This is a genomic window from Tsuneonella litorea, from assembly GCF_025154015.1.
Classification (GTDB): domain Bacteria; phylum Pseudomonadota; class Alphaproteobacteria; order Sphingomonadales; family Sphingomonadaceae; genus Tsuneonella; species Tsuneonella litorea.
Genome location: NZ_JAOAMV010000008.1, coordinates 54,110 through 110,839 on the forward strand (window position 1 = coordinate 54,110; position 56,730 = coordinate 110,839).

At 61.6% G+C, this 56,730-nt stretch carries 54 protein-coding genes and 1 pseudogene (2 of these 55 only partly in view); 25 read left to right on the plus strand and 30 right to left on the minus strand.

Annotated elements, in window-relative coordinates; genetic code table 11:
• On the plus strand, positions 1–434 hold the end of the coding sequence (locus N0B51_RS13800; protein ID WP_259963164.1) for a DUF4062 domain-containing protein. It extends 694 nt beyond the left edge of the window; the window shows 434 of its 1,128 coding nt (coding positions 695–1,128); its start codon lies beyond the left edge, outside the window; the stop codon is at positions 432–434.
• Positions 435–551: 117 nt separating this feature from the next.
• Here the strand turns inward: N0B51_RS13800 and N0B51_RS13805 are convergent, their stop codons facing one another.
• The 3 genes from N0B51_RS13805 to N0B51_RS13815 all read right to left on the minus strand — a co-directional run bounded on the left by N0B51_RS13805 (position 552) and on the right by N0B51_RS13815 (position 4,282).
• A complete protein-coding gene (locus N0B51_RS13805; protein WP_259963165.1) occupies positions 552–3,029 on the minus strand; it encodes a DUF4238 domain-containing protein in 2,478 nt (825 codons plus the stop codon).
• A gap of 88 nt (positions 3,030–3,117) precedes the next feature.
• Positions 3,118–3,879 (minus strand): reverse transcriptase family protein, encoded by a 762-nt coding sequence (locus N0B51_RS13810; RefSeq protein ID WP_259963166.1) that lies wholly within the window; start codon positions 3,877–3,879, stop codon positions 3,118–3,120.
• Between the two features lie 97 nt (positions 3,880–3,976).
• Positions 3,977–4,282, minus strand: coding sequence for a helix-turn-helix transcriptional regulator (locus N0B51_RS13815; RefSeq protein ID WP_259963167.1), 306 nt, complete (start codon positions 4,280–4,282; stop codon positions 3,977–3,979).
• 790 nt (positions 4,283–5,072) lie between these two features.
• Between N0B51_RS13815 and N0B51_RS13820 the strand changes: the two genes are divergently transcribed.
• From N0B51_RS13820 to N0B51_RS13840, 5 genes and pseudogenes are all read left to right on the plus strand, one after another.
• Complete coding sequence (locus tag N0B51_RS13820) at positions 5,073–6,002, plus strand: ArdC family protein (protein WP_259963168.1); 930 nt, start codon at positions 5,073–5,075, stop codon at positions 6,000–6,002.
• Positions 6,003–6,013: 11 nt separating this feature from the next.
• Positions 6,014–6,454: pseudogene (locus tag N0B51_RS13825) on the plus strand (hypothetical protein).
• A gap of 219 nt (positions 6,455–6,673) precedes the next feature.
• Positions 6,674–7,609 carry a DUF2493 domain-containing protein gene (locus tag N0B51_RS13830; RefSeq protein ID WP_259963169.1) on the plus strand — a complete coding sequence of 312 codons (936 nt, stop codon included), beginning with the start codon at positions 6,674–6,676 and terminating at the stop codon, positions 7,607–7,609.
• A gap of 71 nt (positions 7,610–7,680) precedes the next feature.
• Positions 7,681–7,950, plus strand: coding sequence for a hypothetical protein (locus N0B51_RS13835; protein ID WP_259963170.1), 270 nt, complete (start codon positions 7,681–7,683; stop codon positions 7,948–7,950).
• A gap of 269 nt (positions 7,951–8,219) precedes the next feature.
• Complete coding sequence (locus N0B51_RS13840; RefSeq protein WP_259963171.1) at positions 8,220–8,618, plus strand: single-stranded DNA-binding protein; 399 nt, start codon at positions 8,220–8,222, stop codon at positions 8,616–8,618.
• Positions 8,619–8,685: 67 nt separating this feature from the next.
• On the opposite strand, the gene N0B51_RS13845 is transcribed toward N0B51_RS13840, so the two are convergent.
• Positions 8,686–8,952 (minus strand): DUF6437 family protein, encoded by a 267-nt coding sequence (locus N0B51_RS13845; RefSeq protein ID WP_007013426.1) that lies wholly within the window; start codon positions 8,950–8,952, stop codon positions 8,686–8,688.
• Positions 8,953–9,298: 346 nt separating this feature from the next.
• Here N0B51_RS13845 and N0B51_RS13850 point away from each other — a divergent pair, with 346 nt between their 5' ends.
• The 9 genes from N0B51_RS13850 to mobF all read left to right on the plus strand — a co-directional run bounded on the left by N0B51_RS13850 (position 9,299) and on the right by mobF (position 21,214).
• Positions 9,299–9,520, plus strand: coding sequence for a hypothetical protein (locus N0B51_RS13850; RefSeq protein WP_007013427.1), 222 nt, complete (start codon positions 9,299–9,301; stop codon positions 9,518–9,520).
• A gap of 571 nt (positions 9,521–10,091) precedes the next feature.
• Positions 10,092–11,348 carry a tyrosine-type recombinase/integrase gene (locus tag N0B51_RS13855; protein WP_259963173.1) on the plus strand — a complete coding sequence of 419 codons (1,257 nt, stop codon included), beginning with the start codon at positions 10,092–10,094 and terminating at the stop codon, positions 11,346–11,348.
• Positions 11,345–12,628 carry a site-specific integrase gene (locus N0B51_RS13860; RefSeq protein ID WP_259963174.1) on the plus strand — a complete coding sequence of 428 codons (1,284 nt, stop codon included), beginning with the start codon at positions 11,345–11,347 and terminating at the stop codon, positions 12,626–12,628. Before N0B51_RS13855 ends, N0B51_RS13860 begins: the two co-directional genes overlap by 4 nt.
• A gap of 311 nt (positions 12,629–12,939) precedes the next feature.
• Entirely contained in the window at positions 12,940–13,326 is a 387-nt protein-coding gene (locus tag N0B51_RS13865; RefSeq protein WP_259963175.1) for a hypothetical protein, read from the plus strand.
• Entirely contained in the window at positions 13,323–14,135 is an 813-nt protein-coding gene (locus N0B51_RS13870) for a hypothetical protein (protein WP_259963177.1), read from the plus strand. Before N0B51_RS13865 ends, N0B51_RS13870 begins: the two co-directional genes overlap by 4 nt.
• 36 nt (positions 14,136–14,171) lie before the next feature.
• On the plus strand, positions 14,172–14,789 hold the full coding sequence (locus N0B51_RS13875; RefSeq protein ID WP_259963178.1) for a zinc metalloprotease: 618 nt from the start codon (positions 14,172–14,174) through the stop codon (positions 14,787–14,789).
• An 806-nt stretch (positions 14,790–15,595) separates the two neighbouring features.
• Positions 15,596–15,928, plus strand: a complete 333-nt coding sequence (locus N0B51_RS13880; protein WP_089217209.1) for a hypothetical protein — start codon at positions 15,596–15,598, stop codon at positions 15,926–15,928.
• Positions 15,918–18,230, plus strand: coding sequence for a type IV secretion system DNA-binding domain-containing protein (locus N0B51_RS13885; RefSeq protein WP_259963179.1), 2,313 nt, complete (start codon positions 15,918–15,920; stop codon positions 18,228–18,230). Before N0B51_RS13880 ends, N0B51_RS13885 begins: the two co-directional genes overlap by 11 nt.
• A 59-nt stretch (positions 18,231–18,289) precedes the next feature.
• Complete coding sequence (gene mobF / locus N0B51_RS13890) at positions 18,290–21,214, plus strand: MobF family relaxase (protein ID WP_259963180.1); 2,925 nt, start codon at positions 18,290–18,292, stop codon at positions 21,212–21,214.
• Positions 21,215–21,228: 14 nt separating this feature from the next.
• On the opposite strand, the gene N0B51_RS13895 is transcribed toward mobF, so the two are convergent.
• Positions 21,229–21,864 carry a S24 family peptidase gene (locus tag N0B51_RS13895; protein ID WP_259963181.1) on the minus strand — a complete coding sequence of 212 codons (636 nt, stop codon included), beginning with the start codon at positions 21,862–21,864 and terminating at the stop codon, positions 21,229–21,231.
• 424 nt (positions 21,865–22,288) lie between these two features.
• On the opposite strand from N0B51_RS13895, the gene N0B51_RS13905 reads away from it, so the two are divergent.
• From N0B51_RS13905 to N0B51_RS13925, 5 genes are all read left to right on the plus strand, one after another.
• Entirely contained in the window at positions 22,289–23,926 is a 1,638-nt protein-coding gene (locus tag N0B51_RS13905; protein WP_259963183.1) for an ATP-binding protein, read from the plus strand.
• A gap of 1 nt (position 23,927) precedes the next feature.
• Complete coding sequence (locus tag N0B51_RS13910; protein ID WP_259963184.1) at positions 23,928–24,752, plus strand: HNH endonuclease; 825 nt, start codon at positions 23,928–23,930, stop codon at positions 24,750–24,752.
• On the plus strand, positions 24,745–26,571 hold the full coding sequence (locus N0B51_RS13915; protein WP_259963185.1) for a DEAD/DEAH box helicase: 1,827 nt from the start codon (positions 24,745–24,747) through the stop codon (positions 26,569–26,571). The genes N0B51_RS13910 and N0B51_RS13915 overlap by 8 nt, the downstream gene beginning before the upstream one ends.
• Positions 26,571–27,005, plus strand: coding sequence for an EcoRII N-terminal effector-binding domain-containing protein (locus N0B51_RS13920; RefSeq protein ID WP_006832454.1), 435 nt, complete (start codon positions 26,571–26,573; stop codon positions 27,003–27,005). Before N0B51_RS13915 ends, N0B51_RS13920 begins: the two co-directional genes overlap by 1 nt.
• Positions 27,006–27,072: 67 nt before the next feature.
• A complete protein-coding gene (locus N0B51_RS13925) occupies positions 27,073–28,632 on the plus strand; it encodes a hypothetical protein (RefSeq protein WP_259963186.1) in 1,560 nt (519 codons plus the stop codon).
• 24 nt (positions 28,633–28,656) lie between these two features.
• On the opposite strand, the gene N0B51_RS13930 is transcribed toward N0B51_RS13925, so the two are convergent.
• The 4 genes from N0B51_RS13930 to N0B51_RS13945 form a co-directional block, all read right to left on the minus strand.
• Entirely contained in the window at positions 28,657–29,127 is a 471-nt protein-coding gene (locus N0B51_RS13930) for a very short patch repair endonuclease (protein ID WP_311201846.1), read from the minus strand.
• Complete coding sequence (gene dcm / locus N0B51_RS13935) at positions 29,099–30,331, minus strand: DNA (cytosine-5-)-methyltransferase (protein ID WP_259963188.1); 1,233 nt, start codon at positions 30,329–30,331, stop codon at positions 29,099–29,101. The genes N0B51_RS13930 and dcm overlap by 29 nt, the downstream gene beginning before the upstream one ends.
• Before the next feature lie 115 nt (positions 30,332–30,446).
• Positions 30,447–31,745, minus strand: coding sequence for a type II toxin-antitoxin system HipA family toxin (locus N0B51_RS13940; protein ID WP_259963189.1), 1,299 nt, complete (start codon positions 31,743–31,745; stop codon positions 30,447–30,449).
• A complete protein-coding gene (locus N0B51_RS13945) occupies positions 31,742–32,101 on the minus strand; it encodes a helix-turn-helix domain-containing protein (RefSeq protein ID WP_259963190.1) in 360 nt (119 codons plus the stop codon). The genes N0B51_RS13940 and N0B51_RS13945 overlap by 4 nt, the downstream gene beginning before the upstream one ends.
• Positions 32,102–32,244: 143 nt before the next feature.
• Between N0B51_RS13945 and N0B51_RS13950 the strand changes: the two genes are divergently transcribed.
• On the plus strand, positions 32,245–32,454 hold the full coding sequence (locus N0B51_RS13950) for a hypothetical protein (RefSeq protein WP_259963191.1): 210 nt from the start codon (positions 32,245–32,247) through the stop codon (positions 32,452–32,454).
• Here N0B51_RS13950 and N0B51_RS13955 read toward each other — a convergent pair whose 3' ends face one another.
• Genes N0B51_RS13955 through N0B51_RS14040 form a run of 18 tightly spaced genes read right to left on the minus strand, consistent with a single transcriptional unit; the run spans position 32,455 to position 50,211 of the window.
• Positions 32,455–35,166: a conjugal transfer protein TraG N-terminal domain-containing protein gene (locus N0B51_RS13955; RefSeq protein WP_259963192.1), complete on the minus strand. Its 2,712-nt coding sequence runs from the start codon at positions 35,164–35,166 to the stop codon at positions 32,455–32,457. It lies immediately after the preceding gene.
• A 12-nt stretch (positions 35,167–35,178) separates the two neighbouring features.
• The gene (locus tag N0B51_RS13960) at positions 35,179–36,615 is read right to left on the minus strand and encodes a conjugal transfer protein TraH (RefSeq protein ID WP_259963193.1); all 1,437 of its coding nucleotides are present in this window, start codon (positions 36,613–36,615) and stop codon (positions 35,179–35,181) included.
• Complete coding sequence (locus N0B51_RS13965) at positions 36,605–37,435, minus strand: conjugal transfer protein TraF (protein WP_259963194.1); 831 nt, start codon at positions 37,433–37,435, stop codon at positions 36,605–36,607. The genes N0B51_RS13960 and N0B51_RS13965 overlap by 11 nt, the downstream gene beginning before the upstream one ends.
• Complete coding sequence (locus N0B51_RS13970; protein ID WP_259963195.1) at positions 37,432–39,165, minus strand: conjugal transfer protein TraN; 1,734 nt, start codon at positions 39,163–39,165, stop codon at positions 37,432–37,434. Before N0B51_RS13970 ends, N0B51_RS13965 begins: the two co-directional genes overlap by 4 nt.
• Entirely contained in the window at positions 39,162–39,914 is a 753-nt protein-coding gene (gene trbC, locus N0B51_RS13975; RefSeq protein ID WP_259963197.1) for a type-F conjugative transfer system pilin assembly protein TrbC, read from the minus strand. Before trbC ends, N0B51_RS13970 begins: the two co-directional genes overlap by 4 nt.
• Positions 39,911–40,924, minus strand: coding sequence for a conjugal transfer pilus assembly protein TraU (gene traU, locus N0B51_RS13980; RefSeq protein WP_259963199.1), 1,014 nt, complete (start codon positions 40,922–40,924; stop codon positions 39,911–39,913). Before traU ends, trbC begins: the two co-directional genes overlap by 4 nt.
• Positions 40,921–41,559: a type-F conjugative transfer system protein TraW gene (gene traW, locus N0B51_RS13985; protein WP_259963201.1), complete on the minus strand. Its 639-nt coding sequence runs from the start codon at positions 41,557–41,559 to the stop codon at positions 40,921–40,923. The genes traU and traW overlap by 4 nt, the downstream gene beginning before the upstream one ends.
• Positions 41,556–42,077: a S26 family signal peptidase gene (locus tag N0B51_RS13990; RefSeq protein WP_259963202.1), complete on the minus strand. Its 522-nt coding sequence runs from the start codon at positions 42,075–42,077 to the stop codon at positions 41,556–41,558. The genes traW and N0B51_RS13990 overlap by 4 nt, the downstream gene beginning before the upstream one ends.
• Positions 42,074–42,418 carry a TrbI F-type domain-containing protein gene (locus N0B51_RS13995; protein WP_259963204.1) on the minus strand — a complete coding sequence of 115 codons (345 nt, stop codon included), beginning with the start codon at positions 42,416–42,418 and terminating at the stop codon, positions 42,074–42,076. The genes N0B51_RS13990 and N0B51_RS13995 overlap by 4 nt, the downstream gene beginning before the upstream one ends.
• A gap of 34 nt (positions 42,419–42,452) precedes the next feature.
• Positions 42,453–42,833 carry a hypothetical protein gene (locus N0B51_RS14000; RefSeq protein ID WP_259963205.1) on the minus strand — a complete coding sequence of 127 codons (381 nt, stop codon included), beginning with the start codon at positions 42,831–42,833 and terminating at the stop codon, positions 42,453–42,455.
• Entirely contained in the window at positions 42,830–45,373 is a 2,544-nt protein-coding gene (gene traC / locus N0B51_RS14005; protein ID WP_259963206.1) for a type IV secretion system protein TraC, read from the minus strand. The genes N0B51_RS14000 and traC overlap by 4 nt, the downstream gene beginning before the upstream one ends.
• Positions 45,370–45,957: a hypothetical protein gene (locus tag N0B51_RS14010; RefSeq protein WP_259963207.1), complete on the minus strand. Its 588-nt coding sequence runs from the start codon at positions 45,955–45,957 to the stop codon at positions 45,370–45,372. The genes traC and N0B51_RS14010 overlap by 4 nt, the downstream gene beginning before the upstream one ends.
• Positions 45,954–46,838, minus strand: coding sequence for a DsbC family protein (locus tag N0B51_RS14015; protein WP_259963208.1), 885 nt, complete (start codon positions 46,836–46,838; stop codon positions 45,954–45,956). The genes N0B51_RS14010 and N0B51_RS14015 overlap by 4 nt, the downstream gene beginning before the upstream one ends.
• Positions 46,835–48,163, minus strand: a complete 1,329-nt coding sequence (locus N0B51_RS14020) for a TraB/VirB10 family protein (RefSeq protein ID WP_259963209.1) — start codon at positions 48,161–48,163, stop codon at positions 46,835–46,837. Before N0B51_RS14020 ends, N0B51_RS14015 begins: the two co-directional genes overlap by 4 nt.
• Positions 48,163–48,978, minus strand: coding sequence for a type-F conjugative transfer system secretin TraK (locus tag N0B51_RS14025; RefSeq protein ID WP_259963210.1), 816 nt, complete (start codon positions 48,976–48,978; stop codon positions 48,163–48,165). Before N0B51_RS14025 ends, N0B51_RS14020 begins: the two co-directional genes overlap by 1 nt.
• Positions 48,975–49,544, minus strand: coding sequence for a type IV conjugative transfer system protein TraE (locus N0B51_RS14030; protein WP_259963211.1), 570 nt, complete (start codon positions 49,542–49,544; stop codon positions 48,975–48,977). The genes N0B51_RS14025 and N0B51_RS14030 overlap by 4 nt, the downstream gene beginning before the upstream one ends.
• Before the next feature lie 12 nt (positions 49,545–49,556).
• On the minus strand, positions 49,557–49,844 hold the full coding sequence (traL, locus tag N0B51_RS14035) for a type IV conjugative transfer system protein TraL (protein WP_006834208.1): 288 nt from the start codon (positions 49,842–49,844) through the stop codon (positions 49,557–49,559).
• A 34-nt stretch (positions 49,845–49,878) separates the two neighbouring features.
• On the minus strand, positions 49,879–50,211 hold the full coding sequence (locus N0B51_RS14040) for a hypothetical protein (RefSeq protein ID WP_187335525.1): 333 nt from the start codon (positions 50,209–50,211) through the stop codon (positions 49,879–49,881).
• 368 nt (positions 50,212–50,579) lie between these two features.
• Between N0B51_RS14040 and N0B51_RS14045 the strand changes: the two genes are divergently transcribed.
• Complete coding sequence (locus N0B51_RS14045) at positions 50,580–51,071, plus strand: hypothetical protein (protein ID WP_215227339.1); 492 nt, start codon at positions 50,580–50,582, stop codon at positions 51,069–51,071.
• Entirely contained in the window at positions 51,064–51,282 is a 219-nt protein-coding gene (locus tag N0B51_RS14050; RefSeq protein WP_259963214.1) for a helix-turn-helix transcriptional regulator, read from the plus strand. Before N0B51_RS14045 ends, N0B51_RS14050 begins: the two co-directional genes overlap by 8 nt.
• Positions 51,283–51,396: 114 nt before the next feature.
• Here N0B51_RS14050 and N0B51_RS14055 read toward each other — a convergent pair whose 3' ends face one another.
• From N0B51_RS14055 to N0B51_RS14065, 3 genes are read right to left on the minus strand one after another with little or no spacing between them, the layout of a single operon-like run.
• Entirely contained in the window at positions 51,397–52,884 is a 1,488-nt protein-coding gene (locus N0B51_RS14055) for an efflux transporter outer membrane subunit (RefSeq protein ID WP_259963215.1), read from the minus strand.
• 37 nt (positions 52,885–52,921) lie between these two features.
• On the minus strand, positions 52,922–54,475 hold the full coding sequence (locus N0B51_RS14060) for a DHA2 family efflux MFS transporter permease subunit (RefSeq protein WP_215227340.1): 1,554 nt from the start codon (positions 54,473–54,475) through the stop codon (positions 52,922–52,924).
• Between the two features lie 3 nt (positions 54,476–54,478).
• Positions 54,479–55,627 carry an HlyD family secretion protein gene (locus N0B51_RS14065; RefSeq protein WP_375545964.1) on the minus strand — a complete coding sequence of 383 codons (1,149 nt, stop codon included), beginning with the start codon at positions 55,625–55,627 and terminating at the stop codon, positions 54,479–54,481.
• Between the two features lie 87 nt (positions 55,628–55,714).
• Between N0B51_RS14065 and N0B51_RS14070 the strand changes: the two genes are divergently transcribed.
• Together N0B51_RS14070 and N0B51_RS14075 are read left to right on the plus strand one after the other, a co-directional pair.
• Positions 55,715–56,185: a MarR family winged helix-turn-helix transcriptional regulator gene (locus N0B51_RS14070; RefSeq protein ID WP_215227341.1), complete on the plus strand. Its 471-nt coding sequence runs from the start codon at positions 55,715–55,717 to the stop codon at positions 56,183–56,185.
• Positions 56,185–56,730, plus strand: the 5' end (the start) of a protein-coding gene (locus N0B51_RS14075; RefSeq protein WP_187337189.1) for an ABC1 kinase family protein. 1,050 nt of this gene lie beyond the right edge of the window; 546 of the gene's 1,596 nt are visible here — the first part of the coding sequence; the start codon lies at positions 56,185–56,187; its stop codon lies off the right edge, out of view. The genes N0B51_RS14070 and N0B51_RS14075 overlap by 1 nt, the downstream gene beginning before the upstream one ends.

A 56,730-nucleotide genomic window follows, 5' to 3' on the forward strand; every position in this document is an offset into this window, starting at 1 on the left:
GCCAAGAGCGGGGTGCCAGCATTCGTCTAACTGAGCATGGGTCGGTTGTTGTTCGGATTCCTCTAGATGAGCCTCGGGCGCAAGGGCGGGGTCTGGATCACATGGGCGGCATGGTGATTATTGAAGAGTCGGTTCAGCATCGACTGGGCGTTGCCCTCGATTTTGCTGCAGAAACCATCGATCACATCGATCGCACTCAGCGCCTGACGCAATTAATCATCGCGGTACGTTTGACCGGGGTAGCCCATCGCGGTTGGCGGACAGAGACGCAGCATGCGGCAAGTCCTAATTCCGTACAAATGGGGATGGGAGGCGTTCCCGAGCGGCGCCCTGTCAGTCTCACAGTCCGGCGCGCCGCACTAAGTCTGGATCGCACCAGATTGATCGAAGACATTCTCGTGCCGTTAAGACGTCAGTTTCCATCTGCAGCTTGAGCGCGTTTCGGGCGTGGGCGCAAACCGCCAACATAGCCGACATTCGAGCCATCAAACGACTTCCCTAATAGCCGCCATTCGTTCAGCGAAGTATGGTCGCTGCTTCAGCAGCGTGCGTCATCGCCATGATTCGGCGGCGGGATGCGCGAGGACGGCGCTACCCTCGCGCACAAACGTGATTGCAGGTTCGATGAAGAAGGCCATCGGCACGCTCGATAGATGATACTCCGAGCTCGACATGAGGAGCAAGCGGTTGACCGAATTGTCCTGGATGCCGCCCGCCGGGAAGGCGCAGTGGATGCGGCCTGACGTTCCCTTCAGCTCGCGCTTAGCGAGCAGAGCTTGCACCTGTTTGTGCTCACGCAAGAAGCGGGGGGCGATGGACGCCTCCCAATTGGGCCTTGGACCGCGAGCGGCGATGCGGCTCAGATAGCCGAACACCTTGCCCATCATCTGGGGATAGGCGGCGAACGTGCCTTCGTATCCGAGCCTGGCTACATCCAGCCCATCGTTGGGAAACCAAAAGGTCGCACCCTCGATCGTATTTGCAAGCGCACCCAGATGCGCGACGACCGGCCCTAAGCGAGGGCGAAGCGCGCGCTGCAGCTCGCGCCAGCGAAACCGGCTATCGGTGACAATCGCGGCGCCGGTCGCCTGCGCGAGATACATAGCCATCTCGAAATTGGGGGCGAGCTTGAAGAATTGAAGTTGGCCACCCTCCTTGTCGCCCTCGAAGATGTCGCCGGCAAGCGCGACGAGCGGGTCCGCTTCCTTGAGGTGGGCGACGCCTTTCAGCATGTCGGTCACGCCCGCGTCATCCAGATCGGGGAAATTCTCCTTGAGCTGTGCGATCAGCCCGTCGTCCGGCCACATCAGGAAGCTGCGCTTAAAATCGCGGCGGAACAGCGCATCCACACGCGGCTCGTCCTTGCGGTCAAACTTCGCGCCGAGCGCACGCTCTTGGGCCATGTGCATCATCTGGTCGCGCAGATGGATGTCAAAATTGCAAGGATCCGGAATCAGGTTGACGAGTCCTAGGTCAACCAGCGGCATGATGTTGAGGAAGAGAACAACCGCCTTCAGAAACTCGAGATGATAACTGCGCGGGTTTTCGACAGGTTTGAACTTCTTCGCGACCGCGCCATTGTGCGTGAAGGGGTGCTCGACGATCAGTTCGCCGAAATAGAGCGGTGCGGCAAAGGCGAACTCGATGATCGTCTCGGGGTGGATCGAACCGGTGAACACCGCGCGCGGGCGCCCATCGGGCTTAGGTAGCAATTTGAGAAGATCGGTTTCGAGTGGCCAGAGCGCTTCGTAGAGATGGTAGACTTGGCCTATCTGCTGGTCGGTAAGCTCGCGGCGCACCGTCACCCAGTCCTTGCCGGAATCGAGCCCGAGAATGTTGACAATACCGCGGTGAAGACTGACGTTGCGCTCGCGGATCGAGATATCTTCCCAGCTTGGGCGAAGCGCGAGCGGAAGCGGCTTGCAACAGGTCCGATAGGGCGCCCCTGACCCGCAGCCGCACGCCTCCCCAGCCTTGGGCGGCGCTGCGCGCGCCGGCTTGATCAGGAACTCACGCGGCTTTTCGGTGCGTCCGAAGGCATCCTGATAATGAACATGACCGTCCTCAAACCGGGCATAGATCTCCCCACCGAACTCCCAGAGCTGGTCCTTGGGAAGAAGAGTGTCGCGCAGTTCGGCCCAAGGTTCGGTCACGGACGTCTCGGGATGCAGCCAATCCTCGCGACCGGCGGCAATGTAGCGGCGCGCGCGGGACTTGAGGACCTGATTGATCTGCGCAACTTGATGATTATCGAGCTTGCGGGTGCGCACGAAGGCGATCGTGCTAACCATCGAGCTACGAAAATTGCGAGCGAACGTCCGTTTCTCAAGCGGCGGCCCGTCGGGCGCCTGCGCATATTCGAGATTGGTTAGGATCAGGCAGAAGTCCCGGCTCAGTGGAAACAGCGTTTGCGACGCCTTAAGCGCGATGACGGGATCGTGCGGGTAGATACACAATGCGGCATCCGGCGGCACGGCGTGGTTATAGATGGTGACCGGAGAATCACTTACGATGAACTTGGTGCCCGCCTCCTCGGCCGACACGATCTCGCGCACGCCTTCAGTCCAGATGGTGCAGTGGAAATTGCGCAGCCCCTGCATCTCCATCATCAGCTCGTTCTGACTGAGCGCGGGATATTGGGCGCGTAACCAGTCAAGGCCCTTGGGCGTGCGCAGCCGCTGGACATCGATAAATTCGAACAGGTCTTGGAAATGGCTGTGCCACGCCGATTCGTCGGCACTGAGATAGGCTTTGACTGCCTTTGCCCCACGGTCGTCGATCGCGCCGAACAATTTGCGCTCGATCTCGTCGTTGACCAGCGTTCCAAAGAAGGTCGAGTAGAGATCGGTCTGAAAGAAGCAGCGCTTCGGCTGCGCCCGAAACCGCGATTTTCCCACGACCTCGCGACCGTCGTCGAGGGTTCGGCGGTGCGGCTTCATATCGAGATAGGCCAGCGTGCTTTCGCCGGGCTCGACAAACAGTCGCTGATACCACTGCGGTACGTAATGATTATCGCGGGTCAGGGACATCCGGTTGAACTAGCATGTGCGAGGATGGCGTGCAGCTTGCTCCTGCGGCCGGCCAATCACGCCCAATCCGGCGGATCATGCCACAGCTTTAATTCTTCGCCGCAATCTGCTGAATCTGTCCTTCAATGCCAGCGACCCTGCCCAGCAGCGCGTCGCGGTCGTTGTCGGTCGCCTTGGCCAACCGGGCCCTCGCTTCGTGCATCTTCTTGTGCTGCCGAAATGGGGCGAGCAGTTCCCCGTCCCGCACGACAACGCCGGTGATTTCGGCCGGTTGATCCACGAACGTCTTTTCCTTGTGGTAGCGCAGTCCCATGCCGTGTATCATCTTTCGCACCTCCCAGATGTCCGCCTTCGGAACACGGGTCCCTGAGATTGTGACATCGTCGATGTACACCGTGAAGGTGTAGCCGCGCTCTTTGCAAAAAGCGGCAATGCGCTCCCACAGATCGTAATAGGCGAAGTAGGCCATGATTGGGCTCAAGGGAGAGCCCGTGGGCAAATGCCCCTGGTAGCAAGCAAGGTTCGCAAGGAGCCCAGCGATATCGCGCTCACACTGCATGATGCGATGGAAGAACCAGAATACCCGTCGCTGCGGGGTGCTGGGGAAAAACTTACGAATATCGAGGCATTGGACAACGCGATTGCCGCGATGTGCGGCAGCATTCGCGACGTAACAACGCCTCTTCACGGGGCAAAACAGAAAGTCTGGGGGATTGATGCGGGTCAGCAGCTTCGCCAATCTCGCCTGCACCCGCTTCAATGCCCTGCATGGATTTTCAACGTGCCTCAGGCCGCCACCCGATTTCTTCGGTATGTCAAATTCGGTGTAGAGGGTGTCGCCAGCAGACAATGCGCGTAAGTCTGCGGTCGCAATGCCCAGGAGCGCTGCCAGTTTCGAGCGACTTCGCAATTTAAAGAGCGACGATTGGTTCAGGGAATGCGTCGGTCTATTCGGCATAGGCCCGGTCCGAGCGTGCCTCCAAGAACTGCATAAGCCCGACCATCTTGCCAGCAACGAAAGTGCGCGCACGGTCGGCCGAACCGCCACCTTCAACGCTCTCAGCGAAGAACATGATCGAAGAGACTGGTAGGCCGAAGACGTCCGAGTAGCGCTGGATCACTTCAAGCGTTGGCGTCTTATGTCCTTTCTCAATTTCGGAAAGATACGAAGTCGATATGTCGAGCCGTTCAGCGACCTGTTTCTGTTTCAGGTCGTGATAAACCCGAATGAGCCTGAGGGCTTCACCAAGCATGTTGGCTCCTTAAAAATCTGATGCGCAATGCAGGGTGGGCGGATCATCCTTTGAACAGCTTTACTAACTCAATCGTCAGACGAAGGATTTTCGCAATCCATGGCCCAACCGCCAGTATCACTTTCAGCGTCTGCGGGTTCACCAATCGGTTTGCCCACCTCAGCTTATTCTCCAACTTCAACCGCCCACGTTCCTTGTCGTCGTCCCGATGAGTCATCGACTTTCTCCTTCTTCACCAACCACCTGGAACGGTGGCGCTGCCATCTGGCTAGGAAGGTGGGGAAGGAACGTGCTTACCCTGATCGCCTGAGCGGTCCCCCGCCATCGGGGGCCGCCCGTGGCCGCCACACGGATCGCATGACACGGCCATAATGGTAGGAGGTTCACACCCCCCGCGAAGGTTGCCCTTCAGTGAATGATGGCAGTCCCCTTTCTGACTAACGACACAGCTTGTCTGTCACAGCGGCACCGGCTCGTCCAGAACTTTCTTCGCTGTCAGCGAAGTTTATCCACAGTGTTTTGCGCGAACCGGGGGAGGCGAAGCTGTTCCGTCTTATCGTCTGTTCGAGCGGCAGCTTACAGCCTTGCCGGCTTCCAAAGGCGACTTTCGGGTTCGTCCGACATCGCGGACAGATCGAGGCGACTGATCCGATGTTCGCTTTCGTGCGATCGTCGGCCCTCTTAGATGACTGGCGTGAAGGCGCACAGCCGTGCGCATTAATCGAGAGGGGAGACAGCTTTGCTTTTCCTGAACCGGGACTTGTCCGTCCCGGTCATCAGGAGACCTCCCATGACCAGATCCCGCCGCACTGCTTCAGCTTCGCCAGCTCAGCGCATCACCGCCGTCATTATCGAAAAGCTCGAGCAAGGCACAAAACCCTGGGTCAAGCCGTGGCGCGGTGTGCCGGTCTCACGGCCTTTGCGCTCTTGCGGGACGCCCTATCGCGGGATGAACACCTTCTGGCTGTGGATGGTGGCCGATGGCTGCGGCTACGCCTCGCCTTACTGGATGACCTACCGTCAGTGTCAGGCACTCGGCGGACAGGTCCGCAAAGGCGAGAAATCAACCATCGCGATTTTCTACAAGAGCTACACTAAGGAGGTCGAAAACGCCGAAGGCGAAGCGGACACCGAGAACCGGCGCGTGCTCAAAGCCTATGCCGTGTTTAACGCCGACCAGTGCGATGGTCTCCCCGAGTTCTATCACCCCAAACCACTCGCTGCAGCGCTGGAGCCCGAAGGACGCGAAGACCGGCTCGATGCCTTCTTTGCTCATATCGGCGCAGACCTGCGTCACCATGGCGCTCAGGCCTATTACGAACCGCTGCGTGATCGCGTCACCATGCCGCCAACCGAACTGTTCGAAGCTTACGACCACTACTATGCGACGCTCGCGCACGAGCTGTCGCACTGGACGGGGCATTCCTCGCGGCTCGACCGCGATCTCAAGAACCGCTTCGGCAGCGAGGCCTATGCTGCCGAAGAACTGATCGCCGAACTGTCCTCGGCTATTCTCGGCGCTGAACTGGGTCTTCCGGTCACCCACCTCGACCATCACGCCAGCTACATCGCGTCCTGGCTCAACATCCTCAAATCGGACGAGCGTGCGATCCTGACGGCTGCAGCAAAGGCCGAGGAAGCGGCCAGCCTGTTGCTCGAACTGGGTGGCCAGCAATCTAGCGAAGGCGAGACCGACATCGATCTCGATGATGCAGCCTGAGGAGCAGCGAGATGGGACGTTCCGTCAGCTATCCGACCGGCTCCGTAGTAGCCTTTCGCCTGCTCGATGACGGCGAAGAGGACGACACCGACTGGGCTTATGAGTGCCTCGTCGAAGAGGTCATCGATACTGCGAAGGCGACCTTCCCTTCGTTCGAGCGCTTCGATGGATGGCGCGGCCGCGAGGATCGCATCCTCCTGCGGAACGCCTTCGCCGATTGCGGTATATCGACCTATTGCGGGCTCGCCGCGATCTGACTCGCCGAACGCGATGACGCCCGGTACTGGGAAGCCGATTACTGCACACCGAGAACGGCGAGGGCGCAGCACTGGCTTGCCCAGGTGTCGGGTAGGTTCATCGACCTGTTTGGTGAGATGCGCCTGGTCGGGCGATTCTCGAATGGCGAAGCGATCTTCGAGCGCTCCCAGTCCGCTTGTGCCACCGGGTCCTAATCCAGCCTCATCCTTGTCCGCCGGGAGAGGCCCTTGGGCCGGTCGGGGCGCGCCGCAACCTGCGGCCCGTCGGCCCGTGTTGCCCGCGCCAGCCTAGGGCCGCAGGTTTCCCGCTGCGCGGTGCGTCACGCCCCTTTTACCGGCCCTGATCGGGCTCCGGCGGACAGGGCCGAGGCAATGGTGCCTCCTTTCCTTGTCCCCGCGATCAGGAGACACCCCATGTACGACAGCTTCATCGATCAGTTGAGCGGCCTCGACCTTTCAGGCCTCAGCATTAGGCCAGCTCCATTCAATGCAACCGACTTTCCCTGCGAGGATGCGATCGAGCAGACCCTCGCTGCAGTCTGGTCCGATCTTTTCGCGATGTTTTCCGACACGGCCCTGGAAGCAGATGCCGAGGACATTGCCTGGGGCGTAGTCAATCTCTTTCACCGTGCGGCCAGCCGGAAGTCCGCTCAGCTTGACCGAGCCACCGACGAGATCCGGGTCCTCCTCGCATCAGCCGACGGGTCCGAAGTGCATTCGAGCAATCTGGAAGAGCAGGTCGAACGCGCACAGGCTGCCGAAGCCAGCATGCTGGCCTTCGAGCAGATGCGCGAGGCTGCGGCTGCACTGTACCGCGACGAGACCGGGTCCTCGTGGAAGCCTGTTTCGGGCTCGCGCACGAGCCATTACCGGGGTCTCACATCGGCCGTAATAGATGCCCGCGATTTCCTTCGCGCACGCGCCGAGAACCGGCGCCATGCCCTGATCCCGGAAGGCACTCCGGTCGTTTTCGCCGGTGGTCGCCAGAGCTTCGAGAGCGCCGAGGATGCGCGCGTCTACGCCGACAATATCTGGGCGACGCTCGACAAGGTTCGCAATGTGGTTCCCGATCTCTTTCTGGTCCATGGCGGCGACGGCAAGGGTGCCGATCGCCTGGCCGCCAGCTGGGCCGAACGCCGCGAAGTGCAGCAGCTGACCTATTCGCTCGATCGTCGGCTTGGTGCCCGCGCCGGGTTCAAGCGCAACGAGCAGATGCTCTCGCTCAATCCGCGTTACGTCGTCGCCTTTCCGGGCAATGGCGTGACCGAACGACTGGTGATCGATGCCAAGATACGCCGGATCACCGTGGTCGATCGTCGCGGCCCCTTGGGCACCTCTCCCGGGTCCTGAGGGGGGCCTACGTCATCCGTATCTGAATCGCCTGGATGTGCATTCGGCGCCGACCCGACTATGGACCGGTCATGCAACTTGACGATCTGCTGCAGCGCTACTTTGCCACCACCGACCTCTCCGGGGTTGCCCCCGACACCTTTGCAGCCGGCATTGAACATTGCCGGGTCGATCTTGGCCTTGAGAAGGACCGGGGCAAGCGCTTTGCATTATGGTCGTTCCTGCACATGTTCGGGTCTGCCCCCGATCTCGACGTGGCGTTCGAAAGCGAGGAAGACCGGGAAGCAGCTCGCAACTTCATGGATCTCCTGGCGGCATCGGAAGGCGATGGGGCAGGCTGATTGCAGTAGGGTCTTGGCACCTTCAGGCCCGCACCCGATACCCATCCGGCTTTCTTCGCGAACAGTCCTGAATCAGGTCAGCTGAGGACAGCAACCCGTTCCTTTCCGGCCGTGTGGTCGCGCTTCGCGCGCCTGCCCGCACCACCCGTCATGAACAGGTTCCCCTTCGGCCCTTTTGGCCTGCGGTGCAGTCCTCCCATGCCCTGCTTCTTCTGGATGTTCGCAAGCCGGAGATGGTCTCCGGTTTGAGGAACTGAAGGACTCACATCATGACCAATATCGCAATCCTCACCGGCCGCATCGCTCGCGATCCTGACACCCGCGAGACCAAGGGCGGCACCAATGTCACCGGGATCACCGTCGTCACCGATCGCCCCGCACGCGACAAGGACGGCAAGACTTACAAGGACGAGAACGGCTACACCGCCAAGGAAAGCGAGTTCCACCGCGTGACCTGCTTCAATGGCCTCGCCAAGACCGTCGGCCAGTACTGCTCCAAGGGCCAGTTGGTCAGCGTGCAGGGCCGCATCCACTACACCCAGTGGGAGGACAAGGACGGTGTCACGCGCTACGGCACCGAGATCCTCGCGGACAAGGTCGATTTTCTCTCCCGCGGCAACGGGTCGAGCGACGACAACGACAACACCGACGCTCCCGATATCGACTGACATCGATCCCGATCGTCCCCCTTACGAAGAGGCTCTGCCGCAAGCGGCAGGGCCTCTTCTTCTGTGGTTACTGGGTTCCCGGCGCTGCATTCGAGGCACGGGTTGCACCGCGCCCAGTCAGTTTCTCGATCGCGGCATCCTCGCCGAGTTTCCCGAGTTCTTCAGCAACCTTCCTCAGGCCCTTCCTTGAGAAGCTTTCGAGGCCGCTTCCCAGGATGATTTCTCCGAGTTCTCTGGCCGCTTGTACTTCGAGCTCGCGCTGTTTGGCGTCGAGCGCCTCGCGGTCTGCTTCGAGCTTTTGCAGGGCTGCAATAGCGCTCCTGTTTCGGGGCATGTTACTTGTCCTTTTGTCCCCCTCGGGTCTGCTCCCTGGTTGTCTCCATGCCTGCGTCATCGGGGTGTAGGAAATGCAATTCGCACGCAGCAGGCGTTCGATATTGGGGCGGAGGTAGTGGGTTCTTGCTCACGGTTCTCCCAGCATGATGGCCTTGCGCCTCCCGCCTCAAGGACGGCGGGGCCCCACCATTTTGCCCGCCACCGGATTGCATCCGGCAGCGAACAAAATCGTTACCCCCACCGCCGCTATCGCGGTCGCCCAGCCGGGCGATCCCTGACCCGGGATGCACAAGACCATCGCGCGCACCTCCTGTCGTCTCACGACAGAAATCAGGAGGATTATCATGGCTTATTCGATGCATTGCGCCCTTCCGTCCCGGAGCTATTTCGATGCTCTGGAAACAGCCGAGAAGAGAGCGCTGCACAGCTTCTTCGATCAGCACGTTATCGAGGATGACGAACTCGGGTACTTTGCCCTCGACGAGGGTGACTACAACATATTGCCAGTGCATCTCGCAGCGCGGGTGGTCCACACGGTCCACGGCGGCATGCTCGACGAGTTTTGAGACTACCGACAGGGCGGGAACCGGGAACGGTTCCTGCCGTTTTCTCTTGTTCGCCGGGTAGTCCAATCAAGCACAAAAACCCGGTTCGGTCGGTTGCTCTGACGGCCGCCCACCGCACTGCGGCGGCACCCGATAAGTGGAGCGGGGCTGTGGACGCACTCTGTCCCGCGCATCTTGCGATGCGCTCCTGAGGGTGCGGCGTATTTTGTTCTTGGGCCCCGCGCGCACTTGCGAACCGGCACCGGGTCGGGCGGCGGGAAGCTTGGGCACGCGACAGGTCCCGCTTGCCTTGCTTCCCACGCGCCCTTGGCCGCTGCCTCTTTCGCAGGTGCTGTCTTCGGCTGGAGGCGTCCAACTGCTTTCTATCTGCATGCTGTGAGCTGCCAGGCTTGGTTGCTCGCGCTCCAACATGGAGATCGGGAAAAGTCGTCCTTGATCAATCCCTCTCATTGCCTGGACCACCTCGCGCACTTGGGAACAAAGGAGCACACCCTACGCCGCCATGCGGCAGAAAGAGATTGTTAAGCAATAGGTTACGCGAAGTTGTTCCTTTACAACGAGGAGCAAGTCAATGCAAGCAAATGGCTATCTGCTACCAGCGGGAGAAGCTTCGAATCATTCCCCTGTCCCATCCGGTGAAGGGCGCGGGAGTGGTGAAAAGGCAAAGCCGTCCAATCGGGTGCGGCTCAACGGCAATATCGTCCGGCGCAAACCCGGCAAGCGCATCAGGGAGTATTGGGATGTTGACCTGCCGGGATTTGGCTTGCGGGTAAATCCCGGCGGCAGGCGGACATGGTTCGTGCTGTTCCGCCAGCGCGGCAAGCTGCGGCGCGTGTCGCTCGGCACTTCTCGCGACATCTCGCCCGCCACAGCTCGCCGCCTCGCGCGGGCGAAACTGGCGGAGGTAGCGCTGGACGGTCTGCCAACGCGCAAGAAGGCCCGCGCCGCGCAAAGGAGTGATGCGCCGTTTCTGCGTGATTACGCCGAGCGCTTCTGGGCCGACTACGCGCGCCACTGGAAGCCTTCGACCCGCAAACGCAACGAGAGCGCCATCTTCAAGGAAATCCTCGGTGCGTTTGGCAATCGGCGGATCGATGAACTGGCGAAGGGCGACATCCTGTTCTGGCGCGACAGCTTCATTGAGCGACCCGGGGTTTTCAACCGCACCTTGCCGGTGTTCTCGGTGATGATGGGCTATGCCGAGCGCCTTGGTCTGCGTCCGCGCGGCTCTAACCCCTGCAAGGGCACGCCCCGTTACAAACGCAAGCCGATGGAGCGGTTTCTGTCTCCATACGAATATTCGCGGCTTGCCACGGCTTTGCGGGACTATGAGGCAGAGCAGCCGCTCTATGTCGCGGCGATCCGCCTCCTGATCTTCACCGGAGCGCGTTGCGGGGAGATCGAGCAACTGCGCTGGGAATGGGTGCAGGAACCGCGCCTGATGCTGCCCGACAGCAAGACCGGCGCGAAGATCGTCTATCTCAACCAACAGGCTACCGATGTAATTGCATCGCTCCCAGACCGGAAATCAACCGGCCTGCTATTCCCCTCCTTCCGCAATCCCGACAAGCCGATCACGCTCGGCATCCATTGGTCGAAAATCCGCAATCGCGCGGCCTTGCCGGACGTGCGCCTGCATGACCTCCGCCACAGTTTCGCCTCGGTCGCAATCCGCGACAACATCTCACTAATGGTGATCGGCAAGATGCTGGGCCACGCGCTGGCAGAAACGACGACCAGATATGCTCACCTGTCCGACGAGATCGTCGCCGATGCAGCGGAACGCGTGTCCGGTTCGATCGCGCGCCTTATCGGAGTCGGGCAATGAACGCGCTGACCCTGCGGGGCATCGTCGCTGAGGAGCTTGGCAGTCTCAGGCTCCATGTTATCGGCAAGTGTGGTGGCCTGGGTGAACTGCGCAAGACCTGCTGGACGCGAGAACTGCCGGGCTTTGGCATCCGTCATTATGTCAGCGGTCGCAAGGTTTATATCGTGCAGGCACGCATGGAAGGGCGCACCCGCACGGTGACGATTGGCAACGCCAAAGTGCTGAGCCGTGCGCAAGCAATGGATGTGGCACGCCGCGTGCTGCTGCGCGCCCAGACCGGCGAGAACCCGGCGGAGGAGCGCAAGCGGCTGCGCAAGGTTCCATCCTACCGGGACTTCCTCAAGACCTACTGGGACCGCGTGTCGCCGAAATGGAAGCCGTCCACGCTCTACACTCACCACTATTACAAACGGAAATACCTCGACCGGGCATTTGAAGGCCTATTCCTTGATGAGATCGAGGAACGCCATGTGCAGGAATGGTTCAACCGGATCACCAACACCGGCGGACCTGGCGCCGCCAACCGTTGCGGTGAAATCCTGCGCGCCATGTTCAACAAGGCGGAAGCATGGGGCGTGCGGCCCGAAGGATCGAACCCCTGCCTCTACATCCGCAAGAACAAGGGGCGGAAGTGCGAGCGCTTCCTGTCCGATCAGGAGTTCAGGCGGATTGGCGAAGTGCTCGACAGGCATCGCAAAACTTTTCCGTTGCATTGCGCGGCGATCAGCTTGCTGATCCTGACCGGCTGCCGCAAGTCGGAGATCACCGGCCTCAAATGGAGCGAAGTGCGAGGTAGGCGCTTGCTGCTGACCGACAGCAAGACTGGCCCGCGCACGGTCTGGCTGGCCGAAGCCGCCGCGACGATCCTCCACGCCCTGCCGCGCCGGGAGAAGCAGCGCTATGTGTTCTGGAACCCGGCCACCCAACGCACGATCACGGACATCGGCAATTTATGGAGCAAGCTGCGTGATGAGGCGGGCCTACCCGGCGTCCGCATCCACGATCTGCGGCACAGCTTTGCCAGCCACGCCGCCGCCCATTCGGAAACGCTTCCGATGATCGGTAAGCTGCTCGGCCACACCGATGTGCGCACGACCACCCGCTATGCCCATCTAGAGGATGGTCATGTCATCGAGGCAGCCCAGCGCATCGGCGACCTGATCGAGCTCTTCATGGCGGAAAATATCTGTTCTAGAAGATCGAGTGGGGTGCCAGCACCGCCTCTAGCCTACAGCTCTCGAAAGTGCGTGAATCCCGCTCCAGGAATGCAACAAATCTAGGTGAACTGATTTCGATTGTGAAAGCACTTCCAGGCCTTGAGGCAGATTTGTAGGCTGCTTCCCGGATTTCGGAACCCAATCGGCGGTTGTGGTGTTTCCGCAGCATGGACAATCGTGTTTATTTTGCTTCGAGCACTTTGCTTTTGGCTGCATGTGCGGCTGCGCCGATGCAATCGGAAGCTTCTGCTCCGAACCCGCCCTTGCCGGCATCTGCCCCATCTCCAAGCGTCTCAACGCGCTCTGTGGTAGCAGAACATCAAACGGAATTGAGCGCTCTAGTTCGTCAGGCGGACGTCGTTGCCACGGGAGTCGTGACCTCCGTCGATAACCGGTCGCCGGGGCCCGACGGAAATCGGACGACCGTCGATATCCGCACCGAACGCACTTACAAGGGCAGTGCCGGCAATGTCCGTTTACGATTTGGCGAAGGGTACAACAACGACGGGTCCGTCGCCGATATCACAGGGGTGGTCAACGTGCTTCAGGGCAAAAGCGATGCATCCTTCCGACCGGGCGACCGCCTTTTGATCTTTGCGTCCCGCGCGGCATACGCCGAAGGATCGGTCGCGCGAGGCGGCGCTCCGCTCTCTGGCCACACACAGGCCCTCGCACTGTTCAAGATCATCAACGGCCAGGCAAGTGCGATCGGGAATGCGAGTTTCAATTTCCCGATAACCGAACTGGAGAATTCGCTATGACTAAAGTGATGAAAGCGTCCGCGGTTGCGGCTGTGCTTTGCAGCTTAGCTGCGCCCAGCATTGTCGCGTCGCAAGAGGACGGTGGCGCTCAGGAAAGAGACTTCGTCGGGCCATACCTTCAGCAGAAGCAGAGCGAACTGGCCGCACAAGACGGGCTGTTGAATGCTTCGGGCAAGGCAAACATCGCAAAGGGAATTTATTCGGTCCTTATTGCTCGCGATCCGCTGGCAAACAAGGACATCGAGGGCGGTGCACGTAAGGATGAGGTTCGATCTGCGCTACTGCGTACGCTTGCAAACTACTTGGCCAGCGTCGGCAAAACGCCAGCTGATCTAAACCAAGCACTTCGCTCGGGCATCTCACCCGTCGAGGCAGCGGCCAACGTCCTCTTTTATCGCCCGGACACTCAACAGGAATTCTGGGCGTCGGAGGTTGTGGTCGTCGGACGCCTGAAATCTGTATCGCCCATCCAAGGCGTGAAAGGCATAGGTTCGGCCGCCAATTTCGAAGTCGTGGAGAGCCTCAAGGGCGGATACTCAGCTGGAGACACGATTCAGCTAATGCAGGCAAGCGGAACCGATGTCGCAATCGCCGGAGAACTCACCGAGGGGTCGGCCGGTGATTACCTGCTGTTGGTCTCACCAACGAGATATGCCGCATTCACTGGCACGCGCCCCTCGCCAAAGGCGACACGCGTCCTTGCACAATTTTCGCCCTACCGCATCACCGACGGCACGTTAGTTGCCACCGGATATAGCGCCGCATCGAATGGCAAGTCGCTGGCTGACTACCGGGAGCAGATAAACTGACCGGCATCAGACCGACTGAATAAGGAGCACACTCTTATGAAACCCCACATTGTTCTGTTTGCGTCTGGCGCAATGGTCGCCATCGGCTTGCCCTCGGTCGCGTCGGCCGATGTCATGCCCTACAAGATGTCGACAAACACGAACGGCTTCGAAATTCTTTTGGCGATGCCAGAAGCGGGAGATGCGCCCACGCTACGAGCGGCTCAGACGTGGACCGACGTGGGCTCGAAGCTTGTGTTCTCTTATACTGGTCTGGGGCGAACCGAGGATACCGCTCAGAACCCCTCCCTTGACCGCACGGGAGTCCAGATCCAACCCAAGGTGACCAGTTTCTATGCCGGTAGTCCGGACTGGGCGGGTTTGACTTATCGAACAGCTTCCAGCGCAACCACGACATCCGATGCGGACATCGTCATAAACGCCGACAAGATCGCCGCAGGTTCCTTTTACTACGGCACAGGAACCCCTCCGAGCAACCAAAATGACTATGAGAGCGTCGTCGTGCATGAGTTTGGCCACGTGGCCGGTTTCGATCACGACGACAATCTCACACCATACTGCGTCATGGTGTCAAAGCTTTATGGAAACTGGGTCGCCCGGACCCCATGCACGTCCGAGAGGGCCACGCTTCGGTCGAAGTATGGAGTTCGCTGAATGGGTCCGTTTGGCTCCCAAACTGCCCCTGAAATCGCGGGATGGGCGATGGGAGGACCGGCAGGAGAATGCCTCAACGTGACGGCCCCCAAGCCGCGATTGCGGTACGCGAGTCTCTTGCCGCTAGCGCCGCTCTCTTGATGATCCAACTGCCGTACCTTCGTCCCGTAAGGGCCGCCAGGAGCCAAACCGTCCGACAGGGCGACTGAGCCGGTCTACGGCTCCACACTCCATGTGTCCTAAGCGCCGCAAAGCGTTGAGAACCGCGACTCAGTTTCGCTCCTTTCCGGCGCTTGTCTCTTCCCTGCCGCACCGCGCCCTGCACGAAAGAGGCGGGAGGGGTTGACGTTCTTCATGCGTCTTAATCCACCGCCCAGTCTGGTCGGAGCAGATGGCCATCTGTTACCAAACGGGGGCTGGGTGAGAACAAACTCGTGCGGTGACGACTTCCCCTCATGCCCCGGATGGGCTACAAAATCCGCGTGAAACCAAGGCTTCACCCTCGAAATTTGGCGGGGGAAGTGGTCGATCGCAGCGGTCCAAATAGGGAACAACTTCGTGCACACCCTACCCCGCGATTTCGGGATTTATCTTTCTGTTATTGCTAGAGAATGTGGTTTTGGGCGAAATCAACCCGTCTGCGAGTAGAGCGGCTTTGCGCTGATCCGCTGACAACTCACATCCATCTATCACTCTGAAATGTCGTCCGAATCTTTCGATTGACTGCGAGTTGTTCACGATTTATTCTCATCGGCACCTTCCGCAAGGTGAGCCAGGTTCCGTCGGCCCGACAAGGAACCTGTATCATGACCCGACAAGATCGGCTTCAGACATTCGTATCTCTCTCCGTTGGTAACTGGGTTCGCCAGTGTGCCGCGGACCATGGCGTCAGTGTCAGCGTCTTTATTCGTGACCTCATCGTCGCAGCGTGGCAGCGCGATAACGAGGCGAAGGACAGGCCCGCAGGGCTCGATCCCGCGCGCCAGGCAATCTTCATTTCGGTGGCGCTCGATGCGCTTCTGGCCAGCCATTCTGACGCGAGTTTGCGCGACCGTACTCACGAGGCCTACCGGCGACGCCTCGAGCGTCTTGGCCTCCCCGTCAACGCAAACATGGGAGGCCAATCCCATGAAGCATAATCTCCTGAATTTCACCCGCGGGAGCCAGTTGCTCGGCCACTTTGGTTTCATGTTTGCAGCCGGCCTGAAGGGCCCCTTGATTGTCACCGGCCTGGTAGCGGTCGGCACCTGCTATTGGGAAGTGCGGTCGGCTCTGAGTGATCACCAGATCTACCTGGTCTGGATGCATATCTACGCCAGTCTCTATGCATTCATGGAGTTCGATCCGGCCAAGCTGGTCAACCTTGAACTGCTTGACGGCGAAAGGGTCGGCCTCCCGTTCGGCATCGTTCGCGAGTTCCCGCCGATGCGCGAGGCGGTCGAGGCGTTTCGTACGGCAGTGAAGCAGGGATTGCTGGTCTCGGCGGTACTGCTGATCCCGGCCTTCGTGTTTTTCTGGTGGTTCGCCGAGCGCTTTGGCGGGCGGTCGAAGGAGCGCAAGCACGAGCGCGGTGCAATGCTTGTTTCGCTCGACGAACTCGAAGAGGAAATCGAGCGTCACAACAAGGCATTCCGGGCCGAGGAATTGGGACGCAAGTTCGGCTGGAAGTGGCGGCTTGCGAGCTCGTCGGCGCTCGCCGAAGCGGGCCACTACCAACCCGCACATCTCGCCGGCGTAAGCTGGCCGTGGCGGCTCGAGCAGAGCCACGCCATGCTCATCGGTACGACCGGAACCGGCAAGACCGTGGCGCTCACCGAACTAGTTGCCGAAGCGCGTGAACGCGGCCAGCGCGCGGTCATTTTCGACCTGACAGGGGCCTTTATCGAAGCCTTCTACGATCCCGCGCGCGACATCATTCTCAATCCTGTCGATGTGCGGTGTCCGCTGTGGAGCGTGTTCAACGACTGCACGACGGAAGCTGAGTTTCATGCCGCTGCCGAAGCGCTCGTGCCCCATGACGGGGGTGGTTCAGAACAGTTCTGGGTGCTCGCGGCGCGCATGCTGTTCGTCGAGATGTGTCTTCATCTTGCTCGTACCGGCACTGCAACCAACGAGGCCTTGGCACGGCGGCTGATGACCGCTGACCTGTCCGAAGTGCATAAGCTGATGCGAGGAACGATGGCCGATCCGCTGACCGCCCCGGAAGCGGCCCGCATGGCGGAATCGATCCGCGCGGTATTCAATGCGAATGCGAAAGTGCTCAAGCTCTTGCCCTCATCCGGACCGCGTTTTTCGGTCCGTGACTGGGTCAAAGGCGACTGCCAGGCAGGCTCGATCCTGTTCCTCTCTGCCCGCTATGTCGACATGAGCATCTCCTCGCAATTGCTGACGCTGTGGCTCGACACGGCGATGAATACGCTCATGACGCTCGAGCGCACGCAGGACCTGCGGATGTGGTTTCTGATCGACGAACTCGGCGCCCTTCACCGACTACCGGCCCTCGAAAAGGGGCTGCAAACCGCGCGCAATTTTGGCGGTGCGATCGTCACCGGGGTGCATGCGTTTGCCAAGCTCAAGGAAGTCTACGGCGAGAACATGGCCATGACACTTTCCTCGCTTGCGCGAACCAAGCTCATCCTGGCGACGGCCGATCGAGAGACAGCGACCTGGTGCTCCGATTTCATCGGCCACCGGCAGGTGCGCGACATGGAAGAAGGCTACAGCTACGGGTACAACAATGCGCGCGATGCAGTCAGCCTGACGCCGAGGCGGCAGATCGAGCCATTGCTCCTGCCCGATCAGTTTATGAACCTTCCGAGGTTGTCGGCCTACATCAAATTTCCTGACGGATTCCCCGCTGCGCCGGTTTCGCTCATTCCGCGGACGCGTGGCCGTATTGCCGAAGGTTTCATCGCCCGCGTGAAACCGCTCATAAAGCCTGGCCAGGGTCCTGCGGCAATGACGCCCCAAGCAAAGCCGGGTTCGAAACCGAATGACGAGCATCCCGCCTCGAACGATGACGGTGCCGGTAAGCCTGTCGATACTAAGCAGCTCAAACTCGACCTGGAGGGGCAGCGCCGTGTCGCCGATGAACCGCAGGATCGTCAGGAGCCTGTGCAGTTTGAAAAGCTGAATGCAGGGCGCGCTGCTGCTAATCTCGGTGCCGAAACCCGTCCCGATGCTCATCTGGATGCAGGTCCAACGCTACCTCTCGCCGCCGTGCGAACCGGAGAGGATGCACCAGCAATGGGCGGGGAACAGCATCTGTCTGAACCCGGAGAAGCCGGCGATGACGCAGGTGGCAGGGACGGCTCGACGCCTCATGGCCGTGCGGCGGCTAACGGGTGCCAGCTTCTCACACCGGTCGAAAAAGACCTGCGCGAAGGCGCGGTCGCAGATCCCCCAGAAAAGGACTTCGGCGAGTTCGAGCCAGATATGTGAGAGGCAATTGGGGAGGGATTACCTGGCCGCGAGGGGAGCCGTGATGAGGACCAGACAGAATGCTTTCCGTTGCCAATGTGCGCTCCCCTTCGGCTGCTGCGAGCTATTTCGCGGCAGACAATTACTACACCGGTGCCGATGCCGATCGTTCCGGAACCTGGGTCGGGAAGGGAGCGGAACGTCTTGGTCTTGAGGGGCGCGTCAGCGCCGAGCAGTTCGATGCCTTGCTGCGGGGAGAACTTCCCGGTGGCGTCCGAGTCGGCAATCCGGGCCAAGCTCACAGGCCTGGAACCGACCTCACATTCTCACTCCCGAAAAGCTGGTCGCTGATAGCGCTGGTGGGCGGTGACCAGCGGATTATCGATGCCTACCGCGAGGCCGTCATCGAGACCTTGCGCTGGGCAGAAAAGAACGCGGCGCAGACCCGGATGGGCAGTCAGGCTGGCTACGGGAAGGTCGCGACAGATAATCTGACGATTGGTCTTTTCCAGCACGACACCAATCGCAACCAGGAACCAAACCTGCATTTTCACGCGGTCGTGGCGAATGTCACGCAAGGCAGCGACGGGAAGTGGCGCGCGCTTCGCAACGACAAGCTTTGGTCGTTCAACACGCTGCTCAACTCGATGACCATGGCGCGCTTTCGTCTGGCGGTCGAGAAGATGGGTTACGAAGCAGGGCCGGTTGGAAAGCATGGCAACTTCGAAGCAGCGGGCATTGCCCGCGAGCAGGTCATGGCCTTTTCGACGCGGCGCGAAGAAGTCCTCGACGCGGTACGCCAGCTGGGTGAGAACACCCCGAAAACCCGCGACATTGCTGTGCTCGATACGAGGAAAAGCAAGGCGCCCGTCAGGGACCGGGAAGGCCTTCTCGATGCGTGGCGGCAGAAAGCCCAGGAAGTCGGAATTGACCTTGCCCGCTTGATCGATGCGTCGCAGATGCGGGCTGCAACGAAGGACATTCCCAGATCGAAAGAAGGGAGCCTTCTTCAGCGTGGAATTGTGAAGCTGAGAGAGTTCGCGCAGCGGATCAAGGGCGATCCGGCTGATCCACTGATCCCTGCCCATGTCCTCAAGCAGGATGCGCCGACCATCGCGGCCGCACAGGCCGTGGCCTCTGCGGTGCGTCATCTCTCACAGCGCGAGGCAGCATTTCCCCGTGAGGGATTGCTGAAGGCGGCACTCGATTTTGGGCTTCCGACGACGGTGGACCACATCGAAACCCGTGTGAACGCATTGGTCAGAAGCGGCGCACTCGAATCCGGCAAAGGCGAGCACAAAGGCTGGCTGGCGAGCCGGGAGGCGCTTGACCTTGAAAGCACCATTCTCGCGAACGTCGACCAGGGACGAGGTGCGGTGTTGCCCATCCTGAATCGGCCGGACGCTGCAGAACGGGTTCAGGCAGTTGCCGCGATCAACCACGGAATTTCGCTCAACGAAGGGCAGGAGAATGCGGCGAGTCTTGTGCTCTCATCGCGTGACAGGATCCTAGCGATCCAGGGCATAGCCGGGGCGGGCAAAAGCAGCGTGATGAAGCCGGTTGCCCAGCTGCTCCGCGAGGAAGGCAAGCAGGTGCTGGGGCTCGCGGTACAGAACACGCTCGTCCAGATGCTCGAACGCGACACCGGCATCCGTTCGATGACCATTGCCCGCTTTCTTGCCCAATGGGGCAGGCTTCTGCACGAGCCGGGAAATGCCTCCCTGCTTGGCGAGGCTCGGAGCGCGCTCGGAGACCATGTCCTGGTGCTCGACGAGGCGTCGATGGTGTCGAACGAGGACAAGGCCAAGCTGGTACGGCTGGCAAACCTAGCCGAAGTCCATCGCCTGGTTCTCGTCGGCGACAAGCGACAGCTAGGCGCCGTCGACGCCGGTAAGCCCTTCGACCTCGTCCAGCAGGCCGGGATCGAGCGCGCCAAAATGGATGTGAATCTGCGCGGCCGCGATCCCATCCTGCGGCGAGCCCAGGCCGCCGCGCAGGAGGGACGCATCGACGATGCGCTCCAGGCTCTCGCTCCTTCAACCATCGAGGCTCGCGGGGACAGTGCGATTGTTGCTGCCGAAAAGTGGCTTTCGCTCAGCCCGGCGGATCGGGATCGAACGTCGATCTACGCGTCGGGTCGAGCCTTACGGTCTGCGGTCAACGAGGCTGTCCAGCGCGGGCTCAAGGCCAATGGCGAGCTCGGCCCACGATCGGGCCGGCTGACCGTTCATTCGCGGGTGAATGTGACACATGAGGAGCTGCGATACCTTCGCGCATATCAACCGGGCATGGTCCTCAACTTTCGCTCGCGCGACAGCACCCAGAAACTCTCCAAGGGCGACTACACCGTCAAAACCATCGACCATGCGCGCAAGCAGCTCGTGCTTGAGGACAGGAAGGGGCGGGTTCGCAAGTTCAATCCCGCGCGTCTACGACCAGGCGCAGACGATAGCCGGCTGTCGCTCTTCGAACGCAAATCGCTGTCCATCATTGAGGGTGACAAGATTCGTTGGACCGACAATGACCACAAGCGCGGGCTGTTCAACGCCGACCAGGCGAGGGTCGTGGCCATCGACACGAAGGGCGTATTGGTGGAGACATCAGCGGGCAAAGAGCTCCGCCTGAGCCGCGGCGACCCCATGCTCAAACGCATGGACCTCGCCTATGCCCTCAATGCGCATATGGCGCAGGGACTGACCTCCGATCGCGGGATCGCGGTGATGGACAGCCGCGAACGCAATCTCGCCAACCGGCAGACCTTCCTGGTCACGGTCACGCGGCTTCGCGACGGCCTTACGCTGATTGCAGATAATGCCGAGAAACTCGGCCGGGCCATCAAGTCCAACAGCGGCGAGAAAGCATCGGCCCTAGAAGTAACACAAAGGCTCAAAGCGGCAGCGGCCAAGGGCCTTTCGCAAGACAAGGATGTTGGCAGCGCTTCGCATGCAAGTGACAAGCCCGAACTGACAAAGGAAAGGGTAAAGCCTTTCGAAATCGGGATCTGAGCCGAGGAGAGCTCCTAAAGCGCGCGTCCGAACCAGATGACACGCCCGACCACCTGGATTTCGGACCGGTCGACGTCGTCCCAGCTGGGATAAGCCGAATTATCGCTACTGATGGTGATCTTGCGGCCACCGGGCTTTAGCGTCACGCGTTTGACCACCAGCGCGTCGTCGGCGCGCAGGACGTAGATGCCGTCACGCAACCGCGAGCCTTGGTCCGATGCATCGACCAGCACCTCGTCGCCATCGCTGAGCGTCGGTTCCATGGAGTCGCCCAGGACGTGGATGATCGAAAGGCTGGCGCTTTTTGCCCGCGTTAGCCGGCCAAGCCAGCGTTCGTCGAAACCGAAGCGGGTATGGGCGGTCTCGCTTTCGGCAATCGCTCCGAAACCTGCCGATGCATCGACATTGAGCACGGGTATTTCGATCAACCCGTCACGTATGGGTGCGGGCGGTCCGCCAAGCACTTGCTCGTCGACCCCGAAGAAGCTGGCAAGCGTGCGCCGGTCATTGTCATCCAGCTTTCGCGGCGAGCCGCGCTTGATGAACTGCTGAATGTAGGACGAGTTTCGTCCGATCATCCGCGAGATCGAGGAATATCCGAGCCGTCTCTGCTGGATCAGGCGATCAAGCTCCTCTCTGACATGTTCCATCGTGTCGTTCCTTCTGACGGTCTCAGGAGAGAAGGAAATCTCCTAGACTCGATGGAACCTTCCTACTAAGAACAAAGCAGGAACACAAGTGCTGAGTGAGTCGAGGAAGGCCATGAAATTGCTGGACCGCATTGAGCGTCATCTGAAAGAATCGCATATGTCGGCGACACGGTTCGGTCGTCGGGCGGTTGGCGATCCGCGGTTTGTCCTGGACTTAAGACAGGGAAGGCGGCCGCGGCGACGGACCTTGGAAAAAGTTGAGGTCTATCTCAGCCATGTCGAGGTGCGAAACGGAGACAGTCTTTGAACGCAAATCGTTTGTCAGCTTTCATTTAACAATCATCCCGCTAAGTTCGACGCCGTTCGACGCGGGGGGTAGCGGGCTGGATTCAGCAAAGGTGCCCTCCTTCAAGGGGGCGGCTAAGTGAATGATCTGATTAATCAACCCGACGCGCCACGGCTCATTTACGGGCTTCGGGACACAGGCTACAGTTTCAATACCGCCGCCGCTGACATCATCGACAATTCAATCGCGGCCAACGCGACCGAGGTCAATGTACGAATAGAGCTGGCCGAAGACGGCCGTAAATTCGTTTACTTCGGTGACAATGGTGATGGAATGGACAGCGAGATGCTGTTCGACGCTATGCGTTACGGGGCGCCTGCCAGAGCTAATCTCGCCAGTCTCGGCAAATTTGGCCTTGGTCTCAAGACGGCATCCAGTTCAGTCTGCCTCAGGTTTACGGTCATTTCCCGCGAATCCGAAGAGGCTGACTTCGCTAAGCTCGCTTGGGACCTTGAGCATGTCGAAGAGCAGAATCAGTGGGAAATGCTCCGCGAAGAAATGACTGCAGACGACTATGAGCTCTTTGAAGAGCTTTGCGGTGACAAGGGCACGCTAGTGGTCTGGTCCAAATGCGACCGTCTGTTGTCGAAAGAATATGACGATCCGGGTGGCGCGAGAGAACAGGCTGCAATCAGACGACTGGGTGAGCGGCTGATCGACCATGTCGCTCTTATTTATTATCGCTTCCTCGACGAAGGGGACGATCGTGAGAGGCACGTCTCGATAACCGTAAATGGCGAGCAAGTCAGACCGTGGAACCCGTTTTATCCTGAAAAGGCCGATCAGGTCCTCTCGCCTGAACAGCAGAAGCTTGAGATCGAACTGGAAGACGGGTCGGTTGAAACAGCGCAAATCAGGGCGTGGATTCTGCCCAACCGCCGGGATCTCACCAAAGCCGAGCAGAAAGTCGCGAATATCACCAACCGCGGCCAGGGGTTTTACATTCATCGCGAAGGGCGTGTGATCCAGCAGGGTGGCTGGCTCGGCGTGTTTGGCGCTGTCGAGCCGCACACATCGTTGCTGCGCGTCGAGTTCGACTTCACTCATAAGCTTGATGAGGCCTTCAAAGTCGACGTCAAGAAGTCGAAAATTCTCTTCGATCCGGCCCTTGAGGAAGCGCTCAAGACCTTGCTTCAGCCGACTTATCGCGAGGCAGGAAACCGCTACCGACGCAAGGAAAAGGCAGCTGCGGTCGAGCGCGGCGTCGATCACGGCAGCGCGAATAAGGTCATCGGCAATACGCCTTCGACCAAAAAGCCGGACGTCCAGTCCGCCGACGCAGGTCAGAAAACCGCTACACTCAACAACAATCGCGGCGCAGGCATCAAGCTCCGGGTGCCCGTCGACACGCACGTAAACCCGGACAGTATTCACGTTGAAGCTGTTGAAACCATTACGTCCGGCGATCTCTGGGAGCCGGCCATGCGCAGCGATGCCGAGTCAGGCTTCGTGGCAGGCGTCCGCATTAACAAGCACCACGACTTCTATCTAAAAATCTATCAGAGGGCTGCCGCCAGTGGCTATGCAGTTGAGGGTATGGATCTGCTGCTGTGGGCTTTCGCTGTGGCTGAGCAGAACAACACCAACGATGACCTTGAGCCGATATTCGAGGACATTCGCAACGAGATTTCGACCAATCTCAAGAAGCTGCTGCGTGAAGTGCCTCTGCCCGACGACGAGGAGCTGACAGAAGCCGGGGACGAAGAAGGGGATTGAGATGCTTGCCGAGAAGCAGGCCTTGATCCGCCGGGAAGTCGAGGAGGGAACCGGCGCTGCAATTTGTCTGGAGGAAGACAGGTCCGGAGTGCAGACAGCAATCAGGCTCTGGTTTGCAGACCTTGAGCGCTCTCACAGCCCGATAGTCACTCTTCGGCCGACCGGTCTGCGCCGCTTTGAAGCGAAGCTGACCTTCGGCAATTTTGCAGCTGATACGATCCGGCAGATGCGGCAGGCAAGCGCAGAAGAAGTTCAGCTTGCCAGGGCGCTCGTCGCCTCAGCAGCGTCGAGCGCGGATCTGAAAATCGGTAACGGTCAGACTATCGATGACTGGATGATCGACAATGGCAGCTTCACGATTATCGCAGAGAAGCGTGGCATTGAGAGCCGGTTTGACGATGATTCCGTTGCGGAGACCTGCCGTGAGCTCGTTATCCCTGTTCTTGCCGCAATGGCAGAACTTTATGGATACGACCCGCTCGGGGAAGGCGCTCCGTCCGATCAGGAAGCGCTGACTGAAGGCGCCGTCAAACTCACCGTCGTACGCCGACGCGAACGGAACCCACGCAATCGTCTGCTCTGCCTGCGTATCCACGGGGCTACCTGCAAGATCTGCAGTCTTAGTCCTGGCCAACTCTATGGCGATGCCGGGGCTATCATTGAAGTGCATCACCTGCAGCCACTGTCTCTTTCCGGGGAGCCCAGAGCATACGATCCGGCAACAGACCTGATACCACTTTGCCCGAACTGCCATCGCGCGGTCCACACAAGGCGACCTGTTCCGTGGACACCTGAAGAACTCAGAGGCAAGCTGTCCAGTGACTGACGGGCCTGCATCACTTCCTGCCGATTTCAGGCAGATTTTAGACGCACCTCCTCATGGCTGGGAGCTGTCGTCAAGAGTTGTGCAGCCGGAAATCCGCATCCGAAAAGAGGGTACTGGTTTTGCGTTCCGCGTTGCTGGCACCAGAACTGTGCGGGGAGAAAAGAAAGTCTGGGACGCGCCCGGCCCGGACTACAACTGGGTCGCCGACGGAAATGTAATCCGCCCACTTCCTCACGATACGCCGGCCATGGTCCGGCAGATGCTGGGCGAGCAGCTGCCGAAAACGCTCAGCTTTCCCGATGTGGTGCGTCTTGTCCGGCTGGGTAATCCCGACATACCTGTCATAGCTGAAGAGAGCGTCTTCCACTCAGCGCAATCGGCTGCTGCCGACCTGCGCCCGGATCAGGACATTCCGGGTCTGCATGCGACTCTGTTCCCGTATCAGGCTCAGGGCGTAGCATGGATGGACCAGACCATACGGCATACCGGCGGCCTCATTCTCGCTGACGAGATGGGGCTCGGAAAGACCATCCAGATCATTGCCCTGCTGCTCTGCGAAAAACCGGAAACGTCACGACCAGCCCTCATCATCTGCCCGACGAGCCTGATCGCAAACTGGCGGAAGGAGATAATGAAGTTTGCGCCCGAGCTTTCTGTTCTCATCCACCGCGGACACAACAGAACCGGCATCACCGCGGGTCTGCAGCGGGCCCAGGTCGTGCTTTCAACCTACGACACTGTGGTCAACGATATATCCATTTTTGCAGGCATGACCTGGTCATGGCTGATCTGTGATGAGGCGCAGGCTCTGAAAAACCCGGATTCCGGGCGCAGGCGGTCAGTCGGGAGGATTCCCAGGCAGCGAACCATTCCGATGACAGGGACGCCGGTCGAGACATCGCTCCTGGATCTCTGGTCGCTTGCCGACCTCGCGATACCTGGATTGCTGGGAAGCCGGGAGGACTTTGAAGCCGATCATCCGGACTCCGAGGAATCGGCAAAGAATCTGGCTCGTCTGACCGATCCCGTTGTTCTCTGCCGAAAAGTGAGGGATGTCGCCGGCGATCTTCCGGAGCGCATCGATATCGATCTGCCACTCGAACTCGGCGATGAGCTTTCCCGGCGTTATGATGAAGTACGGGCCGAGACGCTTGAGAAGTACCCTGTGGCAGGCAATCTCGTCGCGACAGGTCAGTTGCAGCTCTTCTGCGCCCATCCCTGGCTGCAGGGATCGGGCGATCCCGAGAGGGATCAGGATGCTGGGATCAATCCGTCAGCCGGAATGCCGCTTTTCACACCGAAGGTGGAGCGCGCAATCGCCATTCTCGAAGAGGCGTTCAGGAGCGGACGCAAGGTTCTGATCTTCGCAATTTTCAATCGCTGTGGCGAGATTCTCCGTGAGGCTGCACAGGGACGGCTGCCGGATGCATACTGGGGGGCGATCAACGGGGGCACGCCGCAGGAGGAGCGGCAGGCAATCGTTGACGCATTCTCCTGCCACGATGGGCCGGGCTGCCTTGTACTCAATCCAAAAGCGGCGGGTGCCGGACTTAATATAACAGCTGCAACGGTAGTCATTCACTTCACCCAGGCATGGAACCCTGCATTTGAATCCCAGGCAAGCGCCCGCGCGCACCGACGCGGGCAGACCGAACCTGTCTATATCTACCGGCTGTTTTACGAGGACACGGTCGAACGGGTGATGATTGACCGATCTCAGTGGCGCCGCGAACTTGGCAACGAAGCAGTCCCGGTATCAACACGTGATGCAGATGATCTAAGGCGGGCCCTTTCCATCCGGCCTGGCGGAGAAAATTGATGGGCAGTCAGACTTATGAGAAGCCGCTGACGGCGAACGATACCGGAGAAACCGGAGGTCATCAGGCAGGAATACACATACCGAAATCACAGACGGATCTGATTGCGCTGCTTCCGTTTCTTGATCCTGCGCAGAAGAACCCCGATGCATGGCTGGAAATGACGGACGACGCGGGGGTGACGTGGCGCTTCCGCTATATCTACTACAACAACAGGCTTCATGATGAAGGCGGGACAAGGGACGAGTACCGCATCACCCATATGACCAAGTTCTTCCGCGCTGTTGGCGCGACGGAAGGCGATGTACTCGTGCTTACCGGATCTCCGGGAAGTCTAACCTATTCTGTGTCAGTCCGGAGGGATGAGGCACCTCAAGGCGAGGAGGCAAGCGCACCGGTGAGGGTCCGCCTGAAAGGCTGGCGTCGTGTACATTAGAGAAACCGGAGAGCCGACAGATCCGACAGGCGCGCAGCACCAAGATAGCATCCGGCAACCTCGATCGGTGGATGATCTCCCGATCGGCGTCCTTCACCTTGGTGTGAAGACTGCAACGCTGGAGAGGGCCGGTTTCCGCACCGTCGGCGATCTCGCGAACGTGACCCGGGAGCAGATCATCAGGATTCCCACAGTTGGCTGGCGTACAGCCGATCTGCTCAGTGAAAACCGGCAAGCGCTTATTGATGCTTCGGATGCTGAGACGGGCACTGACTGGGACGGGTACTGCGAAACAACGCGTATCCCGCTTCTGCCGCATGAGGGTCGGCCGCGTTCAGGTAAAGACTTTCTGGCTTCCCTTCCGGACTTTCTCGCCGAGGTCGCCGACAATCTTGCTGACGAGACCTTCTCGGCAATTCTTCGCGAACGCATCTGTCAGCCCCCGGAACGGCAGAAGACGCTTGATGAGATAGCTGCGACAACCAGCCCTCCGGTCACCCGCGAAAGGATCCGGCAAAAGGAGAAGAAGCTGCTAGGCCAGCTGACCGGCGGGCTACTCAACGACACCTATGGAACGCTGGGAATACATTTCCGTCCGGAGTTTTCGATCTGGTGGAAGCGGGCTGCAGACCGTCTTTCCCACCTTGAGGAAATCGAGTTCACAGATCTCGTGGAAGCCCTCTCCGCTGAATGGGAGGTTCCCAATCATGCGGTCATAACACAGCTCCCAATCATCCTTGCGATCGTCACCGGTGAACCGCAGATGTCCGGTGAATTCCGTGCAGCGAGTCGTGTCGATCCCCGGCTTTTCGGCAATCTGAGAGGGGAAGTGCTCGAGCTGCCACTGAACCGACTCAGACTGGGCAGATACGCTGAGCGACTGGCTGAAGCCGGATCAGAAACCGTAGGTGATATCGTCGTGAGGTTGCGCGCCGGCAGCCTGGGGGCAAGAGGAGGAAAGGCAGCTGAGGTGGCTGCGATGCATGCAAATCAGCTGGCCTCCTGCCTCCGCGACGATGGTCTGATCGACTGGCAGTCATACCGGACAGCCAACGCACTCAGCTGTCTGCCAGCCTCGCCAACGGTCAATGCCGCTGAGTTTGTCGCCACGCTTCGCGAGACCGTCTGTGACTTGCTGACCGCGTGCCGCATTACGAAGCGCGCGTCCGAAATTTACCGTCTCAGGACGAGCCGCACTCTTGGAAGCCAGATGACACTGCAGGCTGTTGCCGACGCCCTCGATACCCATCTGCCGACGGTCAAACGCGAAGAAACGGTGTTTCTGAGTTTTTTGAATGGAGTGCTGATCGGTCACGACTTCAGCAAGCTGCCTGTATGGCTGGATGACCTCTGGCTGGAATACTGGGACGAAGCCCGGGCCAGCTACGAAATTGCCCGGGACAACTACGGAGAATTCTCGGAGAATCTTGCCTGGAAATGGCGACTGACGGTGCGCGACATCGGCAAAGCAGCACCAACGATCTGGGCAGTGCTGAGCGGCTATCCGAACGACAGACGCTCTAAGCGAGCCATCAGCAAAGCTCCCGTCGTGAACCCGATTATTGATCCGGACCCTCAGTTACCTGCCGGTAGGATCCGGCTCCGTGGCTTCCGGCGGGTGCATTGACGAGGCACGCATGGATTTTACATCCTAGCCTCTGATTTCCAGCAGTAGCTCATCACCCCTGAGCCAGGATGTCAGCCGCGTCAGAAGTTCCTTCAGTTCAATTCTGCTCTTTCCCTTGAGCGCGCACTCCCAGACGGTGGCAATGCGCCATCCTTCCGAAAGCAGCGCTGATCCGACAACCTTGTCCCGCTCTTGATTGGCGCTAATCTTCGCCGCCCAGAATTCGGTACGTGTACCTGGAAGCCGGAACAAATGGCAATCATGACCATGCCAGAAGCAGCCGTGCACAAAGATAACTGCATGAAACCGGCTGAGTACGATGTCGGGCTTGCCGGGCAGATCCTTCCGGTTGACCCTGAAGCGATAGCCCTGCCGGTGAAGGCCACTCCGAATCAGAAGTTCAGGCTTCGTGTCCCTTCCCCTGATAGCCGCCATGTTACGGCTTCTCGTCGCGGGATCATGGACGTCAGGCATACTCCCGGACAGCCACCTCATCGTTCGGGGCTGCTTCCCGGGTTATATGCGGACGCATGATCCTTGCGACCTCGCTAAACACCGGCACTGCCACCGAGTTACCGAACTGCTTGTACGCCTGCGTATCGGAAACAGGGATCCGGAACGTGTCGGGAAAACCCATCAGCCTTGCGCATTCCCTCGGGGTAAGCCGTCGGGGATTCTTGCGTCCCTTTTGCTGCACAAGAATTTCAGAGCCATCCTTGTAATAGCGCGCTGAGAGCGTTCTGCAGGTGTCGTCCGGGCCTACAAGCCCGTAGCCAAAGCCATTTCCCGCTGCGCGATGCTTGGCTGAGTAATCACGGAGATATTTCCAGAGGTGATCGCTCAGAGTGTATTTGGCGCTGACCTTTGCCAGATCCCCTTCCGTATAGTGCGATTCTGCTGTTTCACTGCCGTTCTCGGGATGCAATACCGATCGCATCCGCGCTTCGCCTTCAACCGGAAGCTTCAAGTCCGCCCAGTCGAATCCACTTTTTTCGCGGAAGCCAACGAGCACGATCCGTTCACGGTTCTGGGGAAGAAAATGACGTGCGTTTAGAACGCGAACATGGAGCTCGTATCCGAGGTCTTTCTCCAAAATCTTGCGAATGACCTCGAAGGTCCGTCCTTTGTCGTGGCTTTTCAGATTCTTCACGTTCTCAAGCAGGAATGCGCGTGGTCTGTGAGCCTTCAGGATCCGTGCAACATCGAAGAACAGCGTTCCCTGAGCCTCGTCAAGGAACCCATGCTTCCGGCCCAGTGCATTCTTTTTTGACACCCCGGCGATTGAGAATGGCTGACAAGGAAAGCCTGCCAGCAGAACGTCATGCTCAGGAATCTCATCGACGGGGACTTTGGTAATATCGCCGGCGATCGGGCGGTTGTCCGGATAGTTGGAGTGATAAGTAAGCTGTGCATATTTGTCCCATTCAGACGTGAATACGCAGCGGCCGCCTATGCTATCAAAAGCCCGGCGAAGTCCTCCTATGCCGGCAAAGAGATCAATGAATGTGAACCCCCTCGCATTTGTGTGTGTCGGGACGGTTTCGGCTCGCTCACGCAGCCAGTCGAGCACGACTTTGCGAGGTCTGATTTGTCCGGACTCCCAGCGGAAAATCTCCCGTTCGGAGTAACCCAGTTTTTCTGCGAGTTCGTCCGTCGAGAGCCCGGCCCGGCAGCGTAAAATTCGGAACTCAGATTGCATATGTCTGCCTTGGGTAATTGTAGGGACGGGATGTCATGAAAATTCCCCACCGACAAGTGCAAGCATTGCAGTTTCAACAAGCAACTGGAGGTGATCGCCCGGACCTGCCGGCGTCTCAGCCGATATCGCGGAATCCGCGCCTGGCCTTCCGTGCCATGTCGGCTTCGACTCCGGCGGTATTGCAGTGCCTGTTCCAGTTACTGACTGCGGCCCGGATCGTGTCGATGATCGACCTGGTCTCAGCAGGTTTCAGGTCAGCAAACCGTCCGAATTCCAGCAGATCGTCGACTTCGAAGTCGTCGGTCTTGCCAGCCAGAGACATCTGATGCTCGTTGGTCCAGTCCCCTTTGGGATTGTAGGCGTACACGACATCGAATGCCGGTGAGAGGCTCCAGCGACCCGAGCCATCCATTAGGAAAGCGATGTTCTTGGTGTGGTCGTCCTGGTTGCGGATGAAGACATTGAGCAGCGCGCGGCGCACCTGCTCCTTGATCGCATCGCGTCCGAGACCGAGCATGCGGATGGTCTCGATCGCCTGCTCGTAGCTATATGCCCGAGCGAGGTTGAAATCGAAATGGCGCATCGCGCAAAGCGACTGCATGTGGAGCTTTTTGCCGTCAGGCGTGCGGTCGAAGCGCTGGGTCATGAAATGTGCCCGCCCGCCTTCTTCGTGCAGGCGAGAGCGAGCCATGTCGATGCCAGCCTCTCGGGCTAGCAGATAGCAGGCGTACTCAAGCCGGCCGAAGCCCATCGGGTCGGCAATTTCCTTGTCAGCATTGCCCGACACGCCGTCGAACTTGACGAGCCATTGCGTATAGCCTGGCCCTGCAGTCAGCTGCCCTGAATGGAAATCTCCGGTCTCCTCATTCCAGGCGAGGACGGCCTTGGCCCGGGCGCCACCAGCAGAGGTGCCGACACGCAGGATCTCTTGAAGTGCGCGATGATCATCTTCACCCTTGAGCACACCGGCCAGTTCTTCACGCGCAGCAATGACCCTGTTGGCGAGCTCGACAAGCGGAGCGATATTAACGGGCCGCCCCTGTTCACGGCGCTCACCGGTAGCGGGCTCGAATTCGAGCGCGCCCATGCCTCGGCGACCGGTATAGCAAAGGCGCTCGACCGGATCGAAGCTGTCGGCTGTTCGGCCCTGCTCGGCAAGCCAACGGTTGATCAGGGCGTTACCAAACTTGTCGGGCAGGCTGTCGGCCAGCATGCCCGGCAGTCCTTTGAAGGTCTCGTAATTCAGCGCGGGAAAGTCGTAGACGCCGCTTCGTAGGGGCATTGTGAGTGGGGCGACTTCGATGCCGCTGCGACTAAATTCCGGAGTGTATTCGAAAACCCCGACATCGCGATCCTCATCCCACAGGACGGCGCCGATCTGACGACCCCAGAGATTGACTACGGCGCGGGTCATGGGGCCTCGTCACCCCAGCTCCATTCCTCGCCAGCTTCACCTTCAGAAGACTTGCGCACCCTTTGCCGCGCCTTGCCGGTGTCGGACCGGGGATCGAGCGGGCTCAGCTTGGAGTCCGGCATGACATCCAGCAGGCGGTCTTCAATTTCGAGCGCACGCATTATCCTGGCGAGGCTATCGATGGTCCCACCATTGCCGGCTTCCAGGCGGGCGAGCGTTGAACGCGAGATGCCAGCCATTTCCGCAAGCTCGGCCTGCTTGAGATTGCGTGATATGCGATATGCTTCGATCTGCTTCCCGAGGTCAGATACCAGCACCGAGAGAGGGCGCAGATCTGGTGAATCATAATGTGGCATTATCGAGACATTATCTCCGTTTTGGAGCTTTGTGTAGCGATTTTGCGTCTTTACATGGCGATACCTAATGTGTCAATGTCGAGACATAAATTGGCTTATCGCCGATAATGCATCAAATTTGCTACTTTATTTTGGGCGGAGTGATGGAAATGAATGCCGAGAAGGATCAAAGCGACCAGACGGACTGGAAGGGCCTACGAGAGATCGACCGTGCCATCTCCGAAAATCGCCTTACGTCCTACTCATGGAAGAAGGCCTGGGCCGATCGATGGGCTCGAGCAGTGATTCTCACCGCTGCGATCTTCTTGATCGGGTTCGTCGTCTTTGTGATTATTCAGGACGTGATCCTATAGTCACCTATTGCCCCACTCCTTCACCTCATCTGCCGCTTCCTCGCTTGCACCTGTGGCGCCTTCTGTTTGGCCATCCAGATAGCCTCTCACCGTCCCGATCCGCCCACGACCTTGCCGACGAACCCGCTCGACTTCATCTGCGATGCCAGATCGATCCGGAGCATCGGGCATTGAGGAACCACTTGCAGAACCGACGGCTCCCCGTGCACGCACCTGTCCAGCACTTCCGATCCCGGGGCGGCTGACAGGAGCGAAGTCCGGCAGCGAAAGGTCGGCGTCGATGTCGTCTTGCAGGCGGTCAGCATAGCTTTCGACAAACCGCGATTGCAGTTGTTGGCCGCGCGCGCTCATCTGGAACTCGATGTCGTCGAAGCGCACCGGCCCGAAATAGTCGCGATTGGCTTCCATCTCAGCCATGCCCCATTCGCGATAGGCCTGGCTCAGGTTTAGCGTGCCTGCGGCGCTGTTGGCCTCGTACCAGCTGGCCTGGTTCTCGAGGCGGCTGGCCATCTCTTCGGCACGACGCGCCTCTCGCGTATAGCTTTCGGCTTCTGTCAGCGATCGGCTGAGACCCGACGAGCTGGTCGACACTTGCGATACCGAGCTCGAGCTCGTCTCGCGCAGGAAGCCTTCACGCGTGTTCGACCAGTTGCGACTGTCGGAAAGCTGCCGCAGCGTTCCCATGATCCTGCCGCGGTCTTCCGAGGCGATCCCGATATCGCTGTCCGTCCATGACTGATTGCGGCCGCCTCTTGCCTTGGCACCCACTTGAGCCACGCCAACATTGGCTCCAGCCCCGCCATTGACCTCGCCATTAAGGAACCATGAGATCGTAATGTCGTCGGACGCGCGCCGGGACAGGCCGAACTGCTGCTGGAGCGTCCTTGAAGCATTGTCGACTTCGCTGAATGCCGTGCCGATGCTGTCGTTCGTGCCGACGCCGCTGACCGTGTCGGAGCTGTGACCCTGGCTGTAGGCGTTGCGGATCTCGCTGAACCGGGTGAGCGCAGAGCTCGTCGATTGCTGGGCGAGGTTGGCATAGGTCTCGCTCTGTGTCCGGCTCTGGCTCGCCATCGTTCCGAGGCGGCCGGTGAAGTCCTGCCCCAGTGTCGGCGTGAACGGATAGCTTGAATTCGGGACAGCAGCGAACTCGCCATCGGGGAAGCTGGTGGTCTGCGTGCCGCTGTCGCTGAAACCACGCGTCTGCGTGGCGCCATAGGCGATGTTGGGTGCAAGATTGCCCTGCGCAAACTGGCGGGAAAACACCGTCGAATTGTCGATGTTCGAATTGCCAAGCGAGACATTGCCGGTGCTCGCTTCGCGCGAGGCTTCCTCGGCTGCATTCTGGCTCGGGTTGAGATAGCTCGTTGCCTGGCCCGAAATCGCCAGCGCACCACGCGCCACCCCGCCGGCAAGGAAAGGGATCGAGGCGACAAGATAGCCCGCCAGGATGCCGATATCGCTGTTGACGTCGCTCATGCCGGCAAAGGTCGCGAGGCTGAGGCCTGTGCTGCCGCCAGCGGCGGCAACATCGCCCGCGCCTTTGAACATCAGGATCATGTGCAGGATGACGAAGAGCGGTCCCCACGCTGCAAGGTAGAAGAAGCCGGTGACGTAGCCTCTCAATGCAATGGGTCCGGTCCGCGGCATCAGGAACAGCGGAAACAGGACAGGGAACAGCGCGTAGAACACCACCGTCAGCACGACATTGAGGATCGGGACCCATTTCATCGCGTTGTGCGCGATCGAGGAATAGGTCCGCTCGGTCTGAATATCGGCCCGGGTCTGCGCGAAGACGTCGATGCTGCCGGTGCCGCTCGCCCCTGCAAAGCCGTGCATAGCCTGGTTCATGGCATTGATCGTCAGCACTTGGCGGAAAATGTCGCTCGCGCTGCGCGAGATGCCGGTCAGATACTGATAGGCAATCGGGAGGTCGGCCATGAGCTTGGCCTTGGCGAGTGCTTCGGTCTGGCGCGGATAAAGCTGACGCCCCGCGACAAGCGTCATCTCGTCAATGAGGCTCGCCCATTGCCCCGACAGCGCGGTGTAGGCTTCGCGGCAGGTGATGATCGAGGCCGTCACGCTGTCGTCGGCCTGCCGGTTCAGGAATTTCTGCGCGCGCGCCGCGCTGCCCGGTGCGATCGTCGTCCAGATATCGTCGCTCTCGGACAGCTCCTTCATCGAATAGCGGCCAAGCAGCAGATCGTAGAATACGCATTGCCGGACATGTTCGTCGAAGTTCGCGGCAAACTCCGGATCGGAAATACGCAACGACCGCGTCGATTCGAGCAACCGCGCGCCATAGATCATGCCGTTCTTCGAGTAGTTGAGGTCGTCCGGCAGCCCGAAGACGAGCTCGGCAGAGCGGGTCAGATAGTCCCCCGCCTGGCTGGTGAAGCTTGCCATCAGGGCGAGCCCGAGAGGGACATTGGCCACCGTTGCCGGTGCAAGGCTGGGATTGACCCGATCGGTCACATGGACGTCCATGCGCGGCACCATCAGGCACATGTAGATGAGCGTCGCGCCGAGGAACCAGTTGAGCCAGGCGCGCCAGTCCTGGTTGAACGCGACCACGATGACCGCGAGCACCATGCCCATTACCAGCGCGACCTGGATCAGGCTCTTGTAGCCGCCCGCACCGGTCCAGGCGGCAACGGCGTTGAGGACATTGACGATGTACTCGCCGCCGCCGACCGTGAAAATCTCGACCATGCTGCCTGACCCTTATGGAACGATGGAGCGGGACTGCATCCCGCGCGACCAGTCGAGCGCGGCGGCCATCGACGGCGACATCGAGGCAGCGAGCATATTCTCGATCATCGCCGTCTTCTCGATGATCTGCATGATCGCGGAGACCCGCGCTTGCCCGGTCGCTTGCCGCTGGGCGAGGCTCGATCGCACCTCGGCAACCTGAGTGCGCCAGATCGCGAGCTTGGCTTCGTCGGCCGCGATGAAACTCGCCATCGAGCGTCCAGCCTCTGCGGTGATGCGTTCGAGAATGGCATAGAGGAGATCGATGCTGGCGATCTCGGCCAGCGTGTCGCGGTCGTCGGTTGCCATCCCGCGACCATAGGCCGCCTGCACGGTGAGGATCTTGTAGAGCGGCACCGATGCCACCTGGAGCAGCTCCTTCTCCTCGTCGCCGATCGCTGTGTCGCTGCGGATGGCCTCGACCATGTTGCCGATGAGCCGGGCAACGCGCGGCCGGATGGCCTTTGCGCTCGAGAGGCTCATCTGCTGGAAAGTGGGGTTCAGGCACTGATCGGGCTCGTCGCACTGGAACACCCGCACCGATTGGCCCTGCGTCCCATCGAGCAGCGCGGTCACCAGCGTCGAGGAGGCATCGCCCGCGAAAGGTACGAATTTGCCCGGCTCGTCGTCGCGGGGCGGCACGTAGATCACCGTGCCGATGAGCGTCATCGCATACTCGGCAAGATCGCGGTCGAAGGTGCCACCCGGGTTGAAGAAGGCGCTCTGCTTGAGGACGTGCCAGGTGTAATTACGCGGCACACCGGGATTGACGTCGGCATAGTCGGCGCCGGCACCCTCATTGGTCGAGGTGCGCTGGCCGCGTGTTCCGCAACCATGCTTGGCAGCGGCATAGTCGGTGAAGATGCCTTCGGAATTGCCGATCGCTTCGCAGATCGCCTTGTCGGCGAGATCGCCCTTTGGCCAGACGCCGCCGACCAGCCCCTGCGCCATCTCGCAGGAGTTGATCGAGAGATTGTTCATGAGCTGCGCCTTCTGGCTAAACTCCTGCATGATCTTCGAGCACTCGGGGCAGACGGTATCGATCGCCAGACTGAAGGCGAACCCCACCGCATTGTTCGCGACGGCCTTCAAGAGCGCGACCATCTCGCTCGCGTTGATGAAGGAGAACGACCCGGCGAAGATATCGATACCGCCGCAACCAGCGCGGGCACGCGGCAGCTGGAGATTGGCGATGTTGGTCGTCTTCTGCGGGAAGCGCGTCCAGACATTGCCGAGGCTGTAATAGCCCGCCGACTGTCCTTCGAACGCGCTCGGCCCGGTGACATTGGCCGCCGCGCCCATGTCGTCCATGAAACGGTCCATGCTGTCGCCGACGTTTGCGGCGACGGGGGACGCGACCATGCCGGCGGCAGCTATGGTGAGCGCCGCATTGCGGATGCTAGTAATCATGTCCGGCTTCCTTCGAGGTGAGGAGGTAGATGCGGTCCTGCAGCTCGTCGACCGAGAGCACGCCGTACCCGATCGGGATCGGGCGCCTGGCCACGCTGTCCCACAGCACGAGCGCCGGGGTGATGCCGGGTTCGAGCCCCATGCGCGGCCGCTGGCCGCTTTCGACCTTGTAGTCGGGGAAGTGCCGGGACGGTCCGCCATCGGTCGAGATCGCCCGGACAGCGATATGCCAGCGGTCCGCCACCGAGCGCACGATCGGGCTCATCACTTCGCAAGCGCCGCAGGTCTGGGCGAAGAAGTAGAACAGGCCATAGCGCTCGGAGAGCCGGGCCATCACCGCATCGCGGTCGGCAGCGCGCGCGTCCTGCCATTGCTTCTTGGCGAGCGCGCCGACCGGCCGTTCGAGCGTGTAGTCGAGCTCGGGATCCTGCCAGATCGCGCGCTGCCAGACATCGGAGAACAGCGAAGCCCGGTCGAGCTGGGCACGCTGGAAGCGGATATAGGCGGTGACGTTTTCCGGCGTCGGATAGAGGATTGCACGCGCTTTGAGTTCGCGCAGTTCCCCCGTGACCGCGTCGAGTTCTTGCGTTGCGGTTAACTGGGCCGGTGGCTGCGCCATCTGCGGCTCCTCTGCCGGCACCGGCTTTACGCAATAGAACCAATAGCCGAGCCTGCGCTGCTCGCAGTAGAGGCTGTCTGCTGACGCAGCTGGCTCTGCCAGGCGCGCTTCCTGGGCAACTGCCCGAACGGGAAGCAGTGCAGCGAGACACATGGCCAGTGCTGGGAGGGCCAGCATCGGCAGTGATTGGCGGCGCGTCATTGGCCACTCCTTGCGTAATAGTCTTCGATTTTCTGCTGGATGAGGATGCTGGTCTCGAGCTCGTCGGGGAGCCGCGCAGCCTCGGTGAACTCGGCATAGACCTCGCTGAAATCCATCTGGCTGAGGTCGAGCCGGGCGAATTCGTCGAGCGTGAAACCCTCGCACTGCTCTTCCTTGGGCTTGTCCCACGGCTTGGGCAGCTGGAGGCGGCCCTGTTCCTGCAGGACCCGCGAGAGCTTGCTCTCGAAGCAGCAGTAGACCTTCTTCTTGGTCAGGCAGACGCCGAGGAACTTGTCCGAACAATAGGTCCCTACATAAGCGCACAGTCCCTGCGCATCGCGTTCGTGGAGCAGCACTTCCTCGCGGTTGCAGCCGAGTGCGACCAGCAGGCTGATTCCGGGGATGAGCGGGAAGCCCTTGCCCTTGCAGCAGTTGAGCACGCCGAAGACCTTGGAGGAGCAGGTGTTGCGGGTGCCGCGGAACAGCGTCAGCGTCTCGGGATCGAACTGGCCGCGGGCCTCGTCCATCGCATGGAGCGCGGTGACGGCATCCTTGAACTCATCGTTAGCTGTGCGCTCGATCGTCTCGCAGCTGCCGTCGATGCAATAGACATCACCGTCGCAGACATACTGGGTTGAGCTATCGTTTCCGGGAAGCGGGCACTCGTAGATGCGCTCCCAGGTCTGGCAAGGGTCTTCGTCAGTGAGGCATTCCTCGCGGACAAAGCGGCAGGTGCCCTGGCTTTCGATGTCGGAGCAGTCGGTCGCCGCTTCGCGCGCAATGCAGGTGTAGCTGCGTTGCCATTCCCAGCAGGGCCTGGTGACAGAGACGCCGTCGATCACGCGCGTCTGCGGATCGCTATCGGTGCAGATTTCGGCGTCCAGCGTGCAATCGCTATTGTCCGCAAGACCTGTGCACTGGCTTTCGTCAGGGGTCGTTGTTACGGTGGTCGCCGTGGCGATGCGGTAGGGCGTCTGCCCCGCGACCTGTTCGTTGCACGTCAGCTCGGTAAGCGGATCGCCCGGCTCGGTGCACCACTTGCGACCGCCGGACCAACCCCACTGCAGGCACGGACCGTCCCGGTGTCCGGTCACCTGGCAAAGAGCGCCCGAGAATTCTTCGCAATCCGGCTCACCTGCCAGGTTGAAGCTGCTTAATGGGCTGCAAAGGTAATGATACTGCGGTTGCTGGCTGACCCTTGCGACGAGCGGGACCGTGCATTGGCCAACCGACTGATCGATCCGTGTGCCCGTATTGCAGGTCGCGGTATAGGTGCCCGCCGACCCCGAACCAGGCGGCAGCGGAACGCACGATCCCTGGCTGCCCGAAATTGCCATGCCGCTCGTGTAGTCGAGCGGCGTCTCATTGATCCTGAGGCTGCGGGCGATCACATCCTCGATCTCGTTCGGCTCGAACCTTGCGCGATTGGCCACGCTGTCGCGGATGGTGCGCATCGGCGTGCTGGTCGTGGCGGCGCTGCGGGCGCGGGCCTCGATCTGGTCGGGATCGCGCGCAAGATCCTGCAGGTCGCGCGTCGCTTGCGGATCGAAGTTGGGGATGCGCGCGGCATCGGGATTGGTCGTTGCGGCATCGCGCGCTCCGCCCCGCAGTTCGGTGGCAAAGTCCTTGCCGTCGGCCCGGGCTTCATCGCGGGTCTGAGCCTGAACGGAAGCCGCGCTTGTGAGGGCGACGAGTGCAGTAAGGAGATTGGCGAGGGTTCTGCCGGTCATGGCCGTTCCTCCCTGGAGAGCTGGCGCAGATGGAGGCGAGCAAGCTCGGCGCCCGGACCCTTGCCCGAGGCAAAGGTCTCGAGGACTTCTCCCACGCTGATATTTCCCGCGATGCGGTCGTGCGGCGGCACCTCGCTGGTGCAATCGAACCCGTCGCATGGGCTGAACTCGGTGCTCAGCATGACGAAGCTTGGCGCGGCCTCGATGTTGAAGGCGCGGAACAGCCGCGGATCGATGCCGAGCGAACCGGCCGCGTCGCTTGTGCTCCAGATGGCGGCGAGCCGCTTCTTGAACGCCTCGCTGTTTCCTTGCGGGAAGCCGCGCAGCACGGTGACGCCGCCGGCCCTGGTCATGTCGTGGACCAACGTCTTCAGCGCCTCGGGCGGCATCGACAGGCTGGCAAAGGCAATGAAGCGCGGGGCTCCCCCGAGTGATGCCTTCTCGGCGGCGGCTTGCCCCGCGATCATCGCGTCGAAGTCGAGGACGGCGTCAGTCTCGATAGCCTTGATGCTGTCTGCGTAGGCCGTGCGATTGGCCTGCGCTTGCGCCTGGATAGCCTGTGCGTCCTCGGTCAGTGCCTCGGCGCGTTGGCGAACATTGGTGCTGAGCGCCTGCGCATCGTCGGCGTGTTCGGCCGCACGCTCGCGGATCGCTTCGAGGTCGATACCTTCGGGCGCGCTCTGGGCGAGAGCGAGGCCACCGAGGGTGACGGCAAGGCCGACGGGCAAAAGGAGGAGGTGCTTGTTCATAGCGCGCAGCAGTTCCGCTTGCGCCAGACGAGATATCCCATGTCTTCGCCGATGGCGGGGATGACCTGTCCGGCCGATTGAAAGGTGGTGGAGGCGCCGATGGGCGGGCAGGCGTAACGGCCCGAGGTCGCCGGGTTGGGGTTGGTGGCCTGGAAGCGGTATTGCTGCTTGCGCATCACCGGCATCAGATATTTGCCACACAGGCCCTTGGACCCCATCGTCCCCCACGAGACGAGTTCGCGGTGGAGCTTGTAGGCAAAGCGCGAGAGCACGAGCCGCGAGGCCTGGACGTGCCCGATCGATGCCGAGACATTGCCGTTCATCGGATACATCGACCCCTGGCAGCCCGCGCACCAGAACATCTCGTCGATCGGCAGCTTCGCGGTCGAGGCGACACAGTCTGCCGCACAGGCGGCGAGCGCCAACGGGTTGGCGAAGAGCACGGCCTCGGGGTTGATGATCGCCGTGAGCTCGGAATCCTGCCATAGCGGATCGATCTCGGAGATGTAGAGGATGTCGATCGAGCCCGATTCCAGGCACAGGAAATCGGCGACGATCTCCATCCAGTAGATCAGCGGATAGGCATACCAGTGGACATGCCAGCTCGAATAATACTGGCTCGCGCCGCCCACCGCCGAAGGACCCGAGATCGAGCGAAAGCCGATATCGAAGCCCGGATCGAGTTTCATGCCGCCGAGGTTCACGAAGCACCACGGCTTCATGCTGACATCGGCAAGCCGCACCGGCTCCCAAAAGCCCATCGCGATCCCGGGCCTCAGACCGCACAGGCAAACCGGCAGATCGGGGTTATCGGGATCGGGGCGGCTCGACGGCCAGATGTCCAGCCCGCCGATCGAGATCGGGAACAGACACGACCAGCAGATGTCGGTGATCGGGTTGACGAAACTCCCGGTGCAGCGTCCCGGACCGGCATCGGCCATCGCAGGTGTTGCGGTGGCGAGACCAAGAATGGCGGCCAGCATGAGCGCCAGTTTTCGCAAGCGGGTCATTGGGCTGCCCTCCTTTTCGGTGGCAGCGCGATTTCGCTGACCTCGAGCAGGCGGCCCTGCTGGCGCACGCGTGCGGGCACCGACCTGATCCCGAACCTTTCCGTGAGCTTGCCGCCCTGGTCGAAATAGAAGCGGCGCTGGCGGGCCTTCATCAGCTCGAGCGGCGCGCCCTTCACCAGGATCAGCTTGGCATTGGCGTCCTGCTTGAGCGCCCAGGCGAGCTGGTCGGGATCGTCGCCGTCGAGGAACAGGAGATCGGCGCGAAGGCCGACGCTGTCGAGCGGATTGACCCTCGTGCCAGCGGCATGGATCAGCTCGCCTTTTGCCCCGCGGATATCGGCAGCGAGCGTGATCGTCGGATCGAAGTGCCAGCGCCGGGCTTCGCTCGCCCGGACGATCCCGGCGACAGGGTCGGGCCGGTTCACCCGCGCGATCGTGCGGCGCTTCAGGTCTTCATTGAGCCGTGCGGTCTCGCCCGAACGTTCCATCTGCGTCAGGCGCGAATGGATTTGTTCGAGGAGGTCGCGCTCGATCACGGGAAACACCGTGCCGCGCTGGCCATAGTCGCGCGCCAGTACCTCGGCAGGGCAGAGCAGCACTGCAAGCAGGGCTGCGGGGAGGATGAGCTTGCTCACAGGATCGCCCTCCCGCTGCCGAGGATCTGGCCGCGGCAGACGAAACCGATCTCGGCGTAGCGGCTGTCGAGGCCGCGGGGATGGCTGGTGCCGGTGTAGAAGCAGCCGTCGGGGATCGGTCCTTCGGGGCCTTTGTGAAGCGCAATGCCGAGACGGGTCTCATTGAGCCGCGCGGCGACCTTGCGACCGTTGATGAAGACCTCGTGACCGCGGTGGCTCACGACATCGCCCGGCACGCCCAGCACCCGTTTGCCGAAGAGCTGCGCGCCGTTCCCGAAATGCACTTCGACGAGCCTGCTTGCCGGCGGCTCGAAGAAGATCAGGCTGCCGCGTTCGATCCGCGCATGCTTGTCGAGCCAGAATGCCCAGTTGGGCAGGCTCGGGCTGGCATTGATGAGGAAGCCATGGTCTTTTGCGAAGGCGTCGACCGCGCCCCATCCGAGCGGCAGCAGCACCAGGCCGGTCAGGACAAGCGGTCGTTTGATCGTGCGGACAAGACGAGAAGCAAAGTGCGTCACTGACCCCCTCCCTGGCCAAGCTGGCGGGCGATCCGTGCGCGCAGTTCATCGGTAGCATCGGGGGCATCGCCCGCGAGCACCGCTTCGCCGACCAGCACCACGCGGCCATCGGTTCCCATTTCCGCAACGGCGCGCTCGGACGCGTGGAGGAAAGCGAGTACGCGCGCCTGACTGGCTTCGGGATCCTGTGCTCCGCGCGCTTCGGCATCGACGAAAGCCGCGATGGTTTCGGCAAGCCGGACGGTGACGATCTGCTGACGCGGCTCGGACAGCTCGCGGCTGACCCAGGCTGCCCAGAGCAGTGCGACCACAAGCGCGAGCACGCCCAGAATTCTGAGCACCAGCGGGCGATTGAAGGATGGTAATCTGCGCGTATCAGTCACGGTTTGCCTCCCGGGCCGGATGGTTGTCGAGATCGGCCGCGAGCCGCTTCAGGAAGCGCGGCATGCGAAACAGCGTCACCGCGCCCGCCAGGACGAGGAAGCAGCCCTTGAGGTCCTGGCTGAACAGGCTGCGGCGCAGGCCGTCGGCTTCGAGGTAGCGGTCCGACAGATTGGCGAGCTGGGTGAAGAGGGCGCCAAGGTCCCAGCCCGCAACGAACAGGAACAGCGCGAGCGGCATTCCCAGCACGATCAGCAGCGAGGTCGCGGCAAAGCGCACTGTCTCGATGAGGACGAAGCAGCTCCCTTGCAGGAATGGCAGCAGGCTGCCGAGATTGGCCGGAGGGGTCCGGTCGGCGAGATGCGAGACCATCATTGTCCGCCTCCCGCCACGATCCGGATGGCACCGGCGAGGCTGTGCCCACGCCGCTCGCAGTCCTGGATCGCGGCATAGGTGTCGGGATCGGAGGAGTAGATCGTCGCCGAGAATGGATCGAGCACGAGCCGGCCGACCGCCTCGGTCTCGGGGCCCTTGATGAAGACCTCGCTGTACTCGGTGCCCGAACGCTTGAGGCTGCGGATCAGCGTTTCGGTTCGGTCGTCCATGTCGAGCCGCGCGTTCGCCCTGAAATCGGCGATCGTCTCGGCCTTCTGCTGGAGCACCAGCATCCAGTCGCTGTTCTCGAGCGCGGCCCGCGCGCCGTCGGACTTGTAATAGTCATTGAGGGACTGCGTCGCGGTGGCGAGCGCGCCGCCATATTTGCGCGCCGTGCGGGCATAGGTCTCGACGAACTCGCCCATCGAGCCGCCCTTGAGCATGGCCCAGGCCTCGTCGATCAGCAGCAGCTTCTTGGTCGCCCGCGATGAGCGCGTCATCGCCTGGCTGGTCATGAACATGATCGCCGAGAGGACAACGCTCCTCAGTTCCTCGCGGCTTGCAAGGTCGCTCATCTCGAAGACGGTGAAATCATCGTCGAGCGCGAAGCTCGCCTTGCCTGCAAAGAACCCGCCGTAGCTGCCGCCGCGGCAGAAAGGCGCGATCGCGGTGGCGAGATCGCGGCCCGCCTCGCTTTCCGATCCATGAAGCGCATGCGCGACATCGTCGACCGATGCGCCGCTTCCGAGGGCCTCCCAGGTCGCGGTCACGGCCCGGTCGATCAGTCCGCGTTCGGTGTCGCTCGGCGCGGTGCCCGGACGCGCCATCTGGCCGACAATCGCCTTGATCATGGCAAAGCAGTCGAGGCGGTAATCCTCGTCTTCGTGCGCACGGGCATCGTCGACCATCGAGAAAGGGTTGAGCGAAAAGCCCGAGGCGAGCGTGAACTCGACGAAGCGTCCGCCCTGCAGCTTGACCGAATGCTCGAAGCTGCGCCCGTCGTCGATCACCACGACCTTGGCGCCTGCGCCGCGCAGGGCGGCGCAGAGCTCCTGCAGCAGCACCGACTTGCCCGAGCCCGACTTGCCGCAGATCGCGATATTGTGGTTTCCGGCAGTGTTTTCGAACGGCGACCACCAGAAGGGCTGGCCGCGCCTGCCGACGAGCAGGAGGTGCGGGATCACGCCGCCGAGATATTCGCCCTGCATCGGCGCGATATGCGCTGCGGTCGTCGAGAGCATGGTCTTGAGACGCTTCAACCGCGCCATGTCGTCGGCGAGGCCATCGGCAAGGCTCAGGGGAAAGGCAGCAACGAGGCCCTGCAGCTGGAGGAAGCGCTCGTCGGCAAGATCCCAGCCCGCTGCCTTGTAGATCGCCTTGATGATGCGCTCGTGCGCATCGCCCTGGCCGAGCGGCGAGATGCTGGTGAGTCCGTAGAACAGCTTCACGAGCTTCTTGCCGGCCTGGAGTTCGGCCTGGACGTGGCGCCATTCGGCCGACTGTTCGGCGAGCTTGGGCAAGAAACGCGCGCTCTTGGTCTGGCTGAGACTGGTCGTGCGCATGAATTTGAAGCCCGCGCGCGCCGATGCGGCTTCCTGGTCGGGGTAGACCAGGCAGAGCATGGTCGCCGTCGGACAGGGGAAGCGCAGCTTGTCGGTGAACATGTCGCCGATGAGCCGCGCGCATTCCCAGGGCGCCCAGCGCTCAGGCGTAGAGCGCACGGCATAATGCCGCACGTCGAAATGGTCGGGATAGCATTCGCCGACTTCGGGATTGCCCTCTTCGTCGCGGCCGGTCTCGCGGAAGCGCTCGGTCCTGAGGATCAGGCGATCGTCGCCGACCTCGAGCTCGATGTCGCGGCGGATGGCCTGGACGTCGAGCGTATCGTGCGGGTTCCACGCATGGATATCGGTCTCGTGCGCGGTGGTCGGCGAGGTCAGCTCGTCGATCAGCGCCAGCAATCCGCCCGGACGCAGCTCTTGCGTGTGCAGTCCGAGCGAATGGAGCATGCCCATCAGCCCTTCGCGGCATTCGGAGAGTTCCGCGTCGGTCACGCTGCCCGGCACCGGCACGCCGAGCGAGACGATCAGCCGGACGTTGCGGGCATGGAAGGGCGCATGCGCCGAGCCCGAATTCCAGACGAGATCGTAAAGGCGTTTGGTGCGCGCCCTCGCGATGGCCTCGTAGATCCCGCCCTGCTCATAGCGCGGAGCGAACCAGGGGCCGACCACGCTGCCGATCCGCGGCGATGCAAAGTTCAGGACCTGGAGGCAGGCGCCCTGCGGCAGGCCTTCGGAGAAGAACTGCCCGAGGATCTCGCCGGTCCGTTCGTCGGCCCCGATCAGCGGGGTGACTTCGAGCACGAAGCCCTTCGAGCGGGCGTTGCGGTAGAGCTTCGCCCCCTCGTCATAGACCCGGTAGGGCAGCCAGTCCGAGAGCATGTCGAGCCCGAAATGCGCCTGCGGCTTTTCAGGACGGGCCGTGTCGGCAAACAGGCCCCGCGAGAGCGCGTCGCGCGCGGCAGAAAGGGATAGCGTCACCGGCTCTCTCCTTCAGGTGTTTCAGGGTGGGGGACCGGCTCGCGGGGAGGGGAAAACGAGCCAGGTCCCCCGGGTTCCGGCGCGTCAGCGCCGGGCATCGCCGGAACGGGCTGCGAGGGGATGAACAGCTGTTCCGGCAATGTGTCTGCCTCTTGGATTTTTGGCGGTTGGAAATCGGTTGCGAGGTTGCCTTCGCGTGTCGCGGCAATGCTCGATGCCAGCGAGCGCAGGACTTCGCGGCGGCCCTGCGGCGCGCGCCAGCCTGTCCCTGCCTGTTCGGGCAGCGTCAGGTGAACGACCCGCGCCTCATGGTCGCGGCCCGCCGCGTCACGGTAGGGCGTCAGAACGACTTGCAGGCGGCGAACCGCTTCTCCGGTCGGGGTCACCGTCCGATGCGCGTGAGACGTGTCAGCCTTTTCGATACCGGTCGCCCCGGCATCGATCGCGGAGGTCGGCGCGCAGGTTCCTTCGGGAGCGCGGCAGGCGAAACTGCCTTTGACGTTGCCGCCGAGGCTGGCGCAGCCACTGGCCAGGAGGAGCGGCGCGGCGAGCACCACGGCGCGAAGGATCGGAAGTCGGCTCATTGTGCCTCTCCCTTGCCCTCGGCGACGAAGCGGCGGATCGCCGCGGCATCGCGGTAGCCATGCAGCACCGCCCCATCGCGGGCGCGCACGATGACCGGAGTTCCGGCAAACCCGTTGGCCTTCGCGAAGGCCTCATTGGCATCGAGCGCCTTGGCGTCCTTGCAGGTCTTGGCACTCGCCGGAGCCTGCCCGGCATAGGCCGCATGGAGCGCTTTTGCCGGATCCTTGGCGCACAGCACCGCCTCGGAAATCTTGCGGCTTGCCGCGCCGAAGATCGAGATCGGTCGCTCTTCGATCATAACCTTTGCCTTGACGAGTTCGGCGGTCAGGCGCTGGCAGTAGCCGCACTGGAAGTCCGAGAAGACGACCAGGCGTTCACCCTTGGGGTTGCCCCAGTGGATCGCGCCCGCAGCCGGAAGCGAGGAGAGGTCGACATGGCTGGCACCCGCCTGGACCGGCGCTTCGTCGCGTCCCGCTGGCGCGTCGCTGGCTACACGCGCCGCACCGGCCGCAAGCAGGTCGGGATTGAGTTCGAGCAGCCGGGCGGCGGTCACGTCGCGCCGCTCTTCCATGTCGTAGAGACGGCCCACGAAGAGATAGCGGGCGGTCTCGTCGATGTAGAACAGCGTGTCGCCCGAGACGACTTCGCACCAGGGCCCGAGCGTGTCGCAGCTGATCGCATCGATCGGGGTCTTGGGCAGCCGCAGCTTTAGTGCCTGCGCGACATCGCTCGCCATCCCCGCGGCGTTCGCAGGCATTGCGGTGACGGCCGAGACGCCGAGCGTCAGCACGGCGGCGGCGCTCGAAAGGGCCAGAGACATGTGGATGGCAAGGTGGGCGGCGCGGGCCTTCAGGCCCGGCCGGTGGTTATTGTAGTTCATTTGGAGGGGCTCCTGACGTGGACGCCGTCGAGAAAGACGATCTCGACCTCGATGCCGGTCGGCATCTCGACGACGGGTTGGTATTGTTCGGCGCGTTCGATGAGATATCGGCTGACGGTGTCGGCGGCTTCGCCGGCACCCTGCCCGAAGCCACCGGCGAGGATGTCGGTCGGCGACAGCGCTTCGCGCTGACCGTTGGCGCCGACCTGACCGGTGAAGATGCCGTTGGCGTTGGCGGAAAATCCGCGACCGAAGCCGCCAACGATCCCGGCCAGCAGTGCCTGGCTGACCAGGCTGCCTTCGCGGCTGACCACGCGGCCGCGCACGCCCGACTTTCCGGCGAAGGAGATGAACCCCTTGACCTCGCTCACTGCGAAGCGGCCACCGGGCTGCGCGCAGGTCATGCGCACCAGCTTGACGTAGACCTTCTCGGCCGAGAGATCGCCGCGCGCCGCGCCATTGACGAGGCAGCCGGTAATGTCGGTGGTGAGCAGCTTGTTGCCGCGCATCACCGAGCGGGCCGGTCCGGTGATCCGGAGCACCACGGGAAGCGGATCGCTCTGGCTGGCAACGCCGGTCGAGGCATCGACACCCACGATGACCGTTGCCGGTGCGTAGCTATTGGGCGGCAGGTAATCGCGGCTCGCTTCCAGCAACAAGGCTGGCGCAGTCTCAGCCGCACGCGGCTTGCCGTCCTTGCCTGCCTCCGTGCTGAAACTCATCAGGCTGAGCTGGTCGCCCTGCGCTTCCGGCACTCCTTGCGGTGGCTGGACAGCCCCGCCGGTGCTGACGCCGATGCCGACGCCGGGACCATAGGCCGGTGGCGGCGGCAAGGGTGGAGCGGTTGCAGTTGCCTTCGCAGCGTCGCTCAGTTGTGACCGCAGATTGGCGTTCTCGGCCGAAATCGCGTTGATCGCCGCCTGGCCGTCGGAGCGCATCTGCGCGTTCTCGCTGCGCAAGGCTTCGAGCTCCTGCTCGATCTCGGGGCGTGGCAGCTGGGCCTGCTGCAGATCCTTGATCGCGCGGCCCTGTGCATCGAGCCGGTTGCCGTAGCTCGCGACGAACTCGCGCTGCGACAGGTTGCGATTGACGAGGCCGCCGGTGTCGATTGTCGCCGCACCATTGGCATCGGTGCCGCCCTCGTCGCCGTCGCCGCCGAAAATGAACATCCCGCCGCCGATGAGCGCGATGGCCCCGATCCCGGCGAGCAGCATCTTCTGGCGCTGCGCGATCTGCGAATTGAGGTTGCGCCGTCCGCTCTCGCGCGCTTCCGGCGAGCCCGGCAGAGGCCTCTTTTCGGCGTCCTTCTGTGTTGCCTCGGACATCAGTCGAGCCCTCCCTTGGCAAAGACAAGGAAGGCACTGGTCGCTTCACCGGGAGCGAGTGCATCGCGGCCATAGGCGAAGGCGAGCGCGCCTGCGGGACCTTCGCGCTCGGAGCCAAGCGCAAGGCTCTCCTGGCCGAGGTTGCGTACGAGGAAGCGCTGTCCGGTGAGTTCATCGCCCTGGTATTCGGCGACCAGCTGGACCTCGATCCCGCCGGTACGGCGTGGAGCCGAAAGTTGGGCGCGGGCAGTGAAGCCGGGCAGGACGGCATCGCTTGCCATCGCCTCTATCAGGCGGATCGCGGCGTCCTCGGGCCCGGTCTCGGTTTCCCATTCGGTAGCCGCGGCTTTAGCCAGCGCCGGATTGGTAATGAAAAGCTGGGTCGCTTCCTCGCCGCTAAGGCGGCAGGCGAACTTGTAGACGTAGCCCGCCTTGCTGGTCGCAAAGAAGCTGACCCGGGCAGCGGCAAACTGCGGAGGCACGGAGATATAGATGTCTCCGCGCACCGGCTCATGCGTCACCTGGAAGTCGTTGTAGGGAAAGCCGCTCGCGATCTTCGAGACATTGGCAAAGCCGTCATCGATGAGCGCGATCCGGGTGAGTTCGCCGCGGGCGAGTTCGCAGTCGATGGTCGCGTTGTCGGCCGCTTCGACGAACTGGTCGGCATGCGCCGGGACCGGCGCGAGCGCGAAGACAAGCACGGCGAGGCCGGTCAGCTTGAGCCCGGGATCGGGACGCCTTGTCGCGCCAATCGCGAAACAGGCAAGGCCGGTTCCGGCAAGCGCAGCAGCGAGGGGAGATGGGAGAAGGCTCATTGGCCGGTTTCCTCCTTGTCGGTGGGAAGTTGCTCGAAGCCGGCGAGCGCGAGGCTGAGGCCACGCTTCGACCAGCGGAAACGGAAAGAGCGGCGCTGGCTCGCGATCACCTGCGCGCCGACGAAGGTCTTGAGCGTGCCGGTGACGGTCGAGGTCAGGGCCTTGGGATCGAGATGCATTTCCGCGATCACGAAGGCCTGGCTGATGTCCGAGCCGCGCTGTTCCTCGACGATTTGGACGAGCTCGGCCTTGAGGCGGCCGTGCGCGGCGGGATCGGCGAGCTTCAGAATGTTCGCCATCCAGTAGTCGAGGCTTTCGGGTGCCCGGTTGAGGAGCATCAGCGCCGTGTCGCGGGTGACGAGCTCGAGATAGGGCGCGTCGATCCCGCCGCTCGAAACGGTGATCCGCTCGGCAGTGATCGGCACCAGCACAAGCTGCTCGTCGCGGGTCACGGCGGCGCCAAGGCTGACCAGCGTGGTGAGGCCAAGGACGCCTGCCAGCACGGCAAAGCGATTGCGTTGCCGAAGGTAAGTCTGCGCCTGTTCGTGCGCGATTTCTGCTCGCATGGGTCGCCTCCCTCAGCCCGCCAACAGGCGGCAGTGGGAGGGCGGCGTGGCTTTCAGCCCGAGAAAGCTCCCGGGCAGGTACCAGTACGCAGCATGCACCAGTGCCGAACCGGCGCCGCGTGCCTTTGCCTTCCGCAAGGCAAGCCAGGCCCCGGCGGCCAGGCCGATACCGATAAAGATATGCTGCGAGAGGATGCCCCAGGCGAAGGGAATGAGAATCCCTGCAAACTCGTCGATGGTCCAGAAGCCGATGAGCTCCGGGTCGTCGAGCCGCCGTGGAACGAGGTACCTGTCAGCCATGATGCCGCCCTCCTGTCGTGACCGGATCCGCTGATCAGATGACCGCGGTCACGACCGAGGTGACGATCGGAACGCCGGTGCCGACACCGATCCCGACGCCGACCGGCACGGCGACCTGGCCGAGCGAGAAGCGTCCGGAGGCGAGACCGATCAGACCGCCTGCAAGGCTGAGCACGGTGATGATCTTGCCGCCCGAGCCTTCGAGGAAGTCGGTGAACTTGGTGAGCGCGGGATCAAAGGTGGTGTCGGCGCCGGCGAAGGCGGCACCGGCGCAGGCCAGCGCCACGCAGGCAGGAAGAATGTAGTCGCGGCCACGGGCCCGATTGGGCGTGCGCTGCTGGGCCGGAAGGGCAGTCTTGGTGGTCATGGATGGAACCTTTCGAGGGATTGAACATCAGCCAGCGATGCGTTCGCTGTATGTTCTTTCCTCTCCCCGGAGCCGGGCTGTAGGAAATCGGGAATTGGATTTTGGGGCTACCGACCAAGCGAAATGCGACATCGGAAGGTGTGATGGACGGGATCCGCGCAGGCTGATCGCGGAGCAGCGCCGACTGTGCCGGCTTCTGCGCGAAGCGAGCCTCGATACGCGCGCCGGCGGCCGGAATTCGCGCGAATCGTCGAAGGAAGGTGATTCGTTCCTTCCTCTATGTTCTCTTAATGTTCTTTTCGTTTTCCTACAGGCTTCCTTAGCGGTTAGCCGGTGAGTCGATCACTTCTAGAGATAAGGATTCGTCGATGACCAACATGGCGCTCTTTGCCGAACAACAGGTTCGCGCGGACCTCGCCCGGCTTCTTCTGGCCGCTGTCGAAGCCAGCGGCCGTGCCCGCTGCGATATCGCGCGTGACGCGCAGATCCATAAGGATGCCCTGCGCCGCGTCCTTGCCGGCGAACGCTCGGCCAGCCTCGGCGAAACCTTGCGCATTCTCGCCGCAAGCGGCGTCGCGCCGCACGCGCACTTGCTCCTGTTTCTGGTCAGTAGCGGCGATCACGCAATCGCGTGGCTGCAATCTGACCTCGCGCAATTCTTCGAGGACTTTTCCGGTGAGCTGCCCTCGGCTCTCGAGCGTGTCCTGGGTAACCAGGTCCACGACGTGAAGCCGCGTTGGGCCAAGGGCACCGCGCATCGTGTCGCCCGCCTGCTTTCCGATCACATCGATGAGCTCGAACGCAAGGATGCGCTGCTTGGCGATGTCTTTGCCGGTGTCGAAGGAGGCCATCGTGGGTGAGGAGATCGACAAGGGAGCGACCGAAACCCGCCGGGTCACCCGTCTCATTCGTCTGCCCGAAGTACAGCACCGTGTCGGCCTCGGCCGTTCGACGATCTATCGCTGGATGAGCGAGGGTAAGTTTCCAAAGCCGGTGCAGTTGGGTGGCTATGCGGTCGCATGGGGGGAGGAAGACATAATTGCTTGGGTCGAGAGCCAACTCAAGAGGTAGACAGATAGCAGTCGTTACGATCGGATGAATGCGCCATCACCACCAGCATAACTATTCGCCGCAGCTAGGCTTGGAAACCGCGCGCCCGAGATCTACCAAAGCAAACCGACGAACTCAATTTGAGTTCGATCGCCCAGCCCTATCTCGATCGACTGTGGCCGACTCAACCACCGTGGTCTGGCCTGCAGGCAAATTGGCCCATCCCAGTCCCAAGGACTTCTGGATCGCGATCCAGCCATTTGTCATGGCGGCGATCGCCCGATCGAGATTTGCTCTGGCCTGTTCGCGCTGGCGGATCGAAGTGTTGAGCTCGCCCTGCGAGATTACCCCCGCTGCGCGGCGTTGCTCGTTAAGCTCCGCAGCCGTGTCGGCCTGTCGACTGATTTGCGCCAGCGCGGCTACGTTGGCTCGTTGCTGCCCGAACCGGGCAAGCGATTGTTCGGCATCGCGCAGTGCGCCGAGGACCACTTCAACATAGCGTGCTTCGGCCTCGTCGCGCGCACTCTCGGCCTGATCGATCGATGCTGCCGTGCGGCCGAAATCAAGCAGGTTCCACTGTAGCCTCGGCAAGGCGATCGCTGACAGATTGCCGAGATCAAAGATGTCATCCGGCTGCGATCCGCCCAAACCGAGTATGCCCATGAATGAAAGCTTGGGGAAGCGAGCGGCCTCCGCCACTCCGATGCGCGCATTCGCCGCCGCGAGCGTTCGTTCCGCGGCACGAACATCCGGCCGCCGCGCTATCAGCGCGGCGGGATCACCCACCGCGACCCGTTCGGGGGGAAGCGGAATTTCGGCCTGAGCCGTCAGGAGCCCGTCGAGTGCTCCGGGCGCTTCGCCCGTAAGCACCGCGAGCGTGTCCTTGAACACATCGATGTCCGCTTGCGCTTCCGCGATCTGCGAGTTGAGCAATTCGAGCTCGGCGTTCGCGTTGCCGACCGGGAATAGCGCGAGAGCGCCCTGCGTATAGCGCTGATAGGTCAATTCGAGAGTTTGCTGCTGCAACTCACGCTCGCGCTGGACGAGCTCGAGCCGCCCCTGCGCTTCCCGCAGGCTCACATAAGCCCGCGCGACTTCAGCGGCGAGCTGAACTTTCGAATCCTCGGCGTTCGCCACCGAGGCCGCAGCCTGAGCGTTGACCATCTCGACACGCCGTGCCTGCCCCCCTGCGAAATCGATCTCCCAGTTTGCATTGAGCCCGACGTTGTAAACGCTGAGGCTGTCCTGCTCTTCGGTGTCTGCAGGAGCGCCGGGCGATCCCGCGGGCGGGCCGCTGCCGATATCCAGACCTGGAATCTTCGCCTGGATCGCAGTCGCCTGCGCAGCCACGGCGGGCAGCCGGTTGGCGCGCTCCTGGCGGACAGAAGCCCTTGCCTGTTCGATGCGAGCGCGCGCCGCGGCCACGCCCGGATTGCCGGCCAGCGCGCGTGCTTCCAGATCATTGAGGACCGGATCGCCGAGCAGCGTCCACCAGTCGCCGGCAATCGGCGCTGACGGATCGATTTCGGGGCCGGCCCGTGCGAACGCGTCGCTTGCGGCGGTCGCAGGTTGCGGGGGACCGGCATAGTCGGGACCGGACATGCAACCCGTGAGGAGCGCCATGGGAGCGAGGAGAGTTAGGGTCTTGCGCATAGAGTTCTCAGTGCATCGAAAGGGATACGTTCTTCGGGAGAGGCTTGAGGAACAGTACCAGCGGCACCGTGGCCAGGGTAATCGCGCCCATGGCGAAAAACACATCGTTGTAGGTCATTACGAACGCATCGCGCTGAATGATGCCGGAAAGCATCTCCAGCGCGGCCTGTGGGCTGCCCAGCGACGCCGTCATGCCGTCCAGGTATTCCTGTAGCCGGGGGCTGTTGGCGTTGAGGGTTTCTTCCATGCGCCGACTATGATGCCACAGGCGCTGATCCTGGAACGAGGCAAGCCCCGCGAGCGCGAACGAACCGCCGAGGTTTCGCGCAGCGTTGAAAATCCCGGAAGCATCGCCGGCATCCTCCTTGGCAACCGAAGCTACCGTCGCCTGATTGAGGAACATCATCGTGAGGATCATGCCGATGCCTCGCAGGAATTGGCTTTCGGTGAACACTCCACCTCCCGATGCCGCTGTCAGATTGATGCTGACGAAGCAGCTTAGCGCCATGATGAACATGCCCACGCCGACCGCAATCCGGATGTGAATCCTTCGTATCATGAAGGGCAGCACAGGCATCAGCAGGAAGGCCGGAACACCCATCCAGAAGATTACGAACCCAGTCTGCAAGGCATTGTAGTCGGAGATTATCGCAAGAAATTGCGGGATCACGTAGGTCGAGCCATACATGACCATGCCGAGTGCCAGCGCCATGACCACGACGCTGGCAAACTGCCTGCTGAGCATCAGGCGCAATTTGAGCACTGGCTTGCGTGCATACAGCTGTCCGTAAGTCAGAAGCGCGAAGCCGACGATCGTCATCAACGTGAGCTGCACGATCAGTGTGGATTCGAACCATTCCTCACGGTGACCTTCTTCCAGAACGACGGTCAGCCCGCCAAGGCCAAGGATCATACCCACGATGCCTGCCCAATCCGCCTCGCGCAGGTAGACCCAGTCAGGTTTTTCGTGGGGCAGCCCGATGAAGAGCAGAGCCAGGAGCAAGGCGCAGACGGGCACGTTGACGAAGAAAGCGTAGTGCCAGCTCAGGTTCTCCGTAAGCCAGCCCCCGACGAGCGGCCCCATGACCGGACCAAGGACCACCGTCATCCCGAACAGCGCCATTCCGATGGGTTGCTGCGATGGAGGCAGCCGCTTCGCCACGATGGTCATGGCGGTGGGAATCAGCGCGCCTCCCATGAATCCTTGACCGGTGCGGCCGATGATCATGGTCGTCAAATCGGTGGCAATGCCGCACAACACCGAAAAGGCCGTAAAGGCGGAAACGGCGACGATGAGCAGAGTTCGAAGGCCGAGCAGTCTTTCCAGCCATGCACTCAGAGGGATGATGATGATTTCGGCTACAAGGAAAGCTGTCGCAATCCACGTGCCCTCGGTTCCGGTCGCGCCGATTTCTCCCTGTATCGTCGGCAGCGCGGAATTGACGATCGAGATGTCGAGCGTTGCCAGCATCGCGCCGAGTGCACCGGCGGCTACGGCGATCCAGGCCGTGGCATCGGCCTTCTCGACCGGCGGAGCAACCGCAGCAGAGGCACCTGCCATCGGTCAGTCTCTGGCCGCGTTGCGGATCGAATCGAGTTCGTCTCTGGCGCCGCGGGTATCAACGCTGGCGACAACGGACATGCCCGGCACCAGCAGACGCAGGACTTCGGAAGAAGCCTGAATGGATATGCGGACCGGGACGCGCTGAACGATCTTGGTGAAATTGCCCGTCGCGTTTTGCGGAGGCAGGATCGAGAATTCCGCCCCGGTCCCGGGGGCGATGCTTTCCACTCTCCCCGATAACTCGAGATCGGGCAGCGCGTCGATTTCCAGGGTGACGGGTTGCCCGGGGCGGACGAGGCCGAGCTGCGTTTCCTTAAAATTCGCCGTCACATAAAGACGGTCGGTGGGAACCACGCTCATCAGGCGCTGGCCGGGCTGGACAAATTGTCCGGGCCGGACCGTGAGGTCACCCACCCGCCCGGAAATGCTCGCCCTGAGCGTGGTCGACGACAGGTTCAGGCGGGCCGCCTCAAGCTGCGCACGAGCTGCGTTGGCTTGCGAATTGGCTTGGTCTATCTGTTCGCCCAGCGTGCCTTGCCGCCGCTGTGCAGCCGTGAGCGCGGCGCGCGCCGCCGCGACCTGGGCTTGCGCTTCTCTGGCCTGGGCCTGCAGCTGGTCGAGCCTTTCGCGCGGCTCCGCTCCGGAAGCGGCAAGGGGGCGATAACGCGCAACCTGCTCCGCAGCCAGACCGGCCTGCGCAGATGCCGCGGCAAGTTGGGCACGGGCCTGCTCGATAGCCGCATCCTGCTCTCGCTGTTGTGCGCGAACCGTATCAGCTCCGGCGAGCGACGCCGCGATCTGGGCTTCGACCTGGTTCGTCTGGGCGCGATAATCCCGCACGTCCAGCTGCACAAGTGCATCGCCCGACGCAACCGTTTGATTCTCAGTCACCAGTACGCGCTCGACATAGCCGGCAATTTTGGGGGAGATGATGACGCTGTCGGCGGCGATATAAGCGTTGTCGGTGGACTGCTGGAATCGGCCGTACGTCTGATGATTGTAATACCAGTAGCCCCCGGCGAGCAGGACCAGAATGACGGCGATCAGCAGACCAAGCCGGACCCGCGGACTGGACAACCCCTTCGGACGTTCGCCTTGATCGCTATCGCCTGCTGTCTCGTCCGCCATGGTAATTTCGCTCCTCGCCATCGTTTGGCCCGTTGCACGAGCGATATAGCGGTCAAAATAAAATACGAAAGTCCTTTACTATTTTTTCCTGATCGATAGGACCCACTCATGACGGAAGACGAGGACACTCTCGCACTCGACAATGTCATCACCGACGATGATCGAGCGATCTTCATGATGGACGAGATCAGTCGCGCCGCGCGCAAGGCATTCGATGACCGGGCACAGCCGCTTGGCCTCAATCGTACGCAGTGGCGTGTGCTGGCGCAGCTCATCAAAGATCCTGCCCTGAACCAGACCGACATCGCCAGGCGTCTCGAACTCGAATCCGCCACCATTGGCTTGGCGGTCACCGCCTTGACCCAGAAAGGCTTTATCGAGCGCCGCCGTGACCCGGCGGACGGGCGGTCTTGGAGTCTCGGCCTGACGAGACGGGTTGAGGAAATACTCCCTGACCTCAGACGGGCCGCAGACGCGACCCACCTGCGAATATGGAGCGGAATGACGCCGCAACAGAAGAGTACTTTGCATTCGCTTTTGGAGATGGTCAGCGAAAACGTACGGCGGGATGCTCTCTGATGGCAGACATGCCGCCTTCGCGCATGAGTGACCGGAAGCGGCTTGCGCAGGTCATAGCAATTCTCGGCCGTCACGGGCTGGGCGGCATCGTGTCCGCGTTGGGATCCGGCCGATCTCAAACCAATGCACATCCGACGCGCCCGGAAGCCCTGGTCGAGGCACTGCGCGAACTGGGACCAGTCGCGACCAAGCTTGGCCAGATCCTCGCGATGCGAAGCGATCTCTTGGGGCCGGATTGGACGGCAGCGCTATCGCAGCTGCACGATCGCGTTCCGGGTGTACCGTTCGAGCGTGTCGAGGCTCCGCTCACCCATGCTCTCGGGGAAGACTCCGGCCAGTATTTTCGTGAGCTGGATCGGGAGCCGATCGCGGCGGGCTCTATAGCGCAGGTGCACGCAGGAATACGGAGCGACGGCGTACCGGTCATCGTCAAGATCCGGCGACCGGGAATCGAAAGTGTCGTGGATGCCGACATGCGTTTACTGCGGCGCATTGCCCGATTGGCACAACGCGCCAGTCCCCTTGTCGAAAGACAGAGGCCCGAT

Coding starts and splice junctions, on each gene's coding strand:
- N0B51_RS13805 (WP_259963165.1), bottom strand. CDS start 3,029: ATGTCCCTGACCCGCGATAATCATTACGTACCGCAGTGGTATCAGCGA.
- N0B51_RS13815 (WP_259963167.1), bottom strand. CDS start 4,282: ATGCTTGGTGAAGCCCTCAGGCTCATTCGGGTTTATCACGACCTGAAA.
- N0B51_RS13820 (WP_259963168.1), top strand. CDS start 5,073: ATGACCAGATCCCGCCGCACTGCTTCAGCTTCGCCAGCTCAGCGCATC.
- N0B51_RS13830 (WP_259963169.1), top strand. CDS start 6,674: ATGTACGACAGCTTCATCGATCAGTTGAGCGGCCTCGACCTTTCAGGC.
- N0B51_RS13835 (WP_259963170.1), top strand. CDS start 7,681: ATGCAACTTGACGATCTGCTGCAGCGCTACTTTGCCACCACCGACCTC.
- N0B51_RS13840 (WP_259963171.1), top strand. CDS start 8,220: ATGACCAATATCGCAATCCTCACCGGCCGCATCGCTCGCGATCCTGAC.
- N0B51_RS13845 (WP_007013426.1), bottom strand. CDS start 8,952: ATGCCCCGAAACAGGAGCGCTATTGCAGCCCTGCAAAAGCTCGAAGCA.
- N0B51_RS13850 (WP_007013427.1), top strand. CDS start 9,299: ATGGCTTATTCGATGCATTGCGCCCTTCCGTCCCGGAGCTATTTCGAT.
- N0B51_RS13855 (WP_259963173.1), top strand. CDS start 10,092: ATGCAAGCAAATGGCTATCTGCTACCAGCGGGAGAAGCTTCGAATCAT.
- N0B51_RS13860 (WP_259963174.1), top strand. CDS start 11,345: ATGAACGCGCTGACCCTGCGGGGCATCGTCGCTGAGGAGCTTGGCAGT.
- N0B51_RS13870 (WP_259963177.1), top strand. CDS start 13,323: ATGACTAAAGTGATGAAAGCGTCCGCGGTTGCGGCTGTGCTTTGCAGC.
- N0B51_RS13875 (WP_259963178.1), top strand. CDS start 14,172: ATGAAACCCCACATTGTTCTGTTTGCGTCTGGCGCAATGGTCGCCATC.
- N0B51_RS13880 (WP_089217209.1), top strand. CDS start 15,596: ATGACCCGACAAGATCGGCTTCAGACATTCGTATCTCTCTCCGTTGGT.
- N0B51_RS13885 (WP_259963179.1), top strand. CDS start 15,918: ATGAAGCATAATCTCCTGAATTTCACCCGCGGGAGCCAGTTGCTCGGC.
- mobF (WP_259963180.1), top strand. CDS start 18,290: ATGCTTTCCGTTGCCAATGTGCGCTCCCCTTCGGCTGCTGCGAGCTAT.
- N0B51_RS13895 (WP_259963181.1), bottom strand. CDS start 21,864: ATGGAACATGTCAGAGAGGAGCTTGATCGCCTGATCCAGCAGAGACGG.
- N0B51_RS13910 (WP_259963184.1), top strand. CDS start 23,928: ATGCTTGCCGAGAAGCAGGCCTTGATCCGCCGGGAAGTCGAGGAGGGA.
- N0B51_RS13920 (WP_006832454.1), top strand. CDS start 26,571: ATGGGCAGTCAGACTTATGAGAAGCCGCTGACGGCGAACGATACCGGA.
- N0B51_RS13930 (WP_311201846.1), bottom strand. CDS start 29,127: ATGAGGTGGCTGTCCGGGAGTATGCCTGACGTCCATGATCCCGCGACG.
- dcm (WP_259963188.1), bottom strand. CDS start 30,331: ATGCAATCTGAGTTCCGAATTTTACGCTGCCGGGCCGGGCTCTCGACG.
- N0B51_RS13940 (WP_259963189.1), bottom strand. CDS start 31,745: ATGACCCGCGCCGTAGTCAATCTCTGGGGTCGTCAGATCGGCGCCGTC.
- N0B51_RS13945 (WP_259963190.1), bottom strand. CDS start 32,101: ATGCCACATTATGATTCACCAGATCTGCGCCCTCTCTCGGTGCTGGTA.
- N0B51_RS13950 (WP_259963191.1), top strand. CDS start 32,245: ATGGAAATGAATGCCGAGAAGGATCAAAGCGACCAGACGGACTGGAAG.
- N0B51_RS13955 (WP_259963192.1), bottom strand. CDS start 35,166: ATGGTCGAGATTTTCACGGTCGGCGGCGGCGAGTACATCGTCAATGTC.
- N0B51_RS13960 (WP_259963193.1), bottom strand. CDS start 36,615: ATGATTACTAGCATCCGCAATGCGGCGCTCACCATAGCTGCCGCCGGC.
- N0B51_RS13965 (WP_259963194.1), bottom strand. CDS start 37,435: ATGACGCGCCGCCAATCACTGCCGATGCTGGCCCTCCCAGCACTGGCC.
- N0B51_RS13970 (WP_259963195.1), bottom strand. CDS start 39,165: ATGACCGGCAGAACCCTCGCCAATCTCCTTACTGCACTCGTCGCCCTC.
- trbC (WP_259963197.1), bottom strand. CDS start 39,914: ATGAACAAGCACCTCCTCCTTTTGCCCGTCGGCCTTGCCGTCACCCTC.
- traU (WP_259963199.1), bottom strand. CDS start 40,924: ATGACCCGCTTGCGAAAACTGGCGCTCATGCTGGCCGCCATTCTTGGT.
- N0B51_RS14000 (WP_259963205.1), bottom strand. CDS start 42,833: ATGATGGTCTCGCATCTCGCCGACCGGACCCCTCCGGCCAATCTCGGC.
- N0B51_RS14010 (WP_259963207.1), bottom strand. CDS start 45,957: ATGAGCCGACTTCCGATCCTTCGCGCCGTGGTGCTCGCCGCGCCGCTC.
- N0B51_RS14015 (WP_259963208.1), bottom strand. CDS start 46,838: ATGAACTACAATAACCACCGGCCGGGCCTGAAGGCCCGCGCCGCCCAC.
- N0B51_RS14020 (WP_259963209.1), bottom strand. CDS start 48,163: ATGTCCGAGGCAACACAGAAGGACGCCGAAAAGAGGCCTCTGCCGGGC.
- N0B51_RS14025 (WP_259963210.1), bottom strand. CDS start 48,978: ATGAGCCTTCTCCCATCTCCCCTCGCTGCTGCGCTTGCCGGAACCGGC.
- N0B51_RS14030 (WP_259963211.1), bottom strand. CDS start 49,544: ATGCGAGCAGAAATCGCGCACGAACAGGCGCAGACTTACCTTCGGCAA.
- traL (WP_006834208.1), bottom strand. CDS start 49,844: ATGGCTGACAGGTACCTCGTTCCACGGCGGCTCGACGACCCGGAGCTC.
- N0B51_RS14040 (WP_187335525.1), bottom strand. CDS start 50,211: ATGACCACCAAGACTGCCCTTCCGGCCCAGCAGCGCACGCCCAATCGG.
- N0B51_RS14045 (WP_215227339.1), top strand. CDS start 50,580: ATGACCAACATGGCGCTCTTTGCCGAACAACAGGTTCGCGCGGACCTC.
- N0B51_RS14055 (WP_259963215.1), bottom strand. CDS start 52,884: ATGGCGCTCCTCACGGGTTGCATGTCCGGTCCCGACTATGCCGGTCCC.
- N0B51_RS14060 (WP_215227340.1), bottom strand. CDS start 54,475: ATGGCAGGTGCCTCTGCTGCGGTTGCTCCGCCGGTCGAGAAGGCCGAT.
- N0B51_RS14065 (WP_375545964.1), bottom strand. CDS start 55,627: ATGGCGAGGAGCGAAATTACCATGGCGGACGAGACAGCAGGCGATAGC.
- N0B51_RS14070 (WP_215227341.1), top strand. CDS start 55,715: ATGACGGAAGACGAGGACACTCTCGCACTCGACAATGTCATCACCGAC.